We start from the raw sequence: 50,348 nt of genomic DNA, 5'->3' as shown, positions 1-50,348 counted from the left end.
AAAACGTAAAATCCCCATCAAGCACTTGAATCATGTGTTTGATGGGGATTTTGGAGTTTCTGGTGAATAATTCAGGTCTTAGTTTGCAAGATATTTAGTAATCTCATAAATGTGTTATCCGAACTAGACAAGGTTTCAACACCAACTATTTCAAATTCAATAGATATTCCCCACTTATGAATTTCATTGAGAAGATTATACTTTGTCTGAAATGGACAAACGAATAGAACGAAATCAGTATCCGCGCTATTGATGATATTTAAAGCGACCCTAGTCTTACCCGTTCCTGGCTCCATAAAGAGTGCCCCAACTTTAAGCCAATTTAGTTTGGCTATTGCATCTGACTGATCATCGTTTAAATTCATCATCAACACTCCTTTTAACGGGCATAATTTTTGAGGGAACATGCCAAACTGATTTCGGGGCCTTCTCTGGCAAGTCCTTGTTCTCTATTAAATCATTCAATTCATGGGGACTAACAATGTAAGAAGGAGTTTTCATTTTTCCTGCATATAGTTTTATCTTCATCTCATCAGGAAGATACATCGTTAGCTCCCATGATTCTTCGTCTGAATAAACCAGAGATCTTGGAATCCAAAATTTGTATGCAGTACCTTGTATTTTAATAAGCCATGCTTTCTTCGTACTAAAAGCAATTGCATTTTTTGAAAATTTTAATTTCATATTTATCTTCCCTTTATGATAAACTGGAAGAGGTTTAGCGACCGGGCCTGCACATAATTGTGTAGGCCTTTTTCTCTTTGTCAGTTTATTTTTTTGTACCTGGTCCTCTAAAGTACGATCGACGAACATCTACGACTGGCTCATCGATTGCATGGCTCAGCTCGATGATCCCTAAATCCAATCGTTGGTGATCAAGTGAATATTTTTGCGTCGTTTCCTTGTCGACAAATGCCAAAATCGGTTGAAAAGTGTTGTCGGGCTTGACGTATCTAGCCTGTCCAACAACCTTGCCATCTGCCGTGATAAGCGCAATTTTGTCGTCATCAGCATCCTGTGCCCATGCTGCCAATGACATAGGGTCTGCATCCGGTACCGACACGCGTTTGAGCACTTTCCTAGCCTTATCTACGTAGTAAGGATGAACTTTTACTGTCATAATATTTGCCTCCTAGCTCAGTGGTGAGAATACTTGTTGAATTACAAAACCAGGCTTGTGGTCTGAACGCCGCATGAAGAACCAGTGTCCACGTTGAAGCTGAACCGTTTCGCCATCTTCATTTAGCTCAATCACTAGGCCCTGTGGCGCGTACACGCTAGTAAGCAGCTCTTGTGCGATTGAAGATTCTTCGTGAGTCATCTCACTCATGAAGATGTCTACTTCGAAGTCGAATTCACTGCCAGCACCGTCCATCACAACATCAGGGCTCTCAATCCCGATCACATTCTGGCCAAGTTTGATGGTGGCGCCGGTATCTTCAGTCTCATAGCTCAAGCGGTAGTGCCCGTCGCCTAGGTCCTCGCTCTCGCCAAGCACTAGGTTAAACTCGATGGGCTTTACGATCCCACCCAGACTATCATAGTAGTCAGCCAATGCCACGGCGGTATCTAATCGAATATTTTCAATTTTCCGCTTACCATTCTTATTTTCGGCAATGGTGGTGATGGGTACTCCCGTGTCTTTAGAGATTTGGTAAGGCGTGATGTCACTATCTAGTAACGCTTTAATTTTTTCTGGCATGCTTAAATTCTTCATTTCTAATATCTCCTTTATGCTGCAATTTTGGCGATGCTCTTGGCAACCCAAGTGGTGTGATGGTCAACGTAGCCATTTTCGTCTGGGTTTACCGTGTCAAACTTAACTTGGAAAGCCTTCTCAGTTTCTTGAAGTACTTCGAAGTTGACGGTGTAGAAGAGAATGTCATCGGCACCACACTGGGAAAAGTCCTTCCGGATTGCCCAAGCAGGAACCCCATTGACTGATTCTGGAGTGAATTCTTCATGTGCCGCAGAAGTAAGACTCTTGAAGCGATACATCGCTACTCTGTCGCCAGTGGCTTTAACCGCCGCACGCTTAGCACGGTAGGCGTAGACAAATTTTAACGCAAAACTCATGGCTACTTGGTAGTTGCCACACAAGTTAGCAATCATCTTAGCGACGATATGTGCGTCCTGCATGATGTGCTTACGTTGAACGCGGTTGTGACGAACCTTACGAGCTGCTTTTTCTTCTACACTTAACATTTTGAATTCCTCCTCTTCTTGACTACAAATACAGTATAACACAATTGAGGCATAACACAAGCATGTTATAACACAATTGTGTTATAAAAATATTTATTTTTGGAGCACACAAAAAGGGCCACCCCGCCGCGATGGCAGAGTGACCCTAGTTTGCTTCTATTCTACTTGACGAAACTATTAATTAACTTATTTCCGCTGATGTACATGCCATTGCTTAACTTGATTCGTGTAGCATTACCATCCTTTACAACTTTTTGAACATCAAAAGTCGTTCCTGCTGGCCACCAGTCAACTACATGATGTAATGACTTGTCTTTATACCGATGTGTGCCGCTAACGGACTTAACTCGCTTCGTTTTACCACCGGCAACATAATAAAGACGATTTACATATGCTTCATTAGCTGTGATATAAAGACCGTTGGCAAGCTTAAAACGTGTCACCTTCCCATACTTAACCAGCGACATAACTTCAAATACTGTATGAGCTGGCCAAGAGTCTACCGGATGTTTAAATTCCTTATCCTTATACCGCTTAATTTCGGTACGAGCATAAACCACCTTAGGATTGTAGTCATAATAGACAGTTTTCTTTGGCTTAGCCACTTTTGCGGCTGATCCATAGTAATAATCTGAATACATTTGGCTAACATCAATTCCGCCATAGACTCCGGGGAACTTGTGTGTAGAACTCCACTGCCAGCCATTATAGGACTTAAACAGATTCATGCCATTGGGGTTACCAGGATATGACGCAATCCAACCGCCTCTGCCAGAATTATTTAGTGGCACTGAATTCGTCCAGCTTCCCATCGTATAAACATCGGTCTTCGGATAGCCCATTCGCTTAACCTCTTTTACCCATGCATGAATAATGGCTGAGTTAGTTGCCCAACCCTTGTTATTGGATTCAAAATCCAACACGATTACGCTATCCTTCCCTAGTCCTGCCGCCAAGGCACAACGAGTTGCCATTTGAGCCTCTGCCCGTGCACCCGCTACTGTCGTAAACCGAGCAAAATGGTACCCGTTTACGTGTAGTCCAGCCTTAACAGCATTTGCAACGTTGGTCTTCGCAGTTTTATCTGTAAAATAGGTCCCTTCAGAAGTTTTCTGAACGATTGCCTTCACACCATATTTCATCATTGACTTGTAGTTAGCTACAGTCATATACCCGTTGTTATTGGAAATGTCGACCATATCAAGACGTGGCATTAAACGTTACCTCCCTCCACTGGAGTAGTCGTATTCGGAACATCAAGAGGTGCTGGATTATCGCCCTTCTCAGATTCATTTGCGGCCAACTGTACCTGCTTTTGGGCGAACACTTCTTCTGTGGACGCCAGAGCATCATCATATTTAGCCTGTTTTTCTTGTGCGACGGTATTTTTAGTGCTTAACAGCTGGTAAGCTTTTTCAATTCCAGCTGAAACTAAATTTGAATCAATGTCATGACCAAACACTTCTAGCTGACCAGTCACTTGTGAAATAGCTCGTTGACGCTTTTCGTCATTGGGTAACTCATACTTCGTTGACAATTCTGACACTGCATTCATAGCCAGCTGATCAAGCAAAAGTAATGCTTCACGTTGGTGAGACGTTTTTTGCAGTTCAGCCTTATGTTTCAGCACAGGATTGATTCGAGTGAACCACCCAACGAAAGCCACAATGATAATTCCCAGCATACCAGTGTCATTCAATAAATTAAAAATCTTAACCCAATTATTCATGTTATCCTCCTATAATCGGCCATACCGTTTTCGATAAGCCTCATTTTCTTTCTCCAATGCTGCATTCCACTGATTGAGTTGCTCGTTCTGTTGTTTGAGCTGTTCGTTCTCACGAACCTTAAGGGCAATCTGCTGATTAAGTTCTTGCTCCATGGCGTCTTTTTTCGCTCCAAGCACTGCAAGGTCATCACTGAACTTTTTCCGGTCGGCTTCCCGATCACTACGAAGTTGCTCGTTGTCTTGCTTAACTTGTTCCATGATGTAGGTTTCAAGTTGCTGCTGAGTTTTGCCAGCCTCTCGATTGTCTACCCGTTGCCCATGAATAGCAGAAAATACTGCCACAATCAGAGCACCGATTGCACCTAAAAATCCGACCCAGTTACTAGCGCTCACGATGGTCACCTCGCATCAGGGTGCTGAACAGAAGTACCAAAGTTAAAAGCGCGAAAATCCAGGTCAAGTTGAACCGTGAGTCAAACAATCCACGAACTGAGAACGCCACCGTAATAGCTCCGAATGCAGGGGAAAGAGCCACCATACCCCAGTCTCGCAGTTTACGGTGGCAGAACATCGTGCCGTAAAGGATGATGACCCCGCAACCAATCAACCACAAAGCAAACCACCAGTCGTCTGCAAAACCAAAAATGACTTGCTCCAGATGTGGTGGTGGAGGTGGAGGCGTCACTCTCGGATCATCAAGATAACCTTGGTGAAACCAAACATATAGCCCACCGATGAGTGAAAATAGCCCAAAGAAGAAATGGTTCCAGTGTCTCGTTATTTCTTGCCAAGGATTACTATCACCAGGAAATTTCAGCATCTTATCACCCCTTTCAGTCCAAATTAAAAGCACCTAGCTACTTGGCATCTGCCGTAGTAGTTGGTGCTTCGTAATCCTTACCAGTAATTTCTTTGTACTGATCATCAGTTAAAAAATTATTTTCACGATACCAATCAACTTTAGGGTCTAAAACTCCCCAGCCATAAAACATTTGAATTGTAGCAAAATCCATGTAAATCTCCTCCTATTCTGCGGTAGCCTGACTAGCGACCTGTAGCTTAGCGACCATTCCGCCTATCTTCCCAGCAACAGCCTGTAAGCTAGAAATGGTTTCGTTGGCCGTTGCCAGCTCAACACTTGTCTTTGCAGCCTGACCACCAATTTTTCCAGCGACTTGTTGAAGGCTTGCAATCGTGGTGTTAGCGGTACTGATATCAGTACCCTGCGCCTTGATAGTCTTATCCTGCCCATCGATAGTGTCTTGCTGGTCCTTGATGGTGCTAGCTTGGTCGGTTACCTTCATGCGTAGGACAGCCTCAGAATGGCTTGGTAGGCCTTCCGGTGCCGTGAAGTTACCGCTGGCGTCCCAATAGTACTTCTTCCAGTTTTCTAGCAGATACCCAGCCTCATAGCCATAGAGTGTAACAGCGACTAGGCCATCTGCCGTCTCTGTGGCTGGTTGCCCGGCAACGAAACTATCGTCACCCTTTTTGAGATAGTAAGTGTAGCGTGTATAAGTTTCCATGTAATCCCTCCTTTAAAATTGTTTCAACATCACAGTGCTCCCATAGTTGTCAGTGTAAACCAGCCCCTGCTCGCCAAGGACAGCGATGCTGTTAATGATTCCCTGCGTTGCTAAGGTGCTAGTGGCAACGGCCCAGATAAGATTTCCAGATTTGTCAAATTTATACAGTTTTTTGGCATCAGAACCTGCATAGACGTTGCCATTGTAGTCCACTGCAACAGCGCGCACCGCGGCAGCGAAAGTTGATGTAGCAGCCTGCCCCATATTGTACTTCCACCGCATGGATCCGTCTGGATTGTAGACCGCAAGTACTCCTTGACTGCTGCCGACGACCATGTCTCCAAGTCGGCTGACAGCTAAGGATATCCCATAGTAGGACAGCGACTTCACTGAGCCGACAAGATTGCCGTTGGAATCGTGCCAAGACATTTTACCGACGCTGTTGGTGGAATAAATTTTGTCATCATAGCCGTACATGCTAGCAGCATCGTAGTTGTCCGGCTTTACCGTCCAAACAGTGTTTCCGTTGGTGTCTAGCTTGGTGAGTGTTGAAATTGCCCCTACATAGAGATACCCGTCCATCATGACTAGGTTCTTGCCCTGATTGTAGGGTGAAGAACCTATGTTTTTATCCCAGACAAGGGCGCCGGTCTGCAAATTCAGCTTAAAAGCGTACAGCGTCCGTGTGCCGTAGACAAAACCATCATCGCTAATCTTTAAAGCGAAGATAGGCTTCTGACTCTCATCAATGAATTCATGCTGCCAGAGTTTCTTGCCGGTGTTGTCATAGCAAAACACCGTGTTCTTTTGATTGCCGGCTACCACGATTCCTCTCGAATTTATATCCGTAGAAATCATATCGCTAGGCACATCTTCGGCACTCCATGATACTTGTAGCTTTCTCAGCATTAGCTCATACATATGGTCGCCATTACCAAAAATAGACAGCTTTCGCTTACCGTTCCCAGCAACGCTGGCCATTTTACCACCATGATAGATAGCCATTACCGACCACCTACCTTGACGATTTTAGCCCGGCGGTTTAGGTGGGCGTTTTGCCCCCCCCCATCGTAAATAGGGTTAATCATTTTCATTCCTCCTAGTATGCCTCAATCCGGTCAATGCATAGATACGTGTAAGACAGGGTTACATACGCGCTAAGTCCCGTGTCGCTGAATCCCAGCTGTGTGTTCCCCGACTTGCCAGACATGATCCCAGATGAGTTAGAAAACACATTTAGAACCCCGTTGACTACTTCCCCATAAATCGATTGTTTTGTGATTTCCTTGATATTTCCTGCATCAGCAATCAAAAAGGACTTTCCAGATAGCAATGTTGACTTGCTGATTGCCACCGGCATAGTCCCTGTGCTTGGAGTATATGCACTAGTCGTGACTAGCGGCGTAGTGAGCGAGTTGGTATCGCGATAGACACTAAAAACGCAGTTCACCGTATTGGCCGCGTAAATCTTGATTCCGGTGTTGATTCGATTCATAGGCAGTGAGAACGTGTTTCCTAAAAACTGATTGGAATAAGTGGGAAAATAGCTTAAAAGCCCATTATCCGTAGCCTCAATTGGTTTGCCCAGCGTGGCAATCGTCGTCCCCGACAATAGATTTCCAGTGAACATCTTGTCCGACTTACCGTAAGCTGTTGCCCAACTCTTACTCTTCGAAAACACATAGCCAAATTCACCGCTACTCTTATAGATTGCCATCAGATCAGCTCTCTTCCGTGTAGTAGTAGTGAAGTTTATCGTTGGCTGAGCTCGTCTTAGCTGTAGCTTCGTCAGCAGCCTTGATGAGAAGCGGCTTACCATCAATCGTGAGTCCGTCCGTTGCCGAGACGTTCAAGACGTGGCCGCCTGCCAGAGTGATACCACCCGGCGCATACAGCTTTTCGACTACCTCACCAGTAGCGGGATTTCGATGAAAGACTTGAGAGTCATTGGCTTTTTGGTTTAAAGAATCCTGTTCGGGAATTTTCCAGGTACTCCACGTTGCTGGATTTCCCGAATAGGTTGCTTCACGGCTGTGATAAAAAACATCATGAAAATACGCAAACTTGGCTCCCAACTCAGTTTGTACAATTTTAACGTATCCCCAATTATTGCCATTACCATCTGTTAATGCCGGCGCATTTTTTGGCATGACGCCATGGATATAATACGTACCTGGTTCTAGAGTGAAAATATCGTCTGTAGCTGTAAGGTCCTTACCCATGAAGACGCTAGAATCAAAGTCAGCCTTAGCAGTAGTTTCTCTCCAAGCAGTCCAGTTAATAACTCCACCGTTATAGTTCCAAGCACGAGTGAACATTTGACCCGTGTTAGTTGTAAATAGTTCTTGACACCCGTTCGCACCATTTAAATTGTGGACCCTAATCATTGACCACTTATTAACTCCATCAGGCCCGTTGACAATTGCCCCTGATGTAGCTTGATATAGTCCTTCCTGAGTTAAAGTGTCACAGTCAGCACCATCAGCAAGCTGTGTGGCATACAGCCCAGTTGCCAGTGCATTTACAGGGTTAGTAAATGTTTTAGTTCCATCGATTGTCTCATCACCACCGGTGTGAACAACATCTTTTGTTGCCTGTGACCACGGGCTAGAAGCTGATTCCATAGCTACCTTAACTTCGGTAAAAATAATTTGGGTGTATTTTAAGCTTCCATCAGAAGAAGGAGTAGCCCCATTATTATCAACGCGAACGAAGCAACGCTTAGCAGTATCAGGAGCCGTTACAGTTCCTGAGTATAGTTGCATAGCATTGGGATTAGGCTTTTGACCAGAGATGACTGCATCTCCCTGTATCATACTTGGTGAACTCCCATCATCAAACATGAGATACACATCAAAACTGGATACGTTTGCACCACCGGCCACCAAAATACTCCATGAAACATTTTGGCCAGGAGTTACCCAAAATCTGTCGCTTCCCAGACTAACTTCTAAACTGCCACCACTGCCTATGTTGGCGTTATCAATTGAAAAAACATGCCCACCAACACCGTTTTTGTAGAAAGCGTGAGTAACTGACCCAACTGAAAACTTACTAGAATTCGACGTTCCTGAACCCTGTAGTCCCCAATGCTCCAATCCGGTATCCGCACGTGAGTTTAGAATTAGGTTCTCAGCCCCATACCCGCTTTTAGAATCTATTACTCGCTTCCAACCGGTATCTGACGTTTGATTCCATCGCCGAAAAAGCATTTGACCATTCATTGAGATGCCTTCGGCATAATACCAGCCACTGCCTTCGCTAATGACTTGAGTATCCATAGCTTGAATCAGAACACCGTTCTCGTCCTTATCCACGTTGTTTTGAAGCCGGATATAGCGAACGCCGGCGGTTGAGAAGTTAGCCTCCACATACGTGCGGTAATCGCCGCTAGCCGAGCCAAGATTGTAACTCCCAGCATTGAAGAGTGCTTGTTTCTGCCAGTTAGCGGTGTCGGCCGTCTTGACCAGTGGTGCCGTCTTCACATCGGTGTTCTTGTTCGCCGCCACAAGTTCCGCCGCCGCTACCGAGCTGGCATACGTCTTTGCCCCAGCTTCCGCCGAGTTGGCTTTGCCGGTTGCGTCTACTGCCGCCGCACTGGCCGCGCTGTTGGCTGCCGAGATACCCGTCGCCTTTGCCCCGTTGGCCTTGACTGTGGCATCACTTGCGGCCTTGGTGACTCCTGCGTTCACCAGTCCCTGCGCTGTGGCCTTGGCGTCCGGCGCCGTGACGTATGAGTTCCCGTTGCCGTCTACCGCGCCGGCGCTGAGTGTCTGCTGCTTGGTGAAGGTGTTGGCAACCGAAGTCTTGGCGACATCTTTCAGCTTGTCGCTGATGATGATATCCACATCAGACCGTAGTTTATCTAAGTCCGAAGCCAGAGCATACGCGATGTTGCCTAGCTTGAAGCTGATATCAGAAGCATTGGCATAAATCTGCGTCACCCCAAAAGTCAGGCTATACTCGGTGTCCTTGAAGGCCGTCAGCACCGCCGGGTCTTCCCCAACAGCAACCGAAATAAGTTGAGAATCATCGCTCCCGTCGATATGAGCCGTGACCCCAACCAAAGCAATCTTGAAATCCTGTTTGACGGGATCGGCGGCCTTGGGTTCATTGGTGACAACCGCCTTGACTGTGAAACTGTTCTCCACGTTGCTCTTAGAGCTGATCGGATATGTTAGTGCGTTGGTGAAATCAGCAGCCGTTAGCTTAGTCACATCGGTTGCCGTGGTAAGCACGCGTTCGGAAACAATCATGCTATCGAAAATGACAGCCTTAGCGTCCGTTTTGGCCTGAGCAAGCATGGTTAAGCCAGCTTGCGTCATTGATTTTGTTCCATAGTTCACTAGTAATCGTCTCCTTTCTAGATATTAATTTCTTCCATAACTTGAACATCAGTACCAACGAAAATGCTTGATTCGATAGGCACTGACAAGTTGACAAAGTTAATCTTGGTCCCGGCCGCAGCCGACCGCTCCAACTCACTTGCCAAACGGTCCAATAGAAACAGGTTTTTGACTTTGCTATAGGCGATATCCACGATGTTTAGGGTTCGCGGTTTTCCGACTAATTGACCGGTGCTGTCATAGTGTCGGTCTGGTTTCAAAACGATATCCGTGGGATCACAACCGATCATACGGGCCGCAATTCGTAGCAAATCGTTATGCGTGCCCTTAGAGTTCCGAGCCAAGTTGTGGCTGTATAGCAAGAACCGGTACACATCATCATCGTAGCCATCGCGGGTAACCCCTAGCACATCGCCGATATCATCTAGTTCTAGACCATGGGCATAAGCTATTTCGCGAGCTTTAGCCACTTCTTCCATGCGCCCCATCCGTGAAAAATGCACGTCATCAATGTAGCTGATAAATTTATCAAAGTTGGTTCCTTTATATTTGGGCTCAAATCCGGTGTACTGGGCCAGTTGGTCACGATGGTACTCGTCAAAGGTGATGCCATCATCTAAAGTATCTTCAAGCTTACGCATGAACCGTCACCTCGATTAAATCATCTGTCGTATGGGCCAACTGATAATCGTTCACCGCGATATTATCGGCTGCCAGTGTATCGCCAGTGCCAGCAATGATGGACTCAACGTAATCCACACCGTTGATCTGATACAGATAGCTGTAAAGCTGGTTCAAAATAACCGAATCACCCATCGTAAGGTTCGTAAAGTAGTCCAAAACAGATTGGCGGATAGCGTCCTCATCAGGAGCGCCGCTTGATTGAATCGACAAGCTGACTTTGACATCAACCAATTCTTCTTGATCAAAGCGAACCTCCTGCTGGTTTCCACTATCATCTGTGGCTTCAATCACGGTCTTACCCACAAAAGTGACACCGGCCCCAGCAATATCGAGAATCTTTTGTCCTACATCTTGCGGTAAACCGCCCATTACATAGATGTGAACTGTTTGCGGCGGGTTACCATACTTGTCAGCGGTATCACTCTTGTTTTCGATTACCTTGGCATCGGTAACGCCGACTACGTTTAGCATGCCAACTTTAAGACCATCTCGCGTCGGGCCCTCTTGAGCAGATTCGTTTGGTATGATTCGATGCCGAAAGTCATAATCGGTTTCGAGGTCAGCCCCACCGGTCGCTGGTTTGGGATTTGTTACCGTGTAGATACTCTCAACGGGTTCGGCTTGGTCGGTGATTGTGTTGGCATCAACGTTGACATACGCCGCCTGATCATCTGAATGGACTTCCACAGTACCGTTACCGTCACTATCAAGCTGGACATCTCGTGCACTGGCAAATTCAGTACCATCATCGCTAAGAAAACCAGTGTCTGCTGCAATTAAGTACCCTGGTTCACCAGTTACTGTCAGGTAGGCCACCGCGCTTTGTGACATATTACGTTGAAGGCCCAAATTTGAACCTTTGCGATCGAGATTTACTCCATTTGCTTGCAAATCGGAGCCACCGTCATACACATCTTCAAGCTTTTGGTCCTCGGTCACATCTTGATGGGCCTCTTTAATGGCCAGCTTTCCCCAAAATCCTTCCGGTGAAAGGTCAATATCGGGGCCAAGCCAGCGTTTAAACATCTGCTGCTCATTTTCCAGAGCATCATCAAAAGTCAGTTCAACCCAACCGGCATCAGTTAGCGGCATCGAAAGGCACCTCCTGCCCAAAGTTAATTTCGCCCACGGTGGACGATAGAGAAATCTGAAAAACCGCTACGCCATTATCTTCGTCAGGCATCGCGGTTATACTGTGAATCACAGTTACTCTTCTATCCTGCATGATCGCATCATGAGCGGCATCAATCGCCATTTGCTCATCAAAACCACCGATGATAAAAGACATATCAATGCCGAAATCATCAAGACCCATGAAGCTGCCAATTGGCGTTGTTAGCAAGGTTCGCAAGGATTGGGCCAACTCCTGCACACCAGTAATTGCGGTCGGATTGCCATTACTGTCAAGCTCTAAGTCGCCTGTCTCCTCGTTAAATTCCAGATCACTCGCCATCGAAATCGCCTCGGTCTGCAACTCTACCTATAAAGAACGCATTGCTGACTTGGTGTGGCGTTTTTATCAATTGCCGATAAAATCCTTTACTGGAATAATGGCTGATGTCATGGTCAAAAACGCCACACGCAACGCGATCACCAACTTTAAGTTTTACCTTCCCACCGGTAGCCGGCACAAGCACCATTACATGCTCAACTATGGCTTGCTTCTTGTTGCCTTTGGCGGTGAGCGCCTTGGGCTGCACGCTAATGGTCGGCGGTGTGATAGCAGTAATTTCGCCTTCAAACGCAACGTTTACGCCTGCTGAGATGCCATTCCAAAGCCGCTTTAAAATCTCAATTTGATAATTCTCACCATTGCTATCACTACTGTACTTCGTCATTTTTTACCACCTGATTTCTTTCTGCGGGACTTGGACTTGTTTTTGGCAGCCTTCTTTTCTTTAGCATCGAGCTTGGATTTGGCGGTCCGGTCGGCTTTCTTCTTGGCGTTAATTTTCTTGGTGACGGTCTTCTTATAGCTAGAGTAAAGCTGCACAACAACTTGTGTCGTTGGCGAACTTCCTGACTGATAAGAACTGTTGCCGCTAAGAATGATTACCCAGCCAGTTGGCCCGCTTGAATCCGGAGACTTAAGATGAAAAACGTCCCCAACCGAAACTGATCGATATAGGAACGTCACTTGCCATTTATCACCACCATCGTCTGCTTGATACTCGGGACGTTGGAGCAATCCCGTGGTGTCTTGAATATAAAGGTTTATTTTACGATTTGTGTCTAGCTTCTCAATATGGATTCCATCATATCGATAAATAATTCCAGTCTCACAATCAGCCGCAATCTGCTCAATGCATTTAATCGGCTTGGCCTTAGCCGTATAGCCCTTAGGATAAGAACGGTCATACGCAAGCTTTACTGATTTGAGCTTAATGCCAGCCATCTTTGCAATCTTCTTGATAATCGTCGAACCCTTGGTACCTGCCTTAAAGGATAGATACTCGTAGGTCGTCTTGACTTGATACTTCTTAGAATTGTCCAGTGATTTGCGCTTCTTGTTATAAGCAGAGCGTGCATTGGTGGCATAATTTTTCTTAAGCGTTGAAAAATGATTATTCTTGGCAGTGACTTCCTTTTTTGAAGCACGAGGATGTTCATCAATCCATGTTCTCCGTTGCTTGTTTATTTTGGAATTATAAGTAGATATGGCTTTGTCTAAATCCTTTTGAGAGGCACGAACCCGCACCCGCTTAGACTTCTTGACCTTAATTGCCTTTGCACTGTCATACTCCTTGTTGGCAGTAAGCGAAAATTGCAACGCAACATCTCCATCCGCAGCGACAGGCGGGGTCACCGTAGTAATCGGCCCCTCAATCACTTTATGAATTATCTTTGCGGTGGCGTCTGCGTTAGTCCAACCATCAACAAAAGAGATTTCTGCACCTTTTTTGAAATACTTCTCGTGGGACTTACGAAGATTATGCAGCGTAAATTCCACGGTTCCGGGAGTACCACTTGATGCAAAGGTGTTCGTGTGCTCAATCAGCAGATGATATGGGGCTTTGTCAGTTGAAATTATTGAAAACTTGCCACCACTTGGAGTCTTGACTGTAATTTTCTGATAAAAATGTACTAATTTCATAAGCCGTCCACCGTTTCATCAGTTCCGTAGAGACTCGAATCATCTTCATCGCCTAGATCATCGTCAACGTTCTCCTCGGTCTCATCATCATCCAAATCATCACCGAATTGGTCTGCCGCTTCATCGGTCTCGTCTTCATCGTCCTCTGGTGCATAGATAAAGACTGTTTTTTGAAGGTTTCCACCAGTGACCGTTGATTCACTACCATCTTCAGAGTATGGAATCCAGTTGATCAGGGGAAGCCGTGGGTCATTAACGGAACCAAAAATCGGTTCACCATACTCTAGCTTTTCACCCAACACGATTGGCACGAAATCTTCATCCCAGCAATCTAGGTAAAGCCCATCGTTATAGTCATTATGACGCAAGCGAAAGTTATAGTTGATTCCACCGATAACCATGTTAAAACGCTGCGGTAGGTTCGACATATCGACATCAATTCTAGTTTCCTCTGCCATACTCTCTCACCTCACTAGTAGTAAATTTTTGCGCCAATCGGAATTTTACCGGCTGTATATTTGTTTTTCTTTTCAATCGTGGCAAGCGACTCACCGGTCTTTTGGTGCACGTACCAGTATGTGTAGCCTGCCTTTGCGACGATGTACCGTTTTTTCTTTTTAGACGAAGCTGGATTCTTTGGCTTGGTCGGATTTTTCTTCCCAGTGTCAGTACCTTTAGTAGACTTCTGCTTAACATCACTGTCGGCGTACTCAGCCTCTTGCATCGTCAACGTAACCCCAATAATATTTTCACCACCGGTTCCAACTTCGTGGCTGAAATCAGGCGTAAAAGCAGTGATAGTCATTGAAGACATCGTTGTTTCTCCATGCCAAGTAAGTTGCGTCGAATTATCAGACCATCGAGCCAAGCGTTTCATTTGTGTTTTCAAGCCTGACATGTGGGAATTTGCCCCATCACCCCCCAAACTTCCCTGTAAAGAAATGGAAGTTGGCTGCTTGGAAGATCCTGCATAGGTAGTGTGTCCCTTTTCCAGCGAGTTAGTAGCTGGGGTGTTAGCGTAGTTTGGGGCCTCGTCATTGATATAGATGAAACAGTAAGATGTGTCTGTCCAAGGGTATTTAGGCATGATGTAGCCGCGTTTTCCCCAATATTTACTGGTCTTCATTTTTGCTAAAATTTTAGCCCGATAAATATCAGAAGCTTCACGACTCTTTTTATATCGGGAGAGATTGGACTTAGTTTTCTCCATATTTGATTTCTTTTTATTCATCGACTTCTTCAATTTTTTAGCATGTTTGGTGTTCTTGTTTTTGACCTTGTCATATTTCTTCTTTGCGCTCTTGAACGCATCGTTTGCTTTGGTGTAATCATTTTTATACTTCTTCTTGACCGCCGTAAGCGTGGTGTATTTTGCCAAAATTGTCACCTCCAAATATTAAGATTTAAAATTTTATGTATGAAAAAAGAGGGCTCTCGTCCCTCTTTTAAAAATCAAACTCATTGAGTGTCTTCTGCTGTTGCTTGTTGATGACTTCAAGAGCGATTTGACGCATCTTTTTAACAAGCTGGTCTGAGACGGCATCGGCCCCCTCTTTAGTGACTGGACCAGTGAAGTTAATCGTTGGACTAATCACTATTTGGGGAGTAGCCGGTTTAGCTGCACGATTACCAGTAGTTATCAGCTGACGCATGGATGAAACTGCCTGTTTAAAGAGCGATTGGTTATCTACTCTCTGTGCTTTAGCAGTCATAACACGGTTCATCTGACCCGCTAGACCTTTACTGTCAACCTTAGACCGCTCCTTAATGGCACTACCGATAAGTCCATCGGCACTAGGCTTCTTGGGATTGATAGCAACCTCAGAGTCCTTTTCGCCAAAGATATTGAGTTTGCCTCTCTTAGACCAGCCACCGTTGTTATGCAACGTGGCTTCAATCTTCCGAGCACCCTCGACATGTTGCGCGTTATAGCCCCCTCGTTCCCACTGACTCGAAAACTTGTTAGCCAGTGAAGCAACAGATTCATGACCACGCAAGACACTCTTAAGAACTGAACTATCAGAACCGTCACCGTTTAAAGCGAAGCCAAGTTGAACCCCGGCATTCTTCCAGCTCTTACCCTTTCTCTTGGCATAGGCAATCAGGCTAGACTTACGGCCGCCTAGCCATTGTCCTAGCCCGGATGCACCGCCACCGGAGTTAACGGCACCTGGATTTAAGCCGGATTCAAACTCCCAGTTGCCTAAAACAGCAGCAATCCCGGCATTAGTGGCAGAACCGTACATGTCCTTGATGGCTGCAGCCAAAGTCTTAGCACGATGAGCCATGCTCCCTGACAGGCTATCAACGTTTGCGTCTGGATCCTGCAAATTCTTCTTAATCCAGTTCAGTGCTGTCTTACCAAGCTGACGTTTAGCCAACTTTTCTAATGCGGAACCAGCTTTTTTCTTCTTAGGGCTACCGCTATAACTGCCATGCATTTTAGTGACATCGTACCAACCTCTTGTGCTGGTACCACCGTGATTCCATAGGGAACCATGGGACACACCAATGTGCACGTGGGGACCAGTACTGGAACCGATAATTCCACCTTGAGTTGCAACGGTATCACCAGTCTTGATGACTTGACCAACGTGTGCTTTGATGTGACTGGCATCACCAAATTCTTGGTAGATTTCTTGCCAGCCATCATCGGATTTGACCGTGACAACATAACCTAAATCCTTGAAGTCCCAGACTGGCTTACCGGCCCGGGTGACAATCCCACCATGAACGGCCTTGATTGCTGAACCCTTTGGCCCCGTGAAGTCAACACCATCATGAGAACCAAAAGAACGTTTTGCACCAAAACCATTACTCTTGGTCATGCCAGGATTATGCAGCCAGTTCCCACCAGCAGCACTACCACCACTCATGGCATCAGTGATTACTGACCACATCGCATCGGACCACTTTGGCCCAACTGATTTAGCTGCTGACTTTCCGGAGTCCCCAATACCTTTTTGCAACGGGTTCCCGCCAAGCTTAACATTGGTCGTAAATTCGTTGTTGTACGCGCGTGTTGGCTTTGCGGCGTTAGCCTTGGCCAGCTTACGCAGCTTGGACTTAGAGACACCGGTACCCTTAGCGAAGTGTGGCAGGTATGGCTTTATCTGCTCAACTTGTGAACCATTGAGAATCTCATCGCCTCTTCGTAAAGGCGTGAGGACATCGTGTCCTTGTGGCTTTAGCAAACGGTCGTGGCGAACAACCAGCTCTTGTCGTGGTCCTGATGGGGCATCATTCAGCACTGCCATCCGATCACTTGCGATGGGGCCATTAGAACCCTTAGCATAGTGGATTGGCTTTAGCACCGACTTGTTGCCACCAAACTGAGCCAGAGCGGAGTTGATACCAGAAAATCCACCGTTCAATGATGAAATGGCCCCAGCCATCCCTTTGTGAGCGTACGGCTTTAACTTACCAAAAATATCACCAAAATAGTCAACCATGCTACGCCAATCGTGGCGCCATGACTTACTAATTGAGCCGGTGGTATCTCCTAACTTATCCTGGAGCTTGCGGTACGACTTAGATACCTTGCTCGAAGTTGAAGATACCTTAGAGACAGTGTCAGACTTGATTTTTCCAAAGTCTGACTTGCTGGATTTTTTGAACGACGAAACGGCACGGCCAGAACCTTTCAGCTCTTTGTCGTACTTTTTCTTAGTTCCTTCAATTCCAGTTTTGACCTTCTTACCGTTGATTCCTGGTGCCGGTGATAGATTAATCGTCCCCGTTGCTAAATGAACACCACCAGTAGCACGTTTGGTATCACGGCCGTTTAGTACGTGAGTTCCTTTACGCAGCCAAACCTTTTGATTCATTCGCTTAGTGATAAAGGCACGGCCTGCAGGCGGAATAATCAGTTCCTTGGCCCCGCCATCGTTGACTGTTGCCCACATCGACTTAGGAAGCCCATGTGGATAGCGGTCAACTGAACCGGAAGCAAACGCTGAAGCAAGTCCAAATCCATTTTTCTTAGCCTTAGGGGCTGGACGTTTAGTGCTACTTTTACCACTGCTCCCTTTGGTTCCCTTGGCGCCGGCAGCCGGCAATGCCTTGGGTAAGTCATTCAGGTTATAGTAGTCCTTGAGTGCTTTCTTGTTCGACTTGGGCTTTTGGTAATGACCACCAAACAGCCCGGCATTCTGTTCAAGCAAAGCTGGAACACTCTTTGCAACATTAGCAGCCGCCGTGCTAAATGCATCAGCGGCTTCGCCAGCTTCTTTCTTAGCAGCAGCTACAACGTCCTTACGCTGCTTCTCAGCCCATTTGACGGTACTCTTGTACTGGTCATGAGCCTTACCAATTGACTGGTCATGTTGCTTCTCGGCTTGAGAAATGATCCCCTTACGCTGCTTTTCTGAGAGGCCCGGCAAAGTCCTAGCTAAGTTCTTAGCCTTAGACAAGCGCTTATCAGCTGACTTAACCTCAGCAGTGTAAGTTTTCTGGGCACTAGCAACCGTCTTCTTCTCGTTTTTACGACTGGCCGTAAGAATTTTTGCATATCCTTCTGTAGTCAGATGCGTGTTTGAGTGCATCATCTTAGACATAATGGCTTTTTGCTTAAGAGAACCATTATCAGTCAGAGATAGAATTTGACGGTTAACCTTGTCAATCGCTTTAGCACGTTTCGACCCGCTCATCTTATCGTTATTCAGGATTTGATTCAATCCTGAACGTAGAGAACCAACGCGTTTCTGAATACTATTCTTCTCATGAGAATATGCGCTATCGGCGGCACTTACGTTTAGTAGTCCCGCCTTTTTTAAATAGGAATACCCCTTCTGATCATTAGAAAGCTGTCCATCAGCGCGTTTCTTAGCAAGACTGTAGAGAGAGTCATAGGTACCCCGGAGCTTCTTAGTGGTCTTACCGGCGGAGTTAGCCCATTCAACATTACCTTGCTGTTCTAGCTTGGTAGCCTGCTGAATGTACTTTAGGTTCTTAGAACTGAGATTTTTTTCATCCCATTTCTTAGATCCTAGTACGACACCAGTCTTTTTCGGCTTGGGCTTCATCGAAATTGCTGGTTGGGTGCCGTAGACATCGCCTACTCCGGCAACGTACATGCTGTTTCGCTTGGATTGATGAGTAACTGCATGCTGGATGGACCTTCCGGCCTTAGATCCTAAAAATCCACCTCCTGCAGCACCAGCCGCACCACCAATTAGAGTTCCAACTGGTCCCAGAAGACTACCTAAAGCAGCTCCACCTTCCATGCCAGCAAGGGTTCCACCGGCATTTCCAATCTTAGATCCTGCATTCTTCTTGTTAATCCCAATCAGGGACGTACCGGCTAATGCAACATCTAGCCATGGAATCTTGGAACCAACGGCTTTGACGCCGCCGAGAACCTTAGCAGCAGTTCCTCGATTAGCAAGACGTAAGGCTTCACGCTCACCAACTTCAGCAGTTTTGGTTCCACCACCGAGCATGGTTAGCCCGCCAAGCTTGCTGCTAAGCCGACCTAGTCGTGAGCTAGAGCGTGTAGCAGCTAATCTGCCGGTTCGTGTCTTGGCACCTCTGCCACCAGTCAACGCTAAATCATCAACTGCGGTTTCAGCTACCGAAGCCACGCCTCGTGCTTTGCTACCACTGCCCTTTCCAAACAGCAATCCACCAAACTTACCCATCAGCTTAACTGATGCCGCAGCAGCAGCTAAGCTAGTCGCGATTGCAACCGTATAGCCAGCTGCTTTCTTGACTGGATCAGGCATCTTAATCAAATAATTCAGAATGCCGTTACCATATTTCAACGCCTTTGTGAATCCGGGCAAGACATCTTTAGCGAACCCTTGCCCCATCACGTTTAGGTATTGCTTGGTACGGTTAATCTGGTTCTGCCAGGACTTCATGTTCTTACGAGACAGGTTGGCAATGTAGCCGCCACCCTTTTGCCCCTGAGCATGGTTGACCTGCTTAGTCAGATTACGAATCTGCCCGGTATTAGCCATCAAGAAGTTACCGGCTTCTTGTCCGGTGGCCCCAAAGAACTTGTTTTGGAACTTTAGTTTCTGGGAGTCAGATAAGTTACTGGTTTTCTTGTTCAGATAGTCCAGCAAGCTAGGCAATGACTTTAAGTTATGGTCTTTGCCATAAAACTTGTTGGTATCAATGCCATATTCTTTGATGGCTTGGCCTTGGCGAGACTTTAGTGAAGTGTACGGGGACGCGAAGGAGTTCAACACCTTACGCAACCCAGTCCCGCTCAAGGTCCCATCAAGCCCATTATTAGACAGAACACCTAACGCGGATACGGTACTTGCAAGCGATTGTCCCGTAGAATGAGACGTGCCACCAGCCATGTTTAATGCGTTACCAATACCGGTAAAGTCGGTGGCTGTGAGGTCCGCAGCATATGACATTTGGTTCAAAACCTTGTCGGTGTATTTCCGCATCTTTTTGATGGAGTCGCCGGCTTTGGTCTTGTAACCAAATTTTTCAAGCGCTGAGGCCCCGTAATTAACAACTGACTTGTAGTCATCCCCAGAAGCACGTGCGGCCTGTAAGAATGACTTGTGGGACGCCAGTTCCTGCTTACCAGAGTAACCACGCCGGATAAGCTCTTCACCACCAGAAGCCATGTCGGACGGATCCACACCATACTGTAGCGCGAACCCGTTGTTTTCCTTCTGCATAGCCTTAGTTTCGGCTTTGGAAGCGCCTAAAGATTCACCACCGGTGTTCAGCAAGTTCCGAATCGTCGTGTACTTGTTCTGAAGTTCGGTGGCTTGATCAGCAGCATGCTTAAACGCGGCCCCAACAGGCAGCAGGGCCATAGCAACCATGCTTGCCATGTTAGTCAGACGACTCCCCGACGTGTACAGTCGGTCAAAACTGCCGCGGGTTCTAGTCGCACTACTACGTGTCTTTGCAAGTGCTCGGTCGCTCTTCTCACCCATACGGGTGGCAGAAGATCCAACTTGCTCATGAGTCCGTGATAGCGCAGCCCCCAGCTTGTTCGTGGCTACCCGAGACTTGTCTTGTGACCTAGTGACACCATCCCATGACTTGGCTACTTCCTTAGCGGTTCGCCTAGCCTGGTAGCCGTATAACTTTTGGCCGTCCTTGGCGTTGTCAATCGACTCCCGAGCCCGGTTAGACGACTTGTAAATCTTGTCGAAACCATTAGCCGCTTCGTTGAACGCCCGTTGTGGGATCATCCCCGACATCGCACGCTTTACGCGGTCCGCTTGCTTAGGGAACCGGTCCATCAGCTTATTGGCTCGCTCCAGCTTAGTAAGGTCGCCAGAAACGCTAAAACCAATGGTTCCGTGACGAATCATCTTACTAGCCATTTACAGCTCGCCCCGCTTCCACCTGTGCCTGGTATTTAATACGCTCGTTCGTGCAGTAGACCATCACTGATAGTTCGGGCATGGTTAGCTTATCGATGTCGTCAAACGTCAAATTAATCGTGCCATTCATATAGGCGTACCATTTCAAGACATCTGGTTCGTTTGAATTCAAATAGGCTTTAACAGCCCGCTGGTTCAAACTAGTTGAGCATGCCCGTAAGAAACGATTCCCCATTGTCCATCAGAAAGTTAAAGGTCTTGTTACGATCCGACTGATTAGCTTCGTTTTCAAAGAACTTCATATCAAGTGGTTCATGAACCTTACCGCCAACTAAAGGTGTTCCAAAAAGCGAAAGCATTGATTCGTGATAAGTCCCTGGTGTGTCACGTAACGTGCCATCTTGGAAGTACTCGTATTGAGTTGCATCTAGGTTTTCTGCAACCGTTCGGCCTGGCCAATTCATTGGGACCTTGATTTCAGTACCATCAGATTCGGTGATGGTAAAGGCCCGTTGATGATTGGTGACATCTTCAAACTTACCTTGCCATTCTGGCTCCTTTTTAGCATCTTTCGTCGCTACTGCAGTCTTTTCTGGTGTTACATCTTTAGCATTTTCAGTCATAAATAATTCCTCCTAAATGAATTTGTGCAAAATAAAAACCGCTACTAAGCGGCAACCGGTTCGGCCAAAGCGTATGGCGTATTAAATTCAAGCTGCCGGGTTGGTGCGTCACTACCTACACCAATTGGTGGGAGCTTAGGCAAGTAAGCTGAATCGATGTGAATGTGTTCAACTGGCGTCATAACGTCGATGACGTGAACATCTTCTGGCTTGTAATCCTTCAAAATGTTCAGATAAACTTCTTCCATCGCGATTAGGTTCAGTTGGAAGGTCGCAGAACCATCGTGATGAATGATAGTGATCCCATGACCGAAGATATCCATACTGATAGTGACCAAGTCATTAGTGAACGTCAGCGTAAAAATATCCCCAGTTGCGTAAAGCATTGGTTGGACTGAATCGACAGTTACAACCGTATCCGCAGCGTCCCAGTGACTGTCAGTAAAGTTATTAATTGAAGCCATATAGAAGTCCCCTCTCTATTGCCCGTCGTAAACGACTAAGGTTTGTGCAAATTCAGCGTCATCAATGGTTGGGACTGATTCCCAAGTCCATGCAAAGATATCAAGAATGCCAGTAGCCTTCTTTTCTTCAGTGATGGCGTCTGGATCAGGGTCGTTAAGCGTATAGCTCTTGATCAGACCGGCCGTTTGATAACTGCCTAGAATACCCATCAGTAATCCCCGAACTGCCTTAATCCCTGTTGACGCGTATGGCACTCGACGGTTTTTATACAAGTAGTCACTTACGGTACTGGTAATGTCCTTAGCCATAGAATCTTTGATGACCATCGTTGACAGTGCCATCCCCGAAAGTGTCCGACCATTCGTGATGATGTCCTGATTATTCTCATTAGCATAAGTGCCGACGTTGTACTTTTCATAAACAGCCATATCGTCGTTTGTCAATTCGTACTTATCCTGTGGTGTCACGCTTAAACCGCTAACGAACTTAAAATTGGCACCGGCAGCATCACCAACATAGTGGCCTAAAGCATCGGCACCAATTGAGTTAGTAGCATCTTTGTCGGCTGGTAGAGAGACCAGCTTAGTAGCTCGGTTAGCCTTGATTTGTTCTAAGAACGTAAAGTCATCAGCAACCGCGATACGTCCAGCCTCAGTAGTCATGGACAGCATTAAAATCCCACGGTCTTGTGCTTCAACGAAGTTAGATAGCGTGAGCGCCATAGCCTTATCGTCTTCGCTGGCGATTGGGAACAGATGATACTCAGCACCAGCGTAGTAGTACTTGCTGAGAGCGTGGATTAACCCGCTTTCGGCAGCTGGCGTACCTGACAAAGCCACGCTTGCAGAATCATCAGTCGTGGTAACTCCATCCAGTGTTGGCTTTTGATTTGCGACATAGTCCTTGTCGTATGTCATGACAAAGAAGGCCCCGTCTGGTGTGCCCTTGAAGTACGCATTGGCCTGATTCCAGACTGGTGTATCGATGTCGTAGTCGTCTTGCAAATCGGCCAGACTGCGGTAGTTCTTAATACCTTCCTTGGTACCCGCGACACTCATTTGAACGCCACGCATTCCAATGTCGCTAACAACTTGTGCATAACTTGTTGTCACATGGACCGAAGATACTTCGATCACTCGGCCATTAATCGTTTGAGTCATTATTTGAACCCCCATATTTTGTGATATTCGGGTACTCACTCGTGTAGTTACGAACCAGCTGCACGACCATATCGAACCCGTAGTAAGAAGCCTGCAAAAAAGGGGCCAAAACATCGCTGCTATGGTCCCTTTCGACTACCTTCTCAAAAATAATTCCATAAGATTTAAGCTGCTCCCGGTACTTGAAGTCATAAAGCAGTGTCTGTAGATCGTCACAGATGGCATTAGCCTCACCGTCCGTCTCCGCCCAACACTGAACCGAAATCACTCGGTCAAAAATTTCATGGGTCTTTTCGACTGATTGGACGATTTCTGGATGCTGACGCAGGTCAAAAACGATAAACGGATAGCCCTTATGGTCTGCTGACCGGGAGCGGCTATAGATTGGAACTTGATTGCCGGTGATGTCACGCATGACTGCAACCAATCCTTCGATCATTCGATTCCAATCATAAGTTTTTGCCTTATAAGTCACTGTGATCACTTCTGTTCTGCAAGTAGTAGATGGCGAACCCCCCCTGTTCCCAGTACGGCTCCCGTTCAACTACCTCAAGAACGATTCCTGCGTAGAGAACGAGTGTGCCTTTGGGATAGTCAGTCAGTGAGAACCATTGATAGACATAGTTTGTAAATCCACCGCCTGCCCCCATCTGCATGGACTGAGCTTTAGATTCAGGGATTAATGGTTCGCAAATCTGTTTGATAGGCGTAAGGTCCGTCGCATCATCATCCGGTGCTGAAAACCCACCAGTCGAATCGTCAGGCGTACTTTCACCTACTTGTAGCAATTCAAAGTTGACCGCCAGCAGTGGGAAAATGTCTCTAACTTGCGCTAGCATTAGATTATCCATACACATCCTCCGTCCAACTGATTGACCGATACAAAGCCCCGGTATCAATCAACGGGTTATCCTTACCCTTACGTTCAATGGTTGCCGGTGCGTTAGCCGGTGACTTCATTGCAGAAATGGTAGCTTGCACATCGCGTGCCATTCGACGTCCCATGCTTGCCATCACTTCACGGGCCGTCATTTCACCAACACTAAGCTTAGAGATTTCCACCTTAGCTAACTCGAACCACGAAGTTTCGAACTTACGGATAAATGTACCGCTTAAAAACGGACGTTTAGGCACCGTGATTTCCTTTTTCAGAATGAAATAGATGTCTAATCCGCCGTTTCCGTTAGCCTTGACCAGCACATTTTTACCGTGTGGTTTAAAAAGTCCGTCAATCTCCCTGGCGCTATGATCACCAGCCAACTTGGTTGGAATTGTCAGCCATTGACCATGGACCGGCCGGATGTGTGGTACCCCATTTTCGTTAGCCATGGCAATCATTTCCATATGCTGTTCAGAGTGCCCATCAGTAGCCTTTAAGGCCCCAACACGCACAGTAAGATTGTTCAGCTTGCGGAATTCCCTAAGAATCCCGTCAGCGTCGTTAAAATCTTGTGTCAAAATCCAATCACCCGCGCTTTCCCAAGCCCTAAAGCGTTAAGTAAGGACCAGAACTGATCAAACCATTGGTTACCAGACGCACTTTCACGCTCAATCCAAACACTATTGATTTTTACCGTCCCCAGATTGGCTATTTTAGCCGCTAAGAGGTGTGCAACCCATAGTGCGGTTAATTGGTCAGCCACCGCTTCAGGTGGCTTAAACGTGCCGACATAGGCCCGTGCAATGTCGATGAATTTTTCAAGTTGCTCATCACTAACGCCAGCGGCATCCGCCCCAGCAAGTAGTTTGATTGAATTCATCAGCTTCGTATGGCCCTCATCTTCGACTGCCATGATATGGCCTCCTCACTATTTTTCGAGTGGCAAGTAAATTTTGCGACCCGGCTTCAGGTAGTTGCCAGCACTGCGGGAATTGACCTCTCGTAAAGCACCAACGCTAACCTTAAAATGCTCGGCAATAGAAAACTCGCTATCACCTTTTACTACGGTGTAGCGAGTCAATTTTGCGTATTCAATTTTTTCAGCCATCAGCTATTTTCCTCCTAGCTTAGATTGATTGTGGCACTATTATCAGTGGTTGAGATGTCCCCTAGCTTGGGTTTACTCGCCGCCGGTGTCACCGTTACCGTGTCGGAAACTGTAGAACTGCCATCTGAGTTGTTTGTGACAGCCTTGAAAGTGTAGTCTGTCCCGTTAGTCAGCCCCATCACTTCACCAGTTGTTTCAGTGCCGGTGGCGTTGGTAAACGTTTTGCCATCAGCAGAGTAGCTGACCGTGTAGGTGCGTGGCGTATCACCGTCCCCAGTTGCTGGAGTGACCGTGTAAGTAGCCTTACCATCGTCACCTGTAACTGCTAATGATGGTTTGCCGGGCTTAGTGATCATGTCAGGTAGCGCTAGCTTGGCATCTTTTCCAGCGTAAGCTGCTGTATAGCCCTTGAGAGTCGTGTTACTGTTCAAACTTGAGAGCACATCGGGAGACGGTTTCCCATCAAGCACTTTGGTACCCTTATCATCAAAAATATCAAATGTTACTGTATCTGCCATAAGATAATCCTCCTAGCTCAAATTGATTCTGACTGTCGTCGGTGTAGTATTGATTCCATTTAGTGTGGGCTTACTCGCACCGCTACTTACTCGCTCCGGTATCAGTCGTAGTCGTGGTTCCACTAGCTGCCGGCTTGGAAGTCGTCATCCGTACAATCGTTCGTCCACCTTCAAGCGTTGGCAAGCAGTTCATAGAGATAATGGTCTGGAATTGTGACAAGGCGTTATCGAAGTACTCGTGGTAAGCGACCGCAGTATCATAAAATTGAATGTCCTTGTTTGGAATGTTGCCAAGCTGATTCTGCAGTTCTTCTGGAGTTGGTGCAAACGCCATATGACCGATTGGTTGTCCGTTTGAGACACCAGTTGAGGAATTCCCCCCCGTCTTAGCAAAGGCTTGTGGGATTGGTGCGTTCATGATGACTACCTTGCCATCTGGAACGTATGGATGGAAGGTGCCACTTTCGTCTTCAAACCCTTGGTCATAGACGACCGGAACAATATGCAGTTCATCCAAAATTGCATTGATTACTGTAGTTTCTGGCAGCCAAGCGTTCTTGGTGTTGATATTGTTGGTAAACAGCGTTGCTTTGAGTTTTTCGTTATGACGGAAAATTCGCAGCGTGTTCGTGTTCATCAAGATTTGGTTCGGCACAATACCATGAGTGTGTTTCAGATTGTCGACCGCATCGGTAATGTCTTTGAACGGATCAGAGTTTTCTGTGTCTGTCCAGTCAGTCGCAGCTTCCATGTCCAAGCGCTCGTCAGTTTCATAGATCAGGGTTGGTTCTGCAGGGTTCAGTGAGATTTGACCGGTAACCAGTGCTTGCATGTCAAGCCATTCACGACGGGCCCGCATGTCTAGCAGTGGTTGTACTTTATTGTCAAACAACTTTTTGATTGCCGTTTTAATCAATCCATCATTCTGGTCAGCCAATGCCTGGTTAAGCTCGACCAGGTCCTTTTCATTCATCGCCATAGCGGAACGGAAGAACTTGGTGTGCAGTACCTTTTGCTCGAACTTATCCCGGTTCATTGGTACTGGTCGAGAATCATAAGAACTTTGTGCGGTCAACATTGGCGCACGCTGGCTCTGCATGAGGTAAGAGAGCAAGTCGGTTTGAACTTTGATTGATGGGAAGTACAATTCACCGATATATGGTGGCAAAGTTAAAATCTTTTTCTCGTACCACGTCAGCATATTCTTTGGCGTATTGATTTCCGCGATGTTTTCCATTGCTGTCATGAGTTAGCCTCCCTAGACTAAAGTGATTTGTGGTGATAATGCCTTTTCCATTTCGTCCGTAAACAGCGCCTGAACGTCCGTGTCCATGTTGCTGTAAACGACATCCCCACGAAAAATAACTGTGTCACGCGCTACGCCATCGCTTACGTTGATGTCGTGCATGGCAATTCCTACTGCTTGGCTGGCGTCAGTCGCTGGGGACAGAACTGTCTTTTCACGGTCACGAATCTTAAATCCGGTAGCACCTAATGGCGTCCCAGCCTTAATGAATTTGACCCCGTTATCATCTGCGGTGGCGTTAGTGTCCTGCACCATGCAGGATAATGGCAATGCGTGACTAAAATTGGTCAGAATCTCTCGACCTGTGCCAAAAACACGTGTCTTAATAAATGGCATTTTGAGCCCTCCTATTCCTTTTCTTTGTTGTTCTCGCCAAAACTGGCAGTCAGTGCCTCATTGAATGCACCCTTTGACGTGTGATTACTATCTGGATTAAATCCAGGGTCAGGGTTTGGCTGTTCTGACGTTTTCAGTCCGGCAAGCGATTTGATGTTTGTGGCAATATCTTCTGGCGTCTTGCTGGAGTTCAGAATCATTGCTGATAAGCTGTCGTCCAGTGTAATACCATTTTCCTTAGCAGCTGATTCCAATGCTGTTTGCCGTGATTTTTCAGCATTGGCTTTATTTTCAGCGGCCATTGCTTGAATTTGGTCCAAAGTAAAACCGCCTAACTCCGTTGGTTCTTTGGGAGTAGGCGGTTCTGGGTCTTGCTTAGGTGCTGGTGGGGTCGGTTGGCTAGTAGCTGTCAATCCCTTAATCGTGTCGGTCAGCCCTTTAAGTTGTTCGGGTAGCCCAGCGAGACTGTCAACCTTTTGCGATAGAGCATTGAATTGCTCTGCGCTCACATTTTTAGGTGCTGGATCTTGATTTGATTCTCCCATGGTAATTTCCTCCTAAATTTTGTAGTAGACGATAAAGCAACGGCACCCGCCATGCGGGGCGCCAGGGATAGAGTGTGATGGGTAGGGACTGCCATTGGTCAGCTGAATGCATTGGTCGCAAACGTGGCCGTCCTCGACGTTGTACCAGTAGGCAACATTTAACTCGTTCTTCTCGGCAACGATCGCCCCAGCCAGCGCCGTAGCTTCCGCTTTCTTATCCCGCAGAACGTGGTTGGCTAGCGAGCCCTTAGCTGACTTGAACGCCTTAGAAACTGAGTTCTTGCTGTTGCTATCCTCCCTAAAGAGGTAGCTCTGGTAGTAGATATCGTCCAGTCCGACTTGAAGTGATCGGTCAATTGCAGAGGTGACCTGGCCGCTTAGAACATCCGTTCTCAACCACACCCGATCCTCCATCGTCAATCCCTTAGTCTCCTTGTTGATTAGCTTAATGGCTCCGGATTCGACCTGTTCAGCTGTGTCTAAAGGTTCATCTCCGCGGGTACGCATAAAGCGGTTCTGAAACTGCATAGATTTGTTAGCCTCAGCAATTAGCGTGTCGTTGTTGTACTGGTTAATCCCCGCAGCAGCATAAGTCACGGAAATGGCGACCATCGAACTCAGTAAGTGCTCACGGTCAAGGCCAGCTTGGCTCTTAGCGCTATCTAGGCGGTACTTGGCAGCCTTATCCTTTACCAGACGTGGCCCGTACTGCTGGATAAAGTCTTGCCACATGGTAAAATCGCTGTCGTTCACGTTTGACCGCATTTCCGATACTGAAAGTACTCCATTGACCGCGTACCGGTCCCTAAAGTACTTGAGTGTCTCGGCGACTTTCCCCTTGGCCCCAGCCATCAGAGAATCGATGTAGATGTCATCCCCACGATCAGTAGCTTTAATCTGCTGCTCACGCTGCTTGATGAGTTGCAACCCAGTGAGTGCCATTAGCTATCATCGCCTTCGTTTTCATCGTCATCTTGAGAATCGCTTTCGTTCTCGGGGCCAACTGGCCCGTTACCTGACGACACACCAGCGAATTTGCTCTGATTAGCGGCCTGTTGCTTCTTGATTCGAGCAATCTCATCAGGAATGCTCTTGATACTGGACAAGTAGCTAAGCAACTGGTCAAGTGACACGATGCCATTCAAGTTCTTCACGATTTGCGACTCCTGCAGCGTGTCATGCGGCACGTTCGGTGTGAACTGAATGGCCGTATCACGTACCATCTCATCAGCGTCTTCATAGGAACGAGCCGCCCCGCCATCGTTGTACGAATAAATCAAGAAAAGCAGGTCCTGCATTGCGGCCTCCATCTTGCGAAACTTGATGGCAGCCATCATTTGCATTGGCTGCATTTTCTTATCAAGACTCACACCACTTGCAGTTGAATTGGCAAAGTCAGGGTCAGACATGTTAGTGACCTGTGCCGTGTCATAAACTTGGTGAGTTAGGTGCTTGATGGAATTCTCCTGAATGTTATCCCCATCGGGTTTCTCCAGATAGTGGACATCGAACTTTTGCGTTGCGTTCTCAGTCATCATGACGGTATCAGGAATCTGGAAGATATGCCACTTGCGAATGGTCTCTTTTTGCTCCTGGGTAAGTGGTGCGACCCCGGCGATGTAGAGAATCGCCGCGCGAAAGTAATCGACATCGTCAATCTTGGCCGACATGGTGTTATCCATCGCGTCAATCAAACTTATCACGTCATCAAACACGCCTTCACGCTCATCGTTCTGGGCCATTTCAATCAGTGGAATCATCCCAAATGGGTTAGGTATCTTCCCTTGGTGGCCAATCACACTATTCTCAAATCCAACAGATGATTTTGCTTTGTTGACATCCCCATTAGTGAACTGATAGTCATAAGCTACCGTGTGTACCGTGCCATAGTAGGCGCCCTGAATTCGGTTAAAATCAACGCCAAACATTGGCGTGCTGTCATTGCTGTTGCTGTACACAACAAACGCGTTCTCAGGACTCTTAAACGTCAGTTTCAGTTGCTGGCGGCTATTCAGATAGGCTAGGCAGTAGCTTCGTCCGTGAATGGCAGCCTGCTTCGACCACTCAAACATCACATCGTTAAAACGGCTGCGGCTAAAGAGTACGGCCAAATCATCATTGACCGCCTTAGACGCCTGGTCAGGCTCGCCATCAGCTGTTGGATTGTCAGAGTAAGTAATCTTGGGGGCGATTCCGTTCGTGTAACCAGTAAAGGTATTCACTAGGTTTTTAGGCATGTTCACCACAACTCGGTTACGATCGTCATTCGCGTTGGCCCCCGTTGGGTCGGTATACGTTCGTGTCCGGATACTGCTATGGTCGCCTTTGTAGTACCGCATCTTCTCGTGGTAAATATCGCGTAGATTATCGTAGTTGTTCAGCAGCGTGTAAATCTGGCCGAAGTTTTGTGCGATGTCAAAATCCGGTGCGCACCGCAGTACATCGTTCTCGTCCACGTAGACATCCTTGCTTAGGAACTGTGAGTGGTCTTGGTTCCAATCCCCGTAGCCACTAATGAAGCGGTTAAGGGCGTTCTGCCTAACGTGGTAGTGATCAATTCCAATTGCCAATTAGTTCACCTCTTTTCCTAGTGCAAAATACCGCCATACAAGCTGTGTTCGTAAACAGTAGCCTGTGGCATCTTAGAAGCCATGTTCTGACTAAGTGCCTGAGTCATTGAGTCAACTTCATCATCATGTTCCATGTTCGGGAACCCGGTCCACTCATCAAGCATTTCGCGGACCCACGGTTGCCAGCGTGGATGTGGCAGGTAAATGTTCCCAGCCTCAAAGAATGGGACGACTACGCTAGCCCGCTCCGTCTTATCACCCTTAGGGACAACACCAATCACGCCAGAAATGTAGTTACGAATCTGGGTGATAACCGCGGACCCGTTGGCTTTGTCTTCAACGAACACCCCACTAGAATCTGGGTGTCGCTGGCTCATCGACTTAATGGCCGCAATTTGCTGTGGGAAACTCATACGTGCGTGTACGCGGTCCAATAGATAGAAGTTAGCCCCCTGCTTGCCCCAAGTCTGCCCGGCCACAAAGTCGGACGTGTCCTTGTCGGTAAACGTGAGGTCCCAACTGCTCCAGACCTTATCAAGCTTAGGCTGGATAGCCACAGTCTCATCATGGTCAAGTCCCAGCTTGGTGGCAGTAGCTGTATCAGGTAGGTAGTAGTGAATCTGGGATTCTTTGAAGATGTTCCCGCCTTCGATTACCGGCCGTTGCTGGTACAGTGCTGCCCAAACCTTGCTACCAGATACCACGCGCTTCTCTTCGGCCCACTTCTTATCCTTAAAGAGTGGTTTACCAGGGGCCAGCGTTTCACCAGGCTTACGTCCCAGTAAGTCATGGTCTTCGGCAATCAGTGGCAGCCTGAGTTCTTGCCATGGCAGAGCCTTCTCAGCCAGCAAATAGCCAGCCAAGTCGGATACGTGCCAACGCGTCATGATCACGATAATCGAAGCGTCAGCTGATAGCCGCGAGTTAAGGCTCCCTTGCCACTCCTCAAGAATCTTCTTGCGGATAGTCGGGCTATTAGCCTGTTGCATGTCCTTCAGGGGGTCATCGACAATCAGTAAGTCAGCGTGCTTCCCAGTCGCGGCCCCTAAGATAGTCGTACTGTGCATGGCCCCGCGGTGTCCCGCAATCTGCCATTCGTTGGCGGTATGTTTGCGCTCAGAGACTTCGAGTCCGTACATACGACCGGCAAATTGCCCGAATTTCTCTAGGTTTCGCGTACCGAACCGCTGTGCTAAGTCGTCAGCATAGCTGGTCACCATGACTTCCTTGTCAGGGTTCTTCATCAAGAAGGCTGAGGGGAACGTTTCAGTGATAGTCGTCGACTTACCATGTTGTGGCGGCATTTCAACAATCAAAAAACGCCGCTCCCCATCAAGAATAGGTTGCAGCGCATTACAGATAAGCTGTGTGTACGGGTACATGACCGTTCGCTTAGCGTCGTCCTCATCACGGCCCCAATTCTGGGTCATCATGAAGTACTCCGCGTAATTCCGGCGCGATAGCTCAAATTCCGCCTCTTCGGCAAGATATTCTTGCTGTTCTGGTGGCAAATCAGCTAAAATCATGGTCATCTTCCTTTCCTCAAAGCTTTCAATTCTTCAACAGACAATTGACCCATCTGCTTACGCAAGTTGAGTTCGCCAGTCTTTTCTTTCACGCTCAGCAACTCGTTTTGAGCCAGTTCGATCTGGATATTCAGCAAGCTACGGCGCTCATCACTGAGAGAACTGATAATCTGTTGCTTCTGCTTGACTGCCCGCATAAGCGCAATATTGACTGCGTTAAGTGCCGAATCCAGACGGCCTAAATCATCAATCTTCCGGTTTTGGACAGCTTTACCCGTATCAAGATATACTTTGTTGTGAGTGTCAAAAATCACGTTAACTGAGCGGTCCACTGCGTCAGCATCTTCCATCTCCTGGCGAGCCTTGATTCGCTCCATGATGCGATGTTGCCGAATTTTAAGTGTCCGAATCTGGGTGTTGATGGTCAACAACGGATCATCGGTCACTCCCTCGAAAAGGGTGCGCTCTTTATCCGACATCGTGTCAAAGTCAATGGTCTCGTACTCACCCGTCACCAAGGCATTGCGATTACCCTTAGGTGCAGCACCGCCAACATTCCCGACAGCATTTTTATTGCCGGGTGGTGCCCCACCATCATTGCCGGCGGCATTCTGATTATGGTGCGATGAATGGTAACGCTCCTTTTCGGTGTCGCCATCATTGGTAACGTTACCTTTGAGTTCGTCGCTCCACTTATCAAGTGACTTCCACTTGCGAATCTGGCTTGGTGATACGCCTAACTCTTCAGCAATATCCTTCAAATGCCGTTTACCATCGGACTCAAGCCACATTTGCTTTGCTTTATCTCGTTTAGGATTCCGTGCCCGTGCCAATCAAGTTCACCACCTCCGGTCATCAAATTTGTGTTGAGTTTGTTTCAGAAAAATTCGCTAAAATCGAAGTTCTCCGGAATCGACGCAAGCCTGTAGTTCGCGCTGAATACCTTCAAGCAATAAATCCGGATAGTGACCATTCATAGGAATGTGCAGCCCTTTCACTCCATTTTGGAGGATGATTGCACACTGTTTGCCCGTACTGTCGTTAAGCCCAAGCTGGTCAATAGTTGTTTTAGCGGCCTTCTTCAAGCTTTCACTTACTGCCTTAGAAATACTGTCAGCAATCTTTTCCGTAAGATGGTCAGTATCCACATTCACGGTGATTTTGGGACTAACGTGCATCTTATTACCCGTGCCTAGCAAGTATTCGTCTGCGGAAAAGCGGTTTAAATACTGGCTATCGGCTACTTCCCAATCATTCGCTAACATGTCAGTTTGACTAGCCAGCCATGGGACACGGTCCTTAGGGGCTCCCTGGTTATCCGTCTGTAAGCCAGTCGTGTCAATGTAGATAAAATCGTGTGACATATCCGAATTGGCAGTGGCCGTTCTCAATTTGATAAAAATCCCCTTACCGTTCCATCCTTTACGTCGTAGCCGTTTTCCTTGCTTTAATAGTTTTAACGCCTTACTAAAATCCATGGTTTTGACATCTTCCTTCTTAGAATGACGAACAGCCGGTTTGACCGGACTGTAATCTACTAAATACCGTTCATTTCCAACAGCTGAAATGCTGACAATTATGCAATCCATTCCGTCAACATCAACTACTGTCGCTGAGCACTGCTGATGGATTGCTTTCTGCAACTGTTCATCGTTCATGACCATATACTTTCTCATCATGCCGTCCCCGATTCTAAACGTTCATATCCATACGGAACAGTGGGTGAGACCCGGCAAATTCAACCACCGCTACCCCTAATTCAGTTGGAAATGGTGAGTCATTCCACGATTGGAGCACAAACACGCCCGTGTGATCATCGGAAATCTGCGCGTGAACTACACCACGCTCATCAGTAACCGTGATTAGCTTTTTCTTTTTATCGTGTACTATGTGGCCATTAAATTTTGTGGCAATCTTGCCTAATTGACTTAGCTTCATTCCTTACATTCCCTTCACATAATCAATGTGTGGCCGACTTCCGATTCGTAGTGTGACCCATGGAACCTCGATTTTCTTAACTTCAAGACTAGGCAAAATTGCTACCGAATCAATAGAAGCTGTCACGACCATACGCCCATAAACTGCTTTAAACTCGTGTCCCTTAAAGAACTGCTCCAGATTGTCATCAATGATAAATGTACTGATCAACAAACTGGATGAGGTTACTTTAAAAAGCATATCTTTAGGAATCCAATTCACCAATTGACCATCAACGAAGAATTGCCATCGCGCCATATTATAGCAAGCTACATGAAACCCAGCTAATGGGTTCGATTCTGATGCCATTTTCAACACCCCTTACTAATCCACTCTTTCCGCACTGTATTCGATATTTTCGAACTTCTTGTAGGCATCAAAATAGATTTCCCCTTTGTCACCGTTATAAGTAAGCTCGTAGTACATGCCGTCACTTACAGTCGTACTCAACAGTGCCTTTGAATTTTGTAACGTCTTGGCCATCCAAACGACATAAACGTTGCTTGGAAAAATTCGGGGATCAGGTAATGGACTATAGGATAAGCCTGACATATCCATATGCGTATTTGTATAGTCAGCGACTAATTGCTTTGCCTTTTCGATAAATTCTTTATTTGTCATGTTTATCTTTCCTTTCAGTAATCTCACCAACAGAAAAAGCACCACTCTTCTGTGAGTGATGCTTGATATACTCTCGTTCCGACCATGGCATTAAATCTCGTTCCGTAATATGGTCGATTTTGCTACCATATGAGCCGTTTTGCCAGTACATGGGTGTTTGCTTACGTCTTACCATACGCTCGCCATCCACGCGATAAGGATACCCACGACGAACGCCGTGAGCCCTGCAATCAGCTCTTCAACATTTTGACGCCGCATTGGGCATCCCTCCTTCTAACTAATCCACGGTCGAATCTGGTCCTTACGATAAAACTTGGCATGATCACGGGGATTGCGTTCCTTAGAACGGCGCCATGCACGGTTCCCACCTAAATAAATTGGCATTCTTGGAAGCCTACCTATCTTGCCGAGATCTTTGCCATTGATGAATACGTGGACATCATCAAAATCAAAGTCTTCCAATCCTTCAGGCATCATGGATCATCAACTCCTTTTCTGCCACATACAACCGGATTTTTCCGAGCAAACTATTTGCTTTGAGCTCTCCTGTTGACCGGTGCTTTAGCTTTAAGCGCTCTTGCCCCGCTGATAGTCTCAAATGCACGTTCCCCCAGATTCCGCCATACATAACGCCATTTACGACAGTTGGATAAATTACATGGTACATAGCTGTCACTCCTCCTGTGCACACTTAATCCGTTGTTGAGCCACTTCAAAGTAATTCTGGTCTAGTTCCATGCCACCGAAGCTACGACCTGTCTTAACACACGCAACACCCGTTGACCCGCTACCCATGCAGTTGTCCAGTACCAAATCCCCCGGATCCGTGTACGTCTTAATCAGGTAGTCCAGCAGACGTGTTGGCTTTTGCGTTGGGTGCGCCGTCTTACCGCTGATGCTGCTGAAACGAATTACGTCACGCGGGTAACGGCGACCGTCGCTTTGACTAACTACGTTGACGTCTTTAGCAACGTGATAATTACTCGTCTGCGTCCCACTCTTAACCGACCGATACGGCTTGCCAGCAGTGAACTGCGGGTTATACGTCGGTAAATGCTTGTAAAATACCAGGATGTTCTCATGAGCTTTTAACGGCAAATGATGTGCCCATAGGAATCCGGTTGCCCGCGACTTTTCCCAAATCCACTCGTGTCAAAATGGGAGGCTCTTGGGCGCTGAATCGATTAGTTTGGCGCCGAACGGCAGCTGACTAAACAGCACGATAGCTCCGTGGTCCTTAATCACGCGGCTGTACTGCTCCCACAGTGGTTCAAACGGGATAACCGAATCCCAAGCATTTGCAGTCGTCCCGTACGGCAAGTCACAGCAGATCATATCCACCGACTTATCTCCCAAATCCTTCATCAATTCCAAGCAGTTACCCTGACGCAAATCCACACAAACCATCTGACAGACCTCCAACATTTTTATGTACGCAAAAGAGCCGCTCTACCACAGACGGCCCTCGACTAATTTAAACTAGCTTTGAGAGGAGTTTTCGCCTCTTTTCGCTAGATTATTTTGGGTGCTTGCATTCTCATGGCAGGAGAGTCCATCTCCTTTTTATGATTTACACCCAATGGACCATGTAGGACTCGAACCTACGACCGGACGGTTATGATCCGCCTGCTCTAACCAATTGAGCTAAAGGTCCAGGAACCCGGCTGTTTGGGGACCGGGCAAGTTTGTATGCCTATTTACTTAGGCAATGTGGTGTCCGGGTAGCGAGCCCGGTATGGCCTTTGTGCCACCACACCACTACTAGAATTTGGTCCTACCTTAGAGTGCTGATCAGGCTACTCATGTATCGTGGCGTAGGAGCTTTTGTCGGTTTTAGACGCCGACTCACTAGCAATGCTCCAGAACTTCACGGCGGTACCAATGCGCGCAGCGGGAGTCGAACCCGCGTCAGTAGTTTAGGAAACCGCCGCTCTTCCAGCTAAGCTATACGCGTTTTTTGATTCTTTCGATGGTACTAATTTACACCCATAATCCGGGTAAAAAGTACGATGCTTTTGAAGTGTTTTTGAGCTAAAAGTCCGATTTCTTTCGATACAGGTATTCGTCAAACTTCAAGTCATCGCGTTGCAGTCCCCGTCGTGCCAGCCTCCCAGTGAATGCATAGTAGAATTCAATAATGGCCGCCTTCTTACGATCACTAAACCGGCTATGTTCATAGTGGACGATATCTTCAACATGCTTGTTTGATTCATGCATGACCAAAGAATGCCACACAATCCCAGAACTTATACCAGCCATGTTCTGAAACGCCTCCAACACGCACTCAACGACTTCCTGATAGTCTGCAGCTTCTACAAGTTCCCTGTCACGGTCTGAACTAACCCCCGGTGCCTTTGGCATACCATCGTATTTCGGTGACTGCAAAGAAGCTAGACTTTTCCCTGACTTCAACACTAATCGCATAAAGTAGTGGTTAAAGAACCGCTTCACACACTTGATGACTTCCTTATCGTTCGACTTCTCAAAAAGTTCCGTTTGCTCTAATGCCATCATCAGTCCAACCCCCATCAAATAAGCGTTTGTGGTACAATAAGTTTGTTAGTTTAATTTGGTGAGGGCTGCTGCCGGGCGGCCCTTTTTTGCTACCTAAATTCGTCTAAACTGACATCTAGTGCTTTGGCAATTCTACACATCAAATCGAAACTTGGTCGCTTAATTTTGCCATTCTTCAACGCATAAATATTTGAATCATTAGGATCACCCATCAACTTTGATAAGCGATGCGGTGTGATTCCTTTTTTCTTTAGAATTGCATCTACCTTATTCCACATACACATTCCTCCAAATTGATATCCACAACTTATTGCGGGCTTATATAATTTGTGATACTATTGACACACAACATGTTGTGGGAACTCTAGTTCTCTATCGCATGTTGATACCACTATAAAGGTGGTGAGATACATGGCAAAACGTGGTTCACGTGGCGGTCGTACTTCAAAACCTGTTGCTCGGAAAGCCTCTAAGATTTTACGTGACGGCCGATACGGTAAAGCTGCTAAATCGGTAGCTGCCAGTGCTTTATCACAAGCTAAGAAGTAATTTATCAAGCAATAAATTCTTCTTTACAACTTGAGTGCATCGGGAATCCTCCAATTCTCGATGTTTTTTTGTGCCTACCTGGCCACCATCACCATACCAGCAATTGCACCGAGCATGACGACCGCCCAGAGTATGAACGATCCTAGCCTACCGTTGTACCATGACCAGTTGGCCTTGTTCTTCGCACCAACTACCACTACAAACAGCGCTAGAAGCTCCCAAAACAGACGCCACGTCATTGCCGTTCCTCCAGTTCATCCAGTGGTACCCGAATCGCGGTTGAGTGTCCCTCTTCCAGAAAGAAGGCTTGCCCCCGCATCAGAAACCCATCACTGGTTTGATACTCCTCCTGAACTATGCTGAGGCACTTGCCCCAGTAGTCCTCTGCCACATGATGTTCCCTAACCATAAGGGTCTTACCGCTATCGCTACGCATGACCACGCCACTCCGATACTTACGGGTGGTCAGACTTTCAAACGACGGCCGGTGCCATACCACCGATGTTCCCGTGCATGTTCCGCCATCCGGCGCTTCTTCTTGCGCATGGTGGACTTTTTCGTGTGCTTCCGTTGCTTACTCATACTTCCTCCCAATCAGTTGCCATGATGTCATCTGAGTCTAAGGAAATTCCTTCGTCTCGATGTTCGTCTAAAACAGCATCAATATCAGGATCATGTAGTTCCTCAAAAGTAATGTTGGCGATTGTGTCGTTCAATTTTGCAAGGCAGAAGTTTTCCCATCCGACTCGCTTAATAGGTTCCCCATGCTTTAACAGCTTGAACGCTTTTTCAAATTTCATCATCATTCTCCTTATCATCAAAGTAGTTGCATACCTTTTGAAACGCCGCTGTAGCCTGTCTCAACTCATCTGAATTGCTACCGTCACGGTACTCGTCGTCTAGGACTAGTGCGTCTGCGATGGTCTGCAACGCGTTTTCAACGTTCATTTCTTGATTACCTCCACCCGCCAGCCATTAATGACCGGCCTCTTCTGTTGCCAAAGTGCAGCTTTTATCTTCCATGTCGCTACGTGGTCCAAGTAGTGTGTCCGTGCGTATGACAGCTGACACTCATGGCAGTCGTTCTCGTTCGTCAATCTAACTAACATCGGTCACCGTGACCTCTATCCGCGGATCGTCTGAGTAGTACTTGTCGGCCGTCAGACTCACAATCAGGTTGTCATCCTTCCAGATAACGTCTGTCAGCGCGTCTTCAATCAATTTGACATAGTTAGACGTGTCCGGCTTTACGATGGGTCTGTGCTCTCCTGTGGCCCGTCTATCGTGTTCCTTGTGGCTGACTGACTTCTGGATTGAGCGATAGATGGCAATCTTGACAGCAATCGCTTTGCCTTCGATGAGCGGGCCGTTGTACTGCAAGTCTGCCGCCCCACTGACCATCTCTTTGTACACACGGCTCTTTCTAGGGTCGTGTGCTGTATGAGTGTAACTGTTGAAGCGTGGGCGCCCGGCTTGTACCGGTTCGCCGTGAACCACGATGTGGGCTAACACACGTTTGCTCTGAGGAACACTGTGCCTCTGATACTCAATCATCTCTGATAGCATGGAACGCTCAGGTACACCGCCGTTCAGGTAGTCTGGTTTGTAGACAATCGCACCGATCAGAGGCTCGCCAAATGGCTTACCGCTCTCGTAATCTAGACTTCTTTTGGAGACGATGTCGCCTTCACAGATTTCTTTGCCACCTTCGTCTTTAAGTCCGGTGTACTGCTCCAGCACCATGCCGACCTTGACTACAGGGCGAGTTACGGGACTGTCTACAGGCCCGTCGTTCTGACTATCATCTTTGCCTGCCTCAATCCAGTAGGCATTTCCATCGATGAATTCAAGGTAGCTCGGCTTCAGCATCTTGTGCTGGACGGGGTCCCACGCCCGAAACTTAATCTCTCTCATCGTTCAGCGCCCTCCTCAACAAGTGTTGGATTGACAATTAAGTGATCGTAATCAGAGCACCAATGATCAGCCAACTTTTGTAGACTTGAATATGGCTGAGACAGTGCAATTCCTTCACCCAAGTCAACTAAGAAATAGATTTTAGCGATATCATCATCGTCATGGCCCTGCACTACCATAGAATAAGAGTCATACATAGAATTCCAGATAACATTTCCCGGCTTATAAATACCGGGATCTGCAGTTTCCTTTAGCTTAAACTTCATTTCTACGCCTCCAGTGGCAATTCCATTTGCTGAATCAACATCTTGGTAGCCGTGTTCGGCTGCCAGTCGTCAATGAACTTCAACGCGGTGTCGTAATCCTTGGCCCGAATCTGGGTACGTGTGTGGACCCCGACGACTTTGTTGAGCCCGTTGCTGATGTCCTTGTACAGCTCACTGCGTTGATCTCGTGTCAGCTTTAAGCGATGATCATCGACATACCGATTGACCGCCCGCGTGACGCCATGGCTGATAGCCGAGTACTCGCTTGGGTCCAACTTCTGGTTTGCTTCGAAGTCGTCCATGCGCTCCTCAACGGTATCGATACGTTTGTTGGCCTCACCGCTGTTTTCTAGCAGCAACTGAATCTTTTCGTCTGGGGTCCGTGGAAGCCGTAGCTTGGAAACTTCCTGATCACGTAGCTTGTTCTCGGCGGCGATGAAGTACCGACGTGCCTGCTTACCCTTGTCGGTACGTTGGAGCATCGCAAGCTCCTTAGCCATGTCCAACGTCATGGCATATTCGATGCGGGGCCTGCCACCACGGCTTTTCGCCGAAATCGGCGTAAAGTCCTGGCCCTCAGAAAATCCATATTCAGTCATATCCTTGAACCAATTCGAGAAGTCCTTACCGACCTCCAAAAAGTCATGCAGCCCTCGTGCATCGACTGCAACATCCTTACTCGTTCTTCCTGTAATTAAATCTCTTAAGTTTGTCATGATGTAGCCTCCTGTTCTCGTTGTTCGTGCTGTTCCTTAAGCCTAGCCATCCGTGCATCCAACTCGGCCTGTTTCTCCGCTGAGAGGGGCTTAGGCTTGTCCTGCTGTGCGTTATCCCGTTGTGCCCAGTCAGGCATGGTCTCCTTGATGTGCGATTGCTTGGCGGCTGGCTTGCGATTGTTGGCCATGCGCTGGTCATGCTCCTCAGCAGCCTTTTTAGCTTGAGCAAGCGTAGTAATCTTGCGTTCCTGCCACCCCTCGATGACGGCACGCAGATACTTAAGTGCTCCCCTAGCCTGAACATCGTGCTCTCCAGCAATCTGGATGGCATAGTCGATGATGTCGGGTGACAGCTGCTGAAGCCATTCGTTAAGTTCAGGCATAGCGATACCGTTGGGGAATCCCCATAGACTTGTCCACTTGTCGATTACGTCTGAGCGGGTGACCGCGTCGTCATCTTCATCTCTTTGTTTAGTTTTGTTTAGTTTAGTTAATGCTCTACTACTGCCTATAGAGGTGTCTATACTACTGTCTCCCCAATTGTCTATATGACTGTCTACACTATTTGTAGGCAGTTGTTCGTACAGCTTAGGGAGATGGTAAATTGCAGCTTGATTACCCGTTCGAGACTTCCAATTGATGTACCCCTTCTGTTGAAGAAGGTTCCGTGCTTTATAGAAGTTGGCTTCTTTAATTCCAGATTTCTGGCATATCACTGATGAGGCTACCGTGAACGTTTCAGACCATGCAGTCTTATTGTTTATGGACATTAGCGCGTACCATAAAGCAATTTCCGATGATTTGAGGGGTTCGACTTCGAGCCGATCATAGAATGCCTTTATCTGAACCAAATAATTCAATTTGCCACCTCCTTACGCCGCCCACCCACCACAATTTATATCTAGTCGAACGGCAATTGGATGTCATCGACGTTCTGAGCATCGTCTTTCTTAGGGAATGGATCGTTATCTTGCTCATACTGTCCTACAAGCCCCTCTTGGAGCTTCTGCAAGCTATTGCAAGCGGTAGTAGCGTCTTTTTCCGTAAGCTTGCTCCAATCGTCTTGTGTACCCTTCCATCCATCAATGATTGTAGCTAAGACTTCGTTGGCAGGTTCCTGTTCAGACACGTTCGTCTGCCCAGCAATCTTCTTTGAGAAGATACTGATAAGGTCCAGCTTGTTCTTAGTCGCCAGCTTAGGGGGCTTAGGTGACATCTTATCGGTAACGTCTTGGGCCGCGTCATCTATGGCCTTAGCCTTCTTAGGATTGAGCGCCATCTCTGCGGCATGCTTGTATTTTGCGTTATCAGAGTTCTTAGCAATCCACTCAATGTAACTACGATCTGTTTTCAGGATTTGACCAATGGTCTCGCCCTTGTGCTTCTTGAACGGAATTTTGACATTTAACGCATCTTCATCGCCCATTGTTTCAGTCTCTTCTCGCTGATTGAATTTCTGCATATCTTCAATATCTTGCGTAAAGACGTTAGACAGGCTAGCAATCGTAAGCGTTGCATCGACTTGCGCCCGTTTCTTAGCCATTTTGAGCACCGTATTGACGATCATGAAGACATCTTGATTGCGGTAGCGCTTCTCTTTGGTGTTCGCAGACCCAAGTCCCTCTGTAATTTTTGTACCGCCTTTAGACAGCGTGCAGCGGATGGTGTAGGCAAAGAATCCCTTCTCGTAGTCTTCAATTTTGTTGGTCACCTCATACTCACTAGTGACACCCATCAGCATTTGAATCTTTTCAGCACCCGGCTTGAGAAGCGTAGGCTTACCAGTACCCGGGATAACCCCGAAGTCTTGACCACTATTTAAATTCTTTTCAACCATTACCTGAAAATTAGAGATGGCTTGGAGTTGTGAAGCCATCTTATTCATATCTGCATTAGCAATCAGTGACATGCCACTGTCTTCTTTAGGTACCGCAACAGCGGTATTAGATTCATTACTCATTATTTTGCCTCCTTAAAATCGTCTGGCTTAAGCTCTGCACTAATGAACTCATCAAGAATTTGACCATCACTATCTGTGACGTGCCCGTTACCCGCAATCAGTTCGCCGTCCGCCAGCATTTGTTTGACCAGTGATTCATTAAATTCACGCTTAGTCTTGATGGCGTCTTGCAGAATTGAATCATCAGGCAAGGACGCCATGAGCTTAGCTGGGGTTAAGTTTTTCGTCAGCACCCAATTATTTTTCTTCGCCGGATCCTTACGAACTCGATCGATACCATCTAGTGACTCATAGCCTGCCATCGCGGCAGTAAAGTCACCGTAAGCTTGCTTGGCTTCATCTTTAAGACGGGCCTCGTAATCAGTCACCAGCGTCTTCTTTTGAACGAATGCCGCCTCGGCATTTTTGTAGCCAATCTCCTCTTTGAACTTGGTCACTTTGTAGCCGATTGAATCTTTGAGAAGTTCCTGACGCTCGAACAGTTCTTTGACACTCGGCGTGCTCTTTACTGCATCCATGCTGATACCCCCTTAAAGCGATTGTGTCCGCAGTAGACGACCAGTGCCGCCTCTGGGCAATACTTGTGAAGTGCCTTCTTGGCATTGTCGAAGTCGTCATATCCACTATCTTTGAAGTTCTCAAGGTAGTTATCGATGTCGTTGCGGTCGTTGTAGATGAGCACGTCATCCCCACCACCGTTGACGACCCAGTAGCGGCTGTTCACCAGCAAAGGATCGTTATTTGTATCCAACATCTCGGGTTCAGCCACGCTGACAGCCTTCTGTAAAGCGTAAAGTTGATGGTACTCAACTGATAGTTCATCTAAAGCCATTGCCAACGCCCCGCTTTCAGAGTAGAATTAGAGCTGAATAATTTTGAGATTTGCAACTTATCTTCGAGCTCTGACGGCCAGGTCAGGGCTCCTTTTTTATGCCGTAAAATCATTTGTAGTCCTCCGTTCCAAACCAATCGCGCTTCCAAGCCTTCCAGCCACCTTTTGACTGAACGTCTTGGTTGAGCTTGTAGCCTAAGTAGACAAGCCCTGCAATTCCTCCTAGCCAGATAAAGGCCATGCCAGCGTAGTAATACAGGAACTGTGCCATTGTGTTGATAACCATGCTTACGCCTCCTTGTGTGCTTCTAAGTAGTCAATCATCGGCCCCACCGGAATTCGCCAACCGTTATGCGTAGCGTTGTAGTCAATGAATCCACCACTCGCTAGGCTGAGATCGTCATGATGCCGGAAGAGGTATCGTGATGCGCGTTGCGTGTTCTGAGTACCATAACGGTACTGAGCAAATTCTCGAAGATTCCATGTCCGGATACGTTGCTGAGATGACTTCCAGTTCTGAAACTTCTCAAACTCAGAATTTGGAATCATCACAAACCCTTCTGGTGCGGTGTGCTTTACGATCACTTCTGATGTACCCATTGCTTTCACCCCCCGTAGTTTGCGTTAGCTTTGTCGAAAACATCTTGTACGTTAATGCCAGCGTACTCAGCCTTCTTCGCGATATCCGTGTGCTCAGCCATGATTTCTTCTGCATACTCACGGAAATAATCATTGATGAGTAGGATTTGCTGTGGGGATCGAAGCTCCTTCTTAGTCGTCATCGCCTCATCAAACGATTCTTCTAATGCCCGACGGTCGTTTTCTTCTTTCTTCTGTCGGAAGAGTGAAGTAATCACGTCATCATGTTTCGTGGTGTCCTTCAAGAAAGAAAGCAAGCCATAATCGTTACGCGCTCCTGAAAACGCCAAGAAAACATCATGCAGAACATGAGCAAGACCAACTCTTATAGATTTGTCTGTAGCCCTGGTCGCATTTTTGATGCGGCTCAGTTGACCTGCGGACATGAAAAGAAGTTGTGCAATTGCTTCCTGACTAGCCGATTTAGGATCATCAAGCGCAAGCGTTAATTGTTCTGCAAATTTATTATCAATCTTCATCTTTTCAACTCCTTATCGACTATCTGGAAAGGATATATCAGCGTTTTCCAATGAGTAGCCGTATATTAGAACCATGAGGACGCGGCGTTAGCAGCTTGGAAGCCGAAGCGTTGTCCTAGGTCTACAATCATCTTTTCCAACTGATCACTATCAGTTTCAGCAATCAGCTTGACGGTTGCGACAGACAAGCCAGACATGCCGGCCACAATTTCAATCTTTTGTTCGCGTATCATCGAATCACCTTCTATATACTAAATTTTCTCTTTAACTTTTTGACAAAAAAACGTAATTGGAACGTTTAGTGCATCAGCAGCAAGAAACGCATATTCCAAAGTTAAACGATTTTTTCCATTTTCAATGTTCCAATAGTGTTGTGTGGTCTTCAGTCCCATTCTCCTTGAGACTTCAGCTCCAGAAAGTCCTAATTCTTTCCTTCGCTCTTGAAGCAGTTCAAGTGCATTAGATTTAACAAACATCAAGTCACCCCCCTTTTTTTATAAATGAATCATTTAACCTATGAATTCAGTATACTTAAACGAATCATTTAAGTCAATAGCAAAGGTAAATTTATTGTTTAAAAACATAAACATATTGTTTAAACATTATATAATACGTTTAACAGGAGGTTAAATCTATGCCAGAAAAGAAGCAAAATGACTTCACTAAGCGGTTAATCAATCTCCGCGAAAACAATAATTGGTCAAAGACAGAGGTTGCTCGACGTTTGGGTCTAAGTAGTATGCAACGCTATGCTAATTATGAATACGGAACTAATGAACCAGATTCAAGCATGTTAAAGCAGATTGCTTCCCTGTATGGAGTAACCACTGATTACTTACTTGGAAAAAACAGTACCCCTGCTTGGGCAACTAAACAGGATACAAATGATTTAAAAAAATTTCTCGAAGCAAACGCAGGATCCATGACATTCGGCGGTGTCAACTTAACGGAGATACAAGATGCACAAGTTCAAGCTGCAATGGCAGCGATATTCTGGAAAGAAAAGAAAAAAGAGAAAAAGTAGGTGTCCTTTTGAAGATAAGTAACGTCGTGAAGACAGTGACTAACCGTTACCACACCGCCAATCCGTTTATTATTGCTGAAAAACTAAATATTCAAGTCGAATGGTGCTACTTCGATGAGTTGCCCCTCGGGAAAACAATTTACTTTGGGAAACGTCCCATTATTATGCTCAACGAAGACATTAAGCATAGACCATATCAGTACTTTGTCATGGGGCATGAACTCGGCCATGTAATCCTACAGGAAGGATTAGTCGGATACTACACCAGCAGTACACGCGCCCATGGTCAATTGGAAACAGAGGCTGATGAGTTTTCAGCGGCTCTCATGGGACTACTCTACATTGAAGACAATGATTGCCTTCCAAGTTCATATGAAGATTTAGCTAGGCAGTATGGTCTACCCTATGACATCATCAAGTACTAGCCTTTGGTTACGCTTGAATATCGCAAAAATTCACTAGGAGGATTAAATTGAACAAAAATATTGTATTAACAAGCGCAATCGCTCTGACACTCCTGCTGACTGGTTGTGGGAATTCATCTCCCAAATTCACTATAAATGGAATGGAAAAGGGCAACTTAAAAACTGACTCTAAGGGGAATTATCACTTATCAGGTAAAGCTGGTGCTAACTCTATCATCAACTACAAATACAAGAATAACTCTGTTCAAAAACACGGTAGCGTTAGTACAAACAAGAATGGAACTTTTAATTTCAATGTTTCTTTAGGCACGTATCAAAAAGAAGCTGATGTTTCAATAACTTCTACACTGAATCATAAAAAATATTCTGACACCGTAGCAATCATAAATGCTTCCAGTGCTTATGAGAGACGTGATGATCTTGATAGCATACAAGAATCTGTCTACAACCTATTCTCTAATTCCAAACACACTGAGCTCAACGAAGAGATGGATTCTAAGTCAGTTAGCGACGTATGGGAAGAAGTAGACACTCTTCCTTCTTCACCTCAAAAAGATAAGCTACTGGTCCTTGTAAAAAGAGCCCAAAAATTAGCTGATAAAGAGCTTGAAGAAGATACTAAAAATACAAAAGCAAGTTCATCAGACCAAATTGGAAAAGCTGAATCTGATAAAAATAGCACTTCCCAAGATAAGTACCAATCCAAATATAAGCGTGTAAGCCTTGAAGATTTCACCGGAAATCCCGACAAATACGACCAGAAACTCATCAAGGTTACCGGAAACGTTACATATATCCAACGTGAATCTGATAATGACACTATGGATTACGTTGTCTTAAGCAATGCCGATAATTCGGTTGCTACCGTTACGGAGATTGAAGTTGAGGATATGCACTCGCACCATATCTCTGAAGGCAGTAATATTACCGTTCTTGGCGGCGGTCTCACTAAGACCGTTAAGCTAAATGACCACACGCTAGAGTCAGATATTATCGTTGATTTTATACAGTAGCTTAAGACCAACCGATTACTTTAATTTCTCTTCAAAGGATATGAGTTTATTGACTATGAAGGATTGGATACAGCTAATAACTAGTATCATCACTGCAATAACTTCTATTGTTGCAATAATCATTTCTATTCGCTCTTTAAATACAACAAAAAGATCGATTGAAAGTGCTAATCGACCTAGTGTTGCAGCTTACTTAAACTGGGAATGGCTTGATTCAAACTTACGGGAATATCTTGTAGTCAAAAATTTTGGCAAATCTGGTGCCATAATCACTAGCATCGTTTTTTCTGAAACGTGGAAAAATTCTCAAAATCAACAACCCATATTCAACGATATGAACGGATATTTTATTGCTCCAAGTCAAAAGTTCATTTCGTTAGCAGAAGTTAATGCGAATGGCACTGGGCCTGAGCGTGCTCGCAAAGTACCTATTACCATGACTATCAACTACACTTGGGATAAGGGAAACAAATCTGATAGCTTTACACACACCTTCAGTGCTGATGCTTACAAAAACTTTGAAGTAAGCCGTCGAGATTCCGGATTTAACGGTAGTCCAATAAATATTGAAACGTTAATCTATCGTATCGCTCATGAGTTCTTTAGGACTCACATGTAGCAGTAACACTTTATTCCATAATGTTCCTACGTCGGCAATTAGCTTCAGTCTGGTGACTCCCCTCGGTCCGATTCCGGGGTGAAGCATTCTAACACGGATTTAAGTATTGGAGGATAGAAAATGGACCCTGATAAACTAACTGACAGTGAAGTGAGCCAGCTTATAAGCGAGATTAAAGAGTTCCTAGATCACCCTGCGTTTAATGCACCTGCCTTTGGTAAATACAAGCAGGAAGAGAATTTGTCAGATAATATAAATGGTATTACCTACAAGCTACATATTTATCGAGGATCACTTGAGTCAAAATACAGTATGCACATTCGCTTTTTATCAAATAACATCCATTTAGTGCGTCTATGTATCCATGGATCTGTTCACCACAATTATGATGGAAATGTAAGCGGCAACCATATCCATATCTATAAACTGCATAATGGAGAAGTACTTGACTATGCTTACCCGCTTGATCAAACCCCATTTAATAAAAGTGATGATCTGGCTAAATCTATGGACAAGTTTTTTAAATACGTTAATATAAAGAGCTAATGATGTAAAATGAAACTATGAAGGAGGTGGATGTCAATGATAGACGGAAAAGCTTTGAGCGATCAGTATTACAAATGGATTCAGGAAAATACTTCATTTAAAGATATTAACTCTAAAATAACAAGAATAGATGAGCCTTTTTTGGATAATGATTCGGACGAAATCACAATGTATGTTGTCCAAAAAGGCAATGGGAAAATCACTCTCACAGATGATGGGTGGACTACAGACAACTTAGAAGGCAAGGGTGTTTCTATTTCCCGATCTGCAAAGCGAAAAAAAATACTCGATCAGCAGATTAAAGCCTACGGCGTCAGCTACGGTGATGATGAGCTATATATAAACACCACAATTGATAAATTCCCCGAAAGTAAGCACCGCTTACTGCAAGCTATTCTTTTTGTTAATGACATGTTCATATTGGCATCCACAAGTGTAGGTGGCATCTTTTTCGAGGATGTATCAGCCTTCTTCTCGTCCCATAACATTCGTGCAAATAAAAATATGGCATATATAGGAGCCAGTGGTCTCACTCACAAATATGAATTTTCTATACCTGGTATAAATAAAATACCGATGAAGCTGGTAAAAACCCTCTCTGCTCCTAATAATCCAATGTTTGCTAAATCAATTTTGGCTGATGTGGAGCAAACAAAGCCAGTTTTGGAAGATCCAAGTGATTTTTACGTATTTATAAACGATTACAATCAGAAAAAAGATACAATTCGTAAAGTTAATCCGGATATTATCAATCTATTTGAAAACAACGGTATCAGGCCGGTTCTCTACTCCAATCGTGAAAATTATGTAGAAGAACTTGGACGTTAATTGCATCATGTATTCCCAAATTGCCCCTTACCGGGCTTTTCTTTAGGCCACAGGCAGAACGTATGTTTGTAAAATGCAAGCATTGATGTTGCCAAAATTAATTGAAAGAAGGAACTCCTATGAGCATCAACAAGCGAGAAAACGGTAAGTGGGAAGCCCGCGTATCGTACAAAGACCCTACTAGTAAGACTGGATATCGTCAGAAAGTTAAAAACTTTGCACGTAAAACTGAGGCTCGTGACTGGGAAGCAGAAACCCTAGACTCACTTAACAAGGGAAGCGACCTCTCAAAGTCCAATACTACGCTCTCACGCTACTTTGAAGACTGGATTAGGACTTACAAGACCGACGGTGTTAAACGCCACACACACGACATTTATATGGGTAATTTAAATCATGTGAAGGAATGGTTCGACGACACCAAAATCGTGAGCATCAAACGCGCTGACTATCAGAAATTTTTAAATGATTTTGGAAAGTCCCACTCCCTAGCTACAGGTCAAAAATTGCACCGGCAAGTTCACTCTGCTATTCGTGACGCCGTTGCTGATGGAATTATCCATCGCGACTTCGCTTATAAGGCTAAAGTTACGGGATCGGACCCTAAGCCTGAATCTGAAAAAGTATTGAGCTACGAAGAGTATACGAAGTTCCGGGGCTATCTCATTAAAAATGCTACCTACCATCGAATGACACAGGAAATGATGCTGTTTCAATTGGAAACTGGCACCCGCTTCGAAGAATGTGCTGGCATGACCTGGAACAACATCAATTTAAAAAGAGGCATTGTCCACATCAATCAGCAGTGGGACGCTGCTAACCAGAACTTCACCAAAACTAAGGGCGGCGGCAAGGCTGATGGTGATATCACGATTGGGCAGAAATACTGTCAGTTCCTTAGAGGCTATCATCAGCAACAAAAAGAGTGGCTTGAGGACCACCGCATACCCAATCCGCTTAACTTAGTGTTCTGGTCCGATCATGGAACCATCATCCAAAACGGAACGGCCAACGAGCAACTCAAAATCATTTGCCGACGATTAGGGATTAAAGAAGTGACCTCCCACGCAATGCGCCACACCCACGCCAGCGTTTTAATTCTGGAAAAAGTATCGCTTCCCTACATTCAGCATCGTCTACGTCATTTAAAATTGGAGACAACCATAAATACCTACGTGCATTTCATCGAAAAGGCTAATGGAATTAGCAACCAAGACGCTCTGGCCTTCTTAGACAAGGGATTTTACGACGATGAGTAGTCAAATTCTTCGCAATTCTTCGCATGTTTTTACCGAATCCGAGTTTTGCGAAGAACTTGCGAAGAATGATTTGCATTTGAATGCTTTTGAGGCAAAAAGAAAAGAGCCAGGAACGCCGGATTATCAGCATTTTTAGCTCTTTTAGTATTTCAGTGATTCTCTATTTATCACCCGCACGGAATATGTATCCAATGGGGACAGACCCCGCAAACCCTGTAGCACCGGAGTTTGTACTTAATGGG

General features: G+C 46.1%; 72 protein-coding genes and 2 tRNA genes. 9 read left to right on the top strand and 65 right to left on the bottom strand.

Annotated features, from left to right (window positions below):
• Nucleotides 1-71: 71 nt before the first annotated feature.
• From JUF10_RS13040 to JUF10_RS12800, 50 genes are all read right to left on the bottom strand, one after another.
• Complete coding sequence (locus JUF10_RS13040) at nucleotides 72-365, bottom strand: DEAD/DEAH box helicase family protein (RefSeq protein ID WP_203643013.1); 294 nt, start codon at nucleotides 363-365, stop codon at nucleotides 72-74.
• On the bottom strand, nucleotides 349-684 hold the full coding sequence (locus JUF10_RS13035) for a hypothetical protein (protein WP_203643011.1): 336 nt from the start codon (nucleotides 682-684) through the stop codon (nucleotides 349-351). Before JUF10_RS13035 ends, JUF10_RS13040 begins: the two co-directional genes overlap by 17 nt.
• Nucleotides 685-769: 85 nt before the next feature.
• Nucleotides 770-1,120, bottom strand: a complete 351-nt coding sequence (locus JUF10_RS13030; protein WP_203643009.1) for a hypothetical protein — start codon at nucleotides 1,118-1,120, stop codon at nucleotides 770-772.
• A gap of 12 nt (nucleotides 1,121-1,132) precedes the next feature.
• On the bottom strand, nucleotides 1,133-1,717 hold the full coding sequence (locus JUF10_RS13025) for a helix-turn-helix domain-containing protein (protein ID WP_203643008.1): 585 nt from the start codon (nucleotides 1,715-1,717) through the stop codon (nucleotides 1,133-1,135).
• 14 nt (nucleotides 1,718-1,731) lie between these two features.
• Complete coding sequence (locus JUF10_RS13020) at nucleotides 1,732-2,205, bottom strand: hypothetical protein (protein ID WP_203643005.1); 474 nt, start codon at nucleotides 2,203-2,205, stop codon at nucleotides 1,732-1,734.
• A 161-nt stretch (nucleotides 2,206-2,366) separates the two neighbouring features.
• Nucleotides 2,367-3,419 carry a GH25 family lysozyme gene (locus JUF10_RS13015; RefSeq protein WP_203643004.1) on the bottom strand — a complete coding sequence of 351 codons (1,053 nt, stop codon included), beginning with the start codon at nucleotides 3,417-3,419 and terminating at the stop codon, nucleotides 2,367-2,369.
• Nucleotides 3,419-3,934 (bottom strand): hypothetical protein, encoded by a 516-nt coding sequence (locus JUF10_RS13010; protein ID WP_203643003.1) that lies wholly within the window; start codon nucleotides 3,932-3,934, stop codon nucleotides 3,419-3,421. Before JUF10_RS13010 ends, JUF10_RS13015 begins: the two co-directional genes overlap by 1 nt.
• Before the next feature lie 9 nt (nucleotides 3,935-3,943).
• Entirely contained in the window at nucleotides 3,944-4,327 is a 384-nt protein-coding gene (locus tag JUF10_RS13005) for an SH3 domain-containing protein (RefSeq protein ID WP_203643002.1), read from the bottom strand.
• Complete coding sequence (locus tag JUF10_RS13000) at nucleotides 4,317-4,754, bottom strand: hypothetical protein (RefSeq protein WP_236008255.1); 438 nt, start codon at nucleotides 4,752-4,754, stop codon at nucleotides 4,317-4,319. Before JUF10_RS13000 ends, JUF10_RS13005 begins: the two co-directional genes overlap by 11 nt.
• A 37-nt stretch (nucleotides 4,755-4,791) precedes the next feature.
• Nucleotides 4,792-4,947 (bottom strand): XkdX family protein, encoded by a 156-nt coding sequence (locus JUF10_RS12995; RefSeq protein WP_203643001.1) that lies wholly within the window; start codon nucleotides 4,945-4,947, stop codon nucleotides 4,792-4,794.
• A gap of 12 nt (nucleotides 4,948-4,959) precedes the next feature.
• On the bottom strand, nucleotides 4,960-5,460 hold the full coding sequence (locus tag JUF10_RS12990) for a hypothetical protein (RefSeq protein ID WP_203643000.1): 501 nt from the start codon (nucleotides 5,458-5,460) through the stop codon (nucleotides 4,960-4,962).
• A 12-nt stretch (nucleotides 5,461-5,472) separates the two neighbouring features.
• Complete coding sequence (locus JUF10_RS12985) at nucleotides 5,473-6,465, bottom strand: outer membrane protein assembly factor BamB family protein (RefSeq protein WP_203642997.1); 993 nt, start codon at nucleotides 6,463-6,465, stop codon at nucleotides 5,473-5,475.
• A gap of 94 nt (nucleotides 6,466-6,559) precedes the next feature.
• A complete protein-coding gene (locus JUF10_RS12980) occupies nucleotides 6,560-7,177 on the bottom strand; it encodes a hypothetical protein (protein ID WP_203642996.1) in 618 nt (205 codons plus the stop codon).
• Nucleotides 7,178-7,181: 4 nt separating this feature from the next.
• A complete protein-coding gene (locus tag JUF10_RS12975; protein WP_203642995.1) occupies nucleotides 7,182-9,806 on the bottom strand; it encodes a pyocin knob domain-containing protein in 2,625 nt (874 codons plus the stop codon).
• A gap of 17 nt (nucleotides 9,807-9,823) precedes the next feature.
• On the bottom strand, nucleotides 9,824-10,447 hold the full coding sequence (locus tag JUF10_RS12970; protein WP_203642993.1) for a hypothetical protein: 624 nt from the start codon (nucleotides 10,445-10,447) through the stop codon (nucleotides 9,824-9,826).
• The gene (locus JUF10_RS12965; protein ID WP_203642992.1) at nucleotides 10,440-11,582 is read right to left on the bottom strand and encodes a baseplate J/gp47 family protein; all 1,143 of its coding nucleotides are present in this window, start codon (nucleotides 11,580-11,582) and stop codon (nucleotides 10,440-10,442) included. Before JUF10_RS12965 ends, JUF10_RS12970 begins: the two co-directional genes overlap by 8 nt.
• Nucleotides 11,569-11,943 (bottom strand): contractile injection system sheath initiator, encoded by a 375-nt coding sequence (locus JUF10_RS12960; RefSeq protein ID WP_203642991.1) that lies wholly within the window; start codon nucleotides 11,941-11,943, stop codon nucleotides 11,569-11,571. The genes JUF10_RS12965 and JUF10_RS12960 overlap by 14 nt, the downstream gene beginning before the upstream one ends.
• Nucleotides 11,933-12,328: a hypothetical protein gene (locus JUF10_RS12955; protein ID WP_203642990.1), complete on the bottom strand. Its 396-nt coding sequence runs from the start codon at nucleotides 12,326-12,328 to the stop codon at nucleotides 11,933-11,935. Before JUF10_RS12955 ends, JUF10_RS12960 begins: the two co-directional genes overlap by 11 nt.
• Entirely contained in the window at nucleotides 12,325-13,584 is a 1,260-nt protein-coding gene (locus JUF10_RS12950) for a hypothetical protein (protein WP_203642989.1), read from the bottom strand. The genes JUF10_RS12955 and JUF10_RS12950 overlap by 4 nt, the downstream gene beginning before the upstream one ends.
• Nucleotides 13,581-14,042, bottom strand: coding sequence for a phage baseplate plug family protein (locus JUF10_RS12945; RefSeq protein ID WP_203642988.1), 462 nt, complete (start codon nucleotides 14,040-14,042; stop codon nucleotides 13,581-13,583). Before JUF10_RS12945 ends, JUF10_RS12950 begins: the two co-directional genes overlap by 4 nt.
• Before the next feature lie 14 nt (nucleotides 14,043-14,056).
• Nucleotides 14,057-14,962, bottom strand: a complete 906-nt coding sequence (locus JUF10_RS12940; RefSeq protein WP_203642987.1) for a phage baseplate protein — start codon at nucleotides 14,960-14,962, stop codon at nucleotides 14,057-14,059.
• 67 nt (nucleotides 14,963-15,029) lie between these two features.
• Nucleotides 15,030-20,888 (bottom strand): phage tail tape measure protein, encoded by a 5,859-nt coding sequence (locus JUF10_RS12935; RefSeq protein WP_203642986.1) that lies wholly within the window; start codon nucleotides 20,886-20,888, stop codon nucleotides 15,030-15,032.
• Nucleotides 20,881-21,060, bottom strand: coding sequence for a hypothetical protein (locus JUF10_RS12930; protein ID WP_203642983.1), 180 nt, complete (start codon nucleotides 21,058-21,060; stop codon nucleotides 20,881-20,883). The genes JUF10_RS12935 and JUF10_RS12930 overlap by 8 nt, the downstream gene beginning before the upstream one ends.
• Nucleotides 21,061-21,088: 28 nt before the next feature.
• Nucleotides 21,089-21,511 (bottom strand): hypothetical protein, encoded by a 423-nt coding sequence (locus tag JUF10_RS12925; RefSeq protein WP_203642981.1) that lies wholly within the window; start codon nucleotides 21,509-21,511, stop codon nucleotides 21,089-21,091.
• 44 nt (nucleotides 21,512-21,555) lie between these two features.
• Nucleotides 21,556-21,975 (bottom strand): hypothetical protein, encoded by a 420-nt coding sequence (locus JUF10_RS12920; RefSeq protein WP_203642979.1) that lies wholly within the window; start codon nucleotides 21,973-21,975, stop codon nucleotides 21,556-21,558.
• A 15-nt stretch (nucleotides 21,976-21,990) separates the two neighbouring features.
• A complete protein-coding gene (locus JUF10_RS12915) occupies nucleotides 21,991-23,136 on the bottom strand; it encodes a DUF3383 family protein (RefSeq protein WP_203642977.1) in 1,146 nt (381 codons plus the stop codon).
• Nucleotides 23,120-23,611, bottom strand: a complete 492-nt coding sequence (locus tag JUF10_RS12910) for a phage neck terminator protein (RefSeq protein WP_203642975.1) — start codon at nucleotides 23,609-23,611, stop codon at nucleotides 23,120-23,122. Before JUF10_RS12910 ends, JUF10_RS12915 begins: the two co-directional genes overlap by 17 nt.
• The gene (locus JUF10_RS12905; RefSeq protein WP_203642973.1) at nucleotides 23,601-23,987 is read right to left on the bottom strand and encodes a hypothetical protein; all 387 of its coding nucleotides are present in this window, start codon (nucleotides 23,985-23,987) and stop codon (nucleotides 23,601-23,603) included. Before JUF10_RS12905 ends, JUF10_RS12910 begins: the two co-directional genes overlap by 11 nt.
• Complete coding sequence (locus tag JUF10_RS12900) at nucleotides 23,980-24,594, bottom strand: hypothetical protein (protein WP_203642971.1); 615 nt, start codon at nucleotides 24,592-24,594, stop codon at nucleotides 23,980-23,982. The genes JUF10_RS12905 and JUF10_RS12900 overlap by 8 nt, the downstream gene beginning before the upstream one ends.
• On the bottom strand, nucleotides 24,591-24,929 hold the full coding sequence (locus JUF10_RS12895; protein WP_203642969.1) for a DUF4054 domain-containing protein: 339 nt from the start codon (nucleotides 24,927-24,929) through the stop codon (nucleotides 24,591-24,593). The genes JUF10_RS12900 and JUF10_RS12895 overlap by 4 nt, the downstream gene beginning before the upstream one ends.
• A gap of 15 nt (nucleotides 24,930-24,944) precedes the next feature.
• On the bottom strand, nucleotides 24,945-25,124 hold the full coding sequence (locus tag JUF10_RS12890) for a LysM peptidoglycan-binding domain-containing protein (RefSeq protein ID WP_203642966.1): 180 nt from the start codon (nucleotides 25,122-25,124) through the stop codon (nucleotides 24,945-24,947).
• 14 nt (nucleotides 25,125-25,138) lie between these two features.
• Entirely contained in the window at nucleotides 25,139-25,642 is a 504-nt protein-coding gene (locus tag JUF10_RS12885) for a fibronectin type III domain-containing protein (RefSeq protein ID WP_203642964.1), read from the bottom strand.
• Between the two features lie 82 nt (nucleotides 25,643-25,724).
• Nucleotides 25,725-26,888, bottom strand: a complete 1,164-nt coding sequence (locus tag JUF10_RS12880) for a major capsid protein (protein WP_203642962.1) — start codon at nucleotides 26,886-26,888, stop codon at nucleotides 25,725-25,727.
• A 12-nt stretch (nucleotides 26,889-26,900) separates the two neighbouring features.
• Complete coding sequence (locus tag JUF10_RS12875; protein ID WP_203642954.1) at nucleotides 26,901-27,284, bottom strand: hypothetical protein; 384 nt, start codon at nucleotides 27,282-27,284, stop codon at nucleotides 26,901-26,903.
• Between the two features lie 11 nt (nucleotides 27,285-27,295).
• Complete coding sequence (locus JUF10_RS12870; RefSeq protein ID WP_203642952.1) at nucleotides 27,296-27,829, bottom strand: hypothetical protein; 534 nt, start codon at nucleotides 27,827-27,829, stop codon at nucleotides 27,296-27,298.
• A gap of 12 nt (nucleotides 27,830-27,841) precedes the next feature.
• Nucleotides 27,842-28,771 carry a hypothetical protein gene (locus JUF10_RS12865; RefSeq protein ID WP_203642950.1) on the bottom strand — a complete coding sequence of 310 codons (930 nt, stop codon included), beginning with the start codon at nucleotides 28,769-28,771 and terminating at the stop codon, nucleotides 27,842-27,844.
• Entirely contained in the window at nucleotides 28,771-30,399 is a 1,629-nt protein-coding gene (locus JUF10_RS12860; protein ID WP_203642948.1) for a phage portal protein, read from the bottom strand. The genes JUF10_RS12865 and JUF10_RS12860 overlap by 1 nt, the downstream gene beginning before the upstream one ends.
• A 17-nt stretch (nucleotides 30,400-30,416) precedes the next feature.
• Nucleotides 30,417-31,931: a phage terminase large subunit gene (terL, locus tag JUF10_RS12855; RefSeq protein WP_236008253.1), complete on the bottom strand. Its 1,515-nt coding sequence runs from the start codon at nucleotides 31,929-31,931 to the stop codon at nucleotides 30,417-30,419.
• Nucleotides 31,928-32,758, bottom strand: coding sequence for a phage terminase small subunit (gene terS / locus JUF10_RS12850; RefSeq protein WP_203642942.1), 831 nt, complete (start codon nucleotides 32,756-32,758; stop codon nucleotides 31,928-31,930). The genes terL and terS overlap by 4 nt, the downstream gene beginning before the upstream one ends.
• Nucleotides 32,759-32,815: 57 nt before the next feature.
• A complete protein-coding gene (locus JUF10_RS12845) occupies nucleotides 32,816-33,583 on the bottom strand; it encodes a DUF2829 domain-containing protein (protein WP_203642941.1) in 768 nt (255 codons plus the stop codon).
• 34 nt (nucleotides 33,584-33,617) lie between these two features.
• A complete protein-coding gene (locus JUF10_RS12840; protein ID WP_203642940.1) occupies nucleotides 33,618-33,863 on the bottom strand; it encodes a hypothetical protein in 246 nt (81 codons plus the stop codon).
• Nucleotides 33,864-33,866: 3 nt separating this feature from the next.
• Nucleotides 33,867-34,211, bottom strand: a complete 345-nt coding sequence (locus tag JUF10_RS12835; RefSeq protein ID WP_203642939.1) for a hypothetical protein — start codon at nucleotides 34,209-34,211, stop codon at nucleotides 33,867-33,869.
• A 15-nt stretch (nucleotides 34,212-34,226) separates the two neighbouring features.
• The gene (locus tag JUF10_RS12830) at nucleotides 34,227-34,523 is read right to left on the bottom strand and encodes a DUF6275 family protein (RefSeq protein ID WP_203642938.1); all 297 of its coding nucleotides are present in this window, start codon (nucleotides 34,521-34,523) and stop codon (nucleotides 34,227-34,229) included.
• A gap of 273 nt (nucleotides 34,524-34,796) precedes the next feature.
• A complete protein-coding gene (locus JUF10_RS12825; RefSeq protein ID WP_203642937.1) occupies nucleotides 34,797-35,000 on the bottom strand; it encodes a hypothetical protein in 204 nt (67 codons plus the stop codon).
• Between the two features lie 195 nt (nucleotides 35,001-35,195).
• Entirely contained in the window at nucleotides 35,196-35,666 is a 471-nt protein-coding gene (locus JUF10_RS14160) for a DNA-methyltransferase (protein WP_373301355.1), read from the bottom strand.
• Between the two features lie 9 nt (nucleotides 35,667-35,675).
• Nucleotides 35,676-35,930 carry a hypothetical protein gene (locus JUF10_RS14155; RefSeq protein ID WP_236008249.1) on the bottom strand — a complete coding sequence of 85 codons (255 nt, stop codon included), beginning with the start codon at nucleotides 35,928-35,930 and terminating at the stop codon, nucleotides 35,676-35,678.
• Nucleotides 35,931-36,103: 173 nt separating this feature from the next.
• Nucleotides 36,104-36,177 (bottom strand) — tRNA-Ile (locus tag JUF10_RS12815).
• A 228-nt stretch (nucleotides 36,178-36,405) separates the two neighbouring features.
• Nucleotides 36,406-36,476 (bottom strand) — tRNA-Arg (locus JUF10_RS12810).
• Nucleotides 36,477-36,554: 78 nt separating this feature from the next.
• Complete coding sequence (locus JUF10_RS12805; protein ID WP_203642935.1) at nucleotides 36,555-37,037, bottom strand: ArpU family phage packaging/lysis transcriptional regulator; 483 nt, start codon at nucleotides 37,035-37,037, stop codon at nucleotides 36,555-36,557.
• An 89-nt stretch (nucleotides 37,038-37,126) separates the two neighbouring features.
• Nucleotides 37,127-37,315, bottom strand: a complete 189-nt coding sequence (locus JUF10_RS12800; protein ID WP_203642934.1) for a helix-turn-helix domain-containing protein — start codon at nucleotides 37,313-37,315, stop codon at nucleotides 37,127-37,129.
• 133 nt (nucleotides 37,316-37,448) lie between these two features.
• On the opposite strand from JUF10_RS12800, the gene JUF10_RS12795 reads away from it, so the two are divergent.
• On the top strand, nucleotides 37,449-37,586 hold the full coding sequence (locus JUF10_RS12795) for a hypothetical protein (RefSeq protein WP_203642933.1): 138 nt from the start codon (nucleotides 37,449-37,451) through the stop codon (nucleotides 37,584-37,586).
• A 235-nt stretch (nucleotides 37,587-37,821) separates the two neighbouring features.
• On the opposite strand, the gene JUF10_RS12790 is transcribed toward JUF10_RS12795, so the two are convergent.
• The 15 genes from JUF10_RS12790 to JUF10_RS12720 all read right to left on the bottom strand — a co-directional run bounded on the left by JUF10_RS12790 (nucleotide 37,822) and on the right by JUF10_RS12720 (nucleotide 44,868).
• Nucleotides 37,822-38,022, bottom strand: coding sequence for a hypothetical protein (locus tag JUF10_RS12790; RefSeq protein WP_203642932.1), 201 nt, complete (start codon nucleotides 38,020-38,022; stop codon nucleotides 37,822-37,824).
• A gap of 142 nt (nucleotides 38,023-38,164) precedes the next feature.
• The gene (locus tag JUF10_RS12785) at nucleotides 38,165-38,386 is read right to left on the bottom strand and encodes a Thoeris anti-defense Tad2 family protein (RefSeq protein ID WP_203642931.1); all 222 of its coding nucleotides are present in this window, start codon (nucleotides 38,384-38,386) and stop codon (nucleotides 38,165-38,167) included.
• Nucleotides 38,376-38,534, bottom strand: coding sequence for a hypothetical protein (locus JUF10_RS12780; RefSeq protein WP_203642930.1), 159 nt, complete (start codon nucleotides 38,532-38,534; stop codon nucleotides 38,376-38,378). The genes JUF10_RS12785 and JUF10_RS12780 overlap by 11 nt, the downstream gene beginning before the upstream one ends.
• A gap of 150 nt (nucleotides 38,535-38,684) precedes the next feature.
• A complete protein-coding gene (locus JUF10_RS12775; protein ID WP_203642929.1) occupies nucleotides 38,685-39,500 on the bottom strand; it encodes a YopX family protein in 816 nt (271 codons plus the stop codon).
• Entirely contained in the window at nucleotides 39,497-39,766 is a 270-nt protein-coding gene (locus tag JUF10_RS12770) for a hypothetical protein (protein WP_203642923.1), read from the bottom strand. The genes JUF10_RS12775 and JUF10_RS12770 overlap by 4 nt, the downstream gene beginning before the upstream one ends.
• Before the next feature lie 2 nt (nucleotides 39,767-39,768).
• On the bottom strand, nucleotides 39,769-40,482 hold the full coding sequence (locus JUF10_RS12765; RefSeq protein ID WP_203642922.1) for an antA/AntB antirepressor family protein: 714 nt from the start codon (nucleotides 40,480-40,482) through the stop codon (nucleotides 39,769-39,771).
• Complete coding sequence (locus JUF10_RS14215) at nucleotides 40,479-41,252, bottom strand: DnaD domain protein (RefSeq protein ID WP_268911975.1); 774 nt, start codon at nucleotides 41,250-41,252, stop codon at nucleotides 40,479-40,481. Before JUF10_RS14215 ends, JUF10_RS12765 begins: the two co-directional genes overlap by 4 nt.
• A 131-nt stretch (nucleotides 41,253-41,383) precedes the next feature.
• Nucleotides 41,384-42,442 carry an exodeoxyribonuclease X C-terminal domain-containing protein gene (locus JUF10_RS12755; protein ID WP_203642909.1) on the bottom strand — a complete coding sequence of 353 codons (1,059 nt, stop codon included), beginning with the start codon at nucleotides 42,440-42,442 and terminating at the stop codon, nucleotides 41,384-41,386.
• Nucleotides 42,442-42,960: a hypothetical protein gene (locus tag JUF10_RS12750; protein ID WP_203642907.1), complete on the bottom strand. Its 519-nt coding sequence runs from the start codon at nucleotides 42,958-42,960 to the stop codon at nucleotides 42,442-42,444. The genes JUF10_RS12755 and JUF10_RS12750 overlap by 1 nt, the downstream gene beginning before the upstream one ends.
• Nucleotides 42,948-43,274: a hypothetical protein gene (locus tag JUF10_RS12745; protein WP_203642905.1), complete on the bottom strand. Its 327-nt coding sequence runs from the start codon at nucleotides 43,272-43,274 to the stop codon at nucleotides 42,948-42,950. The genes JUF10_RS12750 and JUF10_RS12745 overlap by 13 nt, the downstream gene beginning before the upstream one ends.
• A 109-nt stretch (nucleotides 43,275-43,383) precedes the next feature.
• Nucleotides 43,384-43,560 (bottom strand): hypothetical protein, encoded by a 177-nt coding sequence (locus JUF10_RS12740; RefSeq protein WP_203642903.1) that lies wholly within the window; start codon nucleotides 43,558-43,560, stop codon nucleotides 43,384-43,386.
• 2 nt (nucleotides 43,561-43,562) lie between these two features.
• Complete coding sequence (locus tag JUF10_RS12735; RefSeq protein WP_203642901.1) at nucleotides 43,563-43,874, bottom strand: DUF771 domain-containing protein; 312 nt, start codon at nucleotides 43,872-43,874, stop codon at nucleotides 43,563-43,565.
• Between the two features lie 5 nt (nucleotides 43,875-43,879).
• Nucleotides 43,880-44,392: a transcriptional regulator gene (locus JUF10_RS12730; protein WP_236008245.1), complete on the bottom strand. Its 513-nt coding sequence runs from the start codon at nucleotides 44,390-44,392 to the stop codon at nucleotides 43,880-43,882.
• Nucleotides 44,393-44,457: 65 nt separating this feature from the next.
• Nucleotides 44,458-44,625, bottom strand: a complete 168-nt coding sequence (locus JUF10_RS12725) for a hypothetical protein (protein WP_203642899.1) — start codon at nucleotides 44,623-44,625, stop codon at nucleotides 44,458-44,460.
• An 18-nt stretch (nucleotides 44,626-44,643) separates the two neighbouring features.
• Nucleotides 44,644-44,868: a helix-turn-helix domain-containing protein gene (locus tag JUF10_RS12720; protein ID WP_203642898.1), complete on the bottom strand. Its 225-nt coding sequence runs from the start codon at nucleotides 44,866-44,868 to the stop codon at nucleotides 44,644-44,646.
• Between the two features lie 158 nt (nucleotides 44,869-45,026).
• Between JUF10_RS12720 and JUF10_RS12715 the strand changes: the two genes are divergently transcribed.
• The 8 genes from JUF10_RS12715 (at nucleotide 45,027) to JUF10_RS12680 (ending at nucleotide 50,242) form a co-directional block, all read left to right on the top strand.
• Nucleotides 45,027-45,416 (top strand): helix-turn-helix domain-containing protein, encoded by a 390-nt coding sequence (locus tag JUF10_RS12715; protein WP_203642897.1) that lies wholly within the window; start codon nucleotides 45,027-45,029, stop codon nucleotides 45,414-45,416.
• An 8-nt stretch (nucleotides 45,417-45,424) separates the two neighbouring features.
• On the top strand, nucleotides 45,425-45,841 hold the full coding sequence (locus tag JUF10_RS12710; protein ID WP_236008243.1) for an ImmA/IrrE family metallo-endopeptidase: 417 nt from the start codon (nucleotides 45,425-45,427) through the stop codon (nucleotides 45,839-45,841).
• Between the two features lie 47 nt (nucleotides 45,842-45,888).
• Nucleotides 45,889-46,854, top strand: coding sequence for a toxin Cry1Ac domain D-VI-related protein (locus JUF10_RS12705; protein ID WP_203642896.1), 966 nt, complete (start codon nucleotides 45,889-45,891; stop codon nucleotides 46,852-46,854).
• Nucleotides 46,855-46,909: 55 nt separating this feature from the next.
• Complete coding sequence (locus JUF10_RS12700; RefSeq protein ID WP_203642895.1) at nucleotides 46,910-47,473, top strand: DUF8453 domain-containing protein; 564 nt, start codon at nucleotides 46,910-46,912, stop codon at nucleotides 47,471-47,473.
• A gap of 120 nt (nucleotides 47,474-47,593) precedes the next feature.
• On the top strand, nucleotides 47,594-48,019 hold the full coding sequence (locus tag JUF10_RS12695) for a DUF6978 family protein (protein WP_203642894.1): 426 nt from the start codon (nucleotides 47,594-47,596) through the stop codon (nucleotides 48,017-48,019).
• Between the two features lie 36 nt (nucleotides 48,020-48,055).
• A complete protein-coding gene (locus tag JUF10_RS12690) occupies nucleotides 48,056-48,847 on the top strand; it encodes a DUF1828 domain-containing protein (RefSeq protein WP_236008241.1) in 792 nt (263 codons plus the stop codon).
• Between the two features lie 101 nt (nucleotides 48,848-48,948).
• Nucleotides 48,949-50,106 carry a site-specific integrase gene (locus JUF10_RS12685; protein WP_236008239.1) on the top strand — a complete coding sequence of 386 codons (1,158 nt, stop codon included), beginning with the start codon at nucleotides 48,949-48,951 and terminating at the stop codon, nucleotides 50,104-50,106.
• Complete coding sequence (locus tag JUF10_RS12680; protein ID WP_203642892.1) at nucleotides 50,099-50,242, top strand: hypothetical protein; 144 nt, start codon at nucleotides 50,099-50,101, stop codon at nucleotides 50,240-50,242. The genes JUF10_RS12685 and JUF10_RS12680 overlap by 8 nt, the downstream gene beginning before the upstream one ends.
• Nucleotides 50,243-50,348: the final 106 nt, after the last annotated feature.

It is taken from the genome of Levilactobacillus andaensis, from assembly GCF_016861695.1.
Classification (GTDB): domain Bacteria; phylum Bacillota; class Bacilli; order Lactobacillales; family Lactobacillaceae; genus Levilactobacillus; species Levilactobacillus andaensis.
This window is presented reverse-complemented; position numbering and strand designations above follow the sequence as displayed.

Bases quoted from the DNA above. Each gene is read 5' to 3' on its own strand.
- JUF10_RS13040 (WP_203643013.1), bottom strand. From the start codon at position 365: ATGAATTTAAACGATGATCAGTCAGATGCAATAGCCAAACTAAATTGG.
- JUF10_RS13035 (WP_203643011.1), bottom strand. From the start codon at position 684: ATGAAATTAAAATTTTCAAAAAATGCAATTGCTTTTAGTACGAAGAAA.
- JUF10_RS13030 (WP_203643009.1), bottom strand. From the start codon at position 1,120: ATGACAGTAAAAGTTCATCCTTACTACGTAGATAAGGCTAGGAAAGTG.
- JUF10_RS13025 (WP_203643008.1), bottom strand. From the start codon at position 1,717: ATGAAGAATTTAAGCATGCCAGAAAAAATTAAAGCGTTACTAGATAGT.
- JUF10_RS13020 (WP_203643005.1), bottom strand. From the start codon at position 2,205: ATGTTAAGTGTAGAAGAAAAAGCAGCTCGTAAGGTTCGTCACAACCGC.
- JUF10_RS13015 (WP_203643004.1), bottom strand. From the start codon at position 3,419: ATGCCACGTCTTGATATGGTCGACATTTCCAATAACAACGGGTATATG.
- JUF10_RS13010 (WP_203643003.1), bottom strand. From the start codon at position 3,934: ATGAATAATTGGGTTAAGATTTTTAATTTATTGAATGACACTGGTATG.
- JUF10_RS13000 (WP_236008255.1), bottom strand. From the start codon at position 4,754: ATGCTGAAATTTCCTGGTGATAGTAATCCTTGGCAAGAAATAACGAGA.
- JUF10_RS12995 (WP_203643001.1), bottom strand. From the start codon at position 4,947: ATGGATTTTGCTACAATTCAAATGTTTTATGGCTGGGGAGTTTTAGAC.
- JUF10_RS12990 (WP_203643000.1), bottom strand. From the start codon at position 5,460: ATGGAAACTTATACACGCTACACTTACTATCTCAAAAAGGGTGACGAT.
- JUF10_RS12985 (WP_203642997.1), bottom strand. From the start codon at position 6,465: ATGGCTATCTATCATGGTGGTAAAATGGCCAGCGTTGCTGGGAACGGT.
- JUF10_RS12980 (WP_203642996.1), bottom strand. From the start codon at position 7,177: ATGGCAATCTATAAGAGTAGCGGTGAATTTGGCTATGTGTTTTCGAAG.
- JUF10_RS12970 (WP_203642993.1), bottom strand. From the start codon at position 10,447: ATGCGTAAGCTTGAAGATACTTTAGATGATGGCATCACCTTTGACGAG.
- JUF10_RS12965 (WP_203642992.1), bottom strand. From the start codon at position 11,582: ATGCCGCTAACTGATGCCGGTTGGGTTGAACTGACTTTTGATGATGCT.
- JUF10_RS12960 (WP_203642991.1), bottom strand. From the start codon at position 11,943: ATGGCGAGTGATCTGGAATTTAACGAGGAGACAGGCGACTTAGAGCTT.
- JUF10_RS12955 (WP_203642990.1), bottom strand. From the start codon at position 12,328: ATGACGAAGTACAGTAGTGATAGCAATGGTGAGAATTATCAAATTGAG.
- JUF10_RS12950 (WP_203642989.1), bottom strand. From the start codon at position 13,584: ATGAAATTAGTACATTTTTATCAGAAAATTACAGTCAAGACTCCAAGT.
- JUF10_RS12945 (WP_203642988.1), bottom strand. From the start codon at position 14,042: ATGGCAGAGGAAACTAGAATTGATGTCGATATGTCGAACCTACCGCAG.
- JUF10_RS12935 (WP_203642986.1), bottom strand. From the start codon at position 20,888: ATGGCTAGTAAGATGATTCGTCACGGAACCATTGGTTTTAGCGTTTCT.
- JUF10_RS12925 (WP_203642981.1), bottom strand. From the start codon at position 21,511: ATGACTGAAAATGCTAAAGATGTAACACCAGAAAAGACTGCAGTAGCG.
- JUF10_RS12920 (WP_203642979.1), bottom strand. From the start codon at position 21,975: ATGGCTTCAATTAATAACTTTACTGACAGTCACTGGGACGCTGCGGAT.
- JUF10_RS12915 (WP_203642977.1), bottom strand. From the start codon at position 23,136: ATGACTCAAACGATTAATGGCCGAGTGATCGAAGTATCTTCGGTCCAT.
- JUF10_RS12905 (WP_203642973.1), bottom strand. From the start codon at position 23,987: ATGGATAATCTAATGCTAGCGCAAGTTAGAGACATTTTCCCACTGCTG.
- JUF10_RS12895 (WP_203642969.1), bottom strand. From the start codon at position 24,929: ATGGCAGTCGAAGATGAGGGCCATACGAAGCTGATGAATTCAATCAAA.
- JUF10_RS12890 (WP_203642966.1), bottom strand. From the start codon at position 25,124: ATGGCTGAAAAAATTGAATACGCAAAATTGACTCGCTACACCGTAGTA.
- JUF10_RS12885 (WP_203642964.1), bottom strand. From the start codon at position 25,642: ATGGCAGATACAGTAACATTTGATATTTTTGATGATAAGGGTACCAAA.
- JUF10_RS12880 (WP_203642962.1), bottom strand. From the start codon at position 26,888: ATGACAGCAATGGAAAACATCGCGGAAATCAATACGCCAAAGAATATG.
- JUF10_RS12875 (WP_203642954.1), bottom strand. From the start codon at position 27,284: ATGCCATTTATTAAGACACGTGTTTTTGGCACAGGTCGAGAGATTCTG.
- JUF10_RS12870 (WP_203642952.1), bottom strand. From the start codon at position 27,829: ATGGGAGAATCAAATCAAGATCCAGCACCTAAAAATGTGAGCGCAGAG.
- JUF10_RS12865 (WP_203642950.1), bottom strand. From the start codon at position 28,771: ATGGCACTCACTGGGTTGCAACTCATCAAGCAGCGTGAGCAGCAGATT.
- terL (WP_236008253.1), bottom strand. From the start codon at position 31,931: ATGACCATGATTTTAGCTGATTTGCCACCAGAACAGCAAGAATATCTT.
- JUF10_RS12845 (WP_203642941.1), bottom strand. From the start codon at position 33,583: ATGAACGATGAACAGTTGCAGAAAGCAATCCATCAGCAGTGCTCAGCG.
- JUF10_RS12840 (WP_203642940.1), bottom strand. From the start codon at position 33,863: ATGAAGCTAAGTCAATTAGGCAAGATTGCCACAAAATTTAATGGCCAC.
- JUF10_RS12835 (WP_203642939.1), bottom strand. From the start codon at position 34,211: ATGGCATCAGAATCGAACCCATTAGCTGGGTTTCATGTAGCTTGCTAT.
- JUF10_RS12830 (WP_203642938.1), bottom strand. From the start codon at position 34,523: ATGACAAATAAAGAATTTATCGAAAAGGCAAAGCAATTAGTCGCTGAC.
- JUF10_RS12825 (WP_203642937.1), bottom strand. From the start codon at position 35,000: ATGATGCCTGAAGGATTGGAAGACTTTGATTTTGATGATGTCCACGTA.
- JUF10_RS14155 (WP_236008249.1), bottom strand. From the start codon at position 35,930: ATGGTTTGTGTGGATTTGCGTCAGGGTAACTGCTTGGAATTGATGAAG.
- JUF10_RS12805 (WP_203642935.1), bottom strand. From the start codon at position 37,037: ATGATGGCATTAGAGCAAACGGAACTTTTTGAGAAGTCGAACGATAAG.
- JUF10_RS12800 (WP_203642934.1), bottom strand. From the start codon at position 37,315: ATGTGGAATAAGGTAGATGCAATTCTAAAGAAAAAAGGAATCACACCG.
- JUF10_RS12795 (WP_203642933.1), top strand. From the start codon at position 37,449: ATGGCAAAACGTGGTTCACGTGGCGGTCGTACTTCAAAACCTGTTGCT.
- JUF10_RS12790 (WP_203642932.1), bottom strand. From the start codon at position 38,022: ATGCGTAGCGATAGCGGTAAGACCCTTATGGTTAGGGAACATCATGTG.
- JUF10_RS12785 (WP_203642931.1), bottom strand. From the start codon at position 38,386: ATGAAATTTGAAAAAGCGTTCAAGCTGTTAAAGCATGGGGAACCTATT.
- JUF10_RS12780 (WP_203642930.1), bottom strand. From the start codon at position 38,534: ATGAACGTTGAAAACGCGTTGCAGACCATCGCAGACGCACTAGTCCTA.
- JUF10_RS12775 (WP_203642929.1), bottom strand. From the start codon at position 39,500: ATGAGAGAGATTAAGTTTCGGGCGTGGGACCCCGTCCAGCACAAGATG.
- JUF10_RS12770 (WP_203642923.1), bottom strand. From the start codon at position 39,766: ATGAAGTTTAAGCTAAAGGAAACTGCAGATCCCGGTATTTATAAGCCG.
- JUF10_RS12765 (WP_203642922.1), bottom strand. From the start codon at position 40,482: ATGACAAACTTAAGAGATTTAATTACAGGAAGAACGAGTAAGGATGTT.
- JUF10_RS14215 (WP_268911975.1), bottom strand. From the start codon at position 41,252: ATGTCCATAAACAATAAGACTGCATGGTCTGAAACGTTCACGGTAGCC.
- JUF10_RS12755 (WP_203642909.1), bottom strand. From the start codon at position 42,442: ATGAGTAATGAATCTAATACCGCTGTTGCGGTACCTAAAGAAGACAGT.
- JUF10_RS12750 (WP_203642907.1), bottom strand. From the start codon at position 42,960: ATGGATGCAGTAAAGAGCACGCCGAGTGTCAAAGAACTGTTCGAGCGT.
- JUF10_RS12745 (WP_203642905.1), bottom strand. From the start codon at position 43,274: ATGGCTTTAGATGAACTATCAGTTGAGTACCATCAACTTTACGCTTTA.
- JUF10_RS12740 (WP_203642903.1), bottom strand. From the start codon at position 43,560: ATGGTTATCAACACAATGGCACAGTTCCTGTATTACTACGCTGGCATG.
- JUF10_RS12735 (WP_203642901.1), bottom strand. From the start codon at position 43,874: ATGGGTACATCAGAAGTGATCGTAAAGCACACCGCACCAGAAGGGTTT.
- JUF10_RS12730 (WP_236008245.1), bottom strand. From the start codon at position 44,392: ATGAAGATTGATAATAAATTTGCAGAACAATTAACGCTTGCGCTTGAT.
- JUF10_RS12725 (WP_203642899.1), bottom strand. From the start codon at position 44,625: ATGATACGCGAACAAAAGATTGAAATTGTGGCCGGCATGTCTGGCTTG.
- JUF10_RS12720 (WP_203642898.1), bottom strand. From the start codon at position 44,868: ATGTTTGTTAAATCTAATGCACTTGAACTGCTTCAAGAGCGAAGGAAA.
- JUF10_RS12715 (WP_203642897.1), top strand. From the start codon at position 45,027: ATGCCAGAAAAGAAGCAAAATGACTTCACTAAGCGGTTAATCAATCTC.
- JUF10_RS12700 (WP_203642895.1), top strand. From the start codon at position 46,910: ATGAAGGATTGGATACAGCTAATAACTAGTATCATCACTGCAATAACT.
- JUF10_RS12695 (WP_203642894.1), top strand. From the start codon at position 47,594: ATGGACCCTGATAAACTAACTGACAGTGAAGTGAGCCAGCTTATAAGC.
- JUF10_RS12690 (WP_236008241.1), top strand. From the start codon at position 48,056: ATGATAGACGGAAAAGCTTTGAGCGATCAGTATTACAAATGGATTCAG.
- JUF10_RS12680 (WP_203642892.1), top strand. From the start codon at position 50,099: ATGAGTAGTCAAATTCTTCGCAATTCTTCGCATGTTTTTACCGAATCC.